Origin of the sequence: Streptomyces sp. QH1-20 (assembly GCF_041283565.1) — a bacterium.
GTDB classification, from domain to species: Bacteria; Actinomycetota; Actinomycetes; order Streptomycetales; family Streptomycetaceae; genus Streptomyces; species Streptomyces syringius.
This window is the reverse complement of the sequence record NZ_CP166299.1, coordinates 5,945,344-6,001,699: the sequence shown is the minus strand read 5'-3', so window position 1 is coordinate 6,001,699 and position 56,356 is coordinate 5,945,344. Positions and strand designations below refer to the sequence as shown.

Below are 56,356 nucleotides of genomic sequence, written 5' to 3'. Positions count from 1 at the left end.
GCGGAGCTTCAGCGGGCGTTCGACCGTGATGCGCTGATAGCCGAAGGCCTCGTTGTCGAAGACCTTGACCTTGGCATGGAGCTCGTGGTCAGGGTCCGCCGCGGCCTGGATGGCCTCCGCGTACAGGCGCGTCACAGCCGCAATGTGCTGCCTGCCCAGTTCCTTGCGCTTGTCACCGAGCGACTTGCGCATCTTCTGAAACTGGTCGCGCGCGTCCAGCAGGACGACCTTGCCCTTGTGGTCCAGGGACTTGCGGTTCGTGAGGATCCAAAAGTACGTCGAGATGCCGGTGTTGTAGAAGAGCTGGTCCGGGAGGGCGACGACTGCCTCAAGCCAGTCGTTCTCCAGGATCCAGCGGCGGATCTCGGACTCGCCCGAGCCGGCGGCGCCGGTGAAGAGCGGGGAGCCGTTGAAGACGATGGCGAGGCGGGAGCCACCGCCGCCCTTCGCGTCCACCGGCTTCATCATCGAGATCATGTGCTGGAGGAAAAGGAGGGAGCCATCGCTAATTCGCGGCAGGCCCGCGGCGAAGCGTCCGGCCTCGCCCAAGTGCTTGTGCTCGTACTCGACCTCGTCCTTGACCTTTTTCCACTCCACGCCGAACGGTGGGTTGGCCAGAAGATAGTCGAACTTCTCGCGGCCCTGGCCGGGGTCGCTCAGGGAGTTGCCGGACGCGATGTGTTCCGGGTCCTGGCCCTTGATCATCAGGTCGGAACGGCAGATCGCCCAGGACTCAGGGTTCAGCTCCTGGCCGTAAACCTCAACCGTCGCGTCCGGGTTCAGGGACAGGATGTGGTCCTCGGCGGCCGACAGCATGCCGCCCGTACCGCACGCCGGGTCCATGACCGTGCGGACCGCGCCCGGTACCGTCAGGGCGTCCCCGTCGGGCGCGATCAGGAGGTTGACCATCAGCTTGATGACCTCGCGGGGGGTGAAGTGCTCACCCGCCGTCTCGTTGGACTGCTCCGCGAAGCGGCGGATCAGCTCCTCGAAGATGTAGCCCATGTTGTGGTTGGGCACGACCTCGGGGTGCAGGTCCAGGTCGGTGAACTTGCCGATAACCTGGTAGAGCAGGTCGGCACTCGCGAGCCGCTTGATCTGCTGAGAGAACTCGTACTTGTCGAGGACCTCACGGGCGTTGTCCGAGAAGGCTGCGACGTAGATCTGAAGGTTCTTCGCCGCACTCTGCGGGTCTCCGGCGATCTTCTTCAGAGTCAGGTCGCTCTTGTTGTAAAAGGAGTGTCCCGAAGCCTTGCGCAACCAGTAGTCCGGGTCGATGTCCTCCTGGTCCTTGTACTGGGCGGCGGTCTCCGCGACCTTCTCCCGCGTCGGCTCCAGGACGCATTCCAGTCGGCGCAGCACCGTGAACGGCAGGATGACCTTGCCGTAGTCGGACTGCTTGTAGTCGCCACGCAGGAGATCGGCGACGGACCAGGCGTGGTTCGCCAGTTCCGTGTGCTTACTGCTGTTCAAGGGGTTCCCCGGTTTCCTTCCGGACCGCCCCGCCCAAGGGAAGCGGGTGCGGACAAGTGTGGTGGATGGTCGAGAAGTACACGTGTGGTTCAGGCCGGTTCGGTATCGGCCACGGTCCCGGCCAGGGCCGTGGCCGGCAGGAGCGCGCCGCCCGTGAGGCCGTCCGTCAGCAGGGCCGCCGTCTGCTCCGCGAGCCGCGCGGCCTGCCGTGCCCGCGCGCGCAGTCCGTGGACATTCCGGAAGGCCTCGCCGTAGCGGCGCTGCTCGTCCAGTGGCAGCAGCGGGACCCGTAGCCGGCCCGGAGCCACGTGCAGGACGGTGCTGCCGGTGGAGGCCCCCGCGACGTTCTCCGCCGAGCCGACGAATCCGGCCAGGAACCAGGAGTCCAGGCGGGCCGGGTCCGGGCGAAGGAGATGGACCTGGGGGCCGAGGAGAGCCCCCGCGTCCCCCTCATCCGCCACTCGGGCCATGGGCCCGGCGCCGCCCGCGATCGCCCGTACCAGGACGTCGCCGACGGCGATCACGGGCGCGGGAGCCGCCGAACGGAGTTCCGCCGGGTCGCCGGTCGGGCCCGTCCCGCGCGCGATGTCCGCTCCGGTGAGGACCGGCGCCGCCGTTGCGGAGGCGGCCCCTTCCGGCTCCGGTTCCGGTCCCTTGGGGTCCGGCACGGTACGGAGCAGGGTCAGTGCCCCGCCCCGGGCGAGGTCGGAGGCGGTGGCCGTACGCCATTCCCGGGCCGAGCCGCCAGGTTCGGGTGGGGTCCAGGCGGTGAAGTCCGCCGCGTCGAGGAGGGAGCGGGCGGCTTCGGTCAGCTCACGGCGGCCCGTCTCCGTGCGCGTGGACAACTCGACGGGGTCGAAGTCCGTGTGGGAGATACGGACCTGGCGGGCCGGGGTGAGGTCGACGAGCTCGTCGAGGAGGTCCACGACCGGTACTGCACGTGCGGTGCCGGTCTCGGCCGCGAACCCGTCCGGGTCGGCGGTGAAGGCACCCCAGTGGGCGAGCGCCCGCGCCGTCAGGCTGGCCCAGTCGATCGGGGCACGGAAGGACCCCGTACGCGGCGAGACCGCCGCCTGTTCCCCGGCACCCGACCCGGGCGACCCTGCCATGTCGACGAACAGCACCGACTTCCGCTCGGAGCCTCCCGGCTCGGGCCGTTGCAGTACCCACAGCTGCAGGCCCACGTGCAGCGGCGGTGCGGCCCCGGCCGGGAGAGCCAGTACGGCCCGCACGGCGCCGCCGCGCACCAGCTCCGCCCGCACCCGGCGCCCGGAGGGGCGGGAGGCGGTGGCGGGCGGCAGGATCAGCACGGCCCAGCCGCCCGGCGCGAGGTGTGCGAGGCAGTGCTGCACCCAGGCGAGCTCGGATTCGGACCGGCCCGGTACGCCGTACGCCCAGCGCGGGTCGTAGGCGAGCTCGTCGTGGCCCCAGTCGCGATCTCCGTACGGCGGGTTGCAGACCACCGCGTCCACCGTCAGGCCGTCGAAGGCGTCCGCGCGCAGGCTGTCCCCGATGCGTACAGTGACCTCGGCCCGTGCCGCGGCGAGGCTCAGCCCGACCGCGGCGCGCTGGGCCTGTACGGGTACGGAGTCCTGGCCGAGGAGAGTGGTGGCGCCGCGCCCGGCGGCGGCCGCGAGCAGCGCGCCGCTGCCGCAGGCCGGGTCCAGTACCCGCGCGACCGCGGCCGGGAGCAGCTCCGCGACCAGCCGCGTCAAGGGTTCGGGAGTTCCGTAGACGCCGGTCGCGGCACTGTCCTCCAGTTCCCTTTCCGCGAGCACCGCGAGCGCGGCCGGGCCGCCCTCCTCGCGTACGCAGCGAAGGATCGCGCGCAGTGTGGGGCCGTCGGATGCGGAGAACGGGGGACTCGCGGGCGTCGGCCCGGGGAGCGAGGCCAGGAGCTCGGCCACCTCTTCGACGGCGCGGGCGACGAGCTCGGCGTCCGTGAGGTCGGCGAGCGCCGCCGTCTCGTCCGGGGAGCGGCGGGCGAGCGTGAGCACGAAGCCGATGCGGCCGGTCGTCCTGTCCGGGTCGGAGGCCTGGAAGCGGACCGCGGTGCGCAGCTCCTCCCGGGGGTCGGCGACCCGCGTGTGACCGCGCGAGCCGAGCCACTCCTGGACCGCTCCGAGGTCGTAGAGCGGACTGGTATCGGTGCCGCCGGACGGATGAGGGAAGTCGGCGTGCCGTCGGCGCCAGTTGCTGACGGTGGCCCGGGTAACGCCGGCGATGCGGGAGATCTCCGCGGCTGTCACGTGGGCTGTTGTCTCGGGCATGACCGGGCGGCACCTCTCCTCTGGGCGGGCAGTTCACACTCTACACCACAACCCGAGCGTGAATCCATGTTTGACAGTGCTTTCACGAGTGCATCTACTGGGTGTCGTCAGCACCACGGTCTCGCCTCACCACTCCGGGAGTCCCCATGCCGCTCGGCCCCACCATCACCCACAGCCCTGCCACCGCCCCCAAGACCCGGCGCAGCACTCTCTACCTGCTCCGGGACATGGGCCCGTCTCCTGCGGACCTGCGGGCAGCACTCAACGCCAGGTATGAGCGCGATCACTCCTTCACCGTCGAGGACGTAACGATCGGGGACGCCCCCGCGCTCCTCTGCCACGGTGTGATCAGCCACCACCGGCCGCCCGACTGGACCTCCGCCGTGCACACCCTCACCGGGCGGAAGCCGCCCGTGGAGAACCGCACCTCGGCGTGCGCCCTGCTCCTCCCCATCGCCGACGACGTCTTCGCCCTCACTTTCGGCATGGGGCACCTCCTGCTCGACCAGAGCTGGATCTCCCCCGGCTTCGGCTTCGACTTCGTCCTGCGCGCGGCGCAGCCCGACTCCATCCGCCAGGTCACGCACAGCCTGATGGACGCCAGAGGCCGCACGGACCGGAGCTCGGCCGCCCAGGGCCAGCACATTCGCGCGTTTCCCATCGAGGAGTACGGAGAGGTGGTGAGCCGGCTGGTCGGCTCCCTGAGCTCAACGGAGCTCACGATCGGGAGGCGCAGCCGGCGAACGGCTCAGGTGGCCGGTACGGACGCCCTGAAGATCCATCTGGGCGCGCAGCCCGAGGACCTGATCCACGACCTCACGCAGGTCCAGGCGATCCTCACCCGCCGGTCCCCCGCACCGGAGTTCGAGGCCATCGCCCGCGTTCGGCCACTCAAGAGCGGAGACCCTCGACGCAGCGTCCTGGAGACCCGTCTCGATGATCTGCTGGGTGCCTCGGCGGACAGCGGCTCACTCGCTCTGGCCGTCCCCGCGGCCTGCCTCGACCAGGAGGACGCCGCACTCTCCTACCAGGTGAAGATCGGGCCCGTACGCCACCTCATGCCTTCTCCGACGCTCGACGACATCCTGGAGCTGCTCGACGACATCCCGCCCGGCAGGCGTCTGGAAGCACTGTCCGCGGGCTACGTACAGATGCACCGAGACGAGGAGGGCACCGATCCGGTGAGCGCCCAGGTAAAAGCACACAAGTGGATCACGGCCGAGATCCCGCTCGGCGCCAGCCGCTACTTCCACCACGAGGGGCGCTGGTTCGAGATCGGGGACCAGTACCTGGAGGGCATCCGGAGCGAGGTCGACGCCCTGCTCACCGCACCAGCCGACTGTCCGCTGCCGGGCTGGACGACCAACCTCGCGACTGAGGAGGAATACAACCTGGAGGCAGCGAAGCGTGGATACGTCTGCCTGGATCGCCGGCTGATCAAGACCGCCCAGCATCCGCACGGTTTCGAGGCCGCGGACCTACTCGCCGAGGACGGAACCCTGATCCACGTCAAGAGGGCCGCCTCCTCGGCACCGCTCAGCCACCTCTTCGCCCAGGGCAGGATCTCCGCCGATGCCCTGCGCAACGACGCGGAGGCGCGCTCCGAGTTCGTCCGACGCGTGCAGGAACGACGCCCGGGGCACCCCGTCGGCGAGGAGTTCACCCCGAGGAAGGTCGTCTACGCCATCTCACTCAAGAGCGGGAAGGCCCTGACGACGGCGAACCTGTTCACCTTCGCCCAGGTCTCCCTACTGCAGGCAGCCCGTGCGCTGCGCGCCCAGGGCATCGACGTATCCGTGGTCGGCATTCCGTCCGTGGACACCAGCGCCTGATCCGTGTCCGCGAAGGCCAGACCTCCACGCCGTGCATGGACCTCGTCGCGCCCTTACATCAGGAAGAGCGCTCGCAAGGGGGCACTGGCTACTCCTCCGGAACCCGGCCGCCTTCCTTCAAGTTCCCTCGAAGACAGGAGAGCGTCACGAGCGTCATTTCAGCGTCAGAATTTCGCCCCTAACGCCCCTAACGCCCACCAGGTAAATCCGAAGGTCACGCCTCCTTTGCCACCGGCTTCAAAATCGCCACGCACTCCACGTGATGCGTCATCGGGAAGAAGTCGAACGCCCGGAGCTTGACCGGCTTGTAGCCCTCTTCCGCGAAGTACGCCAGGTCGCGGGCCAGGGCGGCCGGGTCGCAGGCTACGTAGGCGATGCGGCGGGCGCCGAGGGAGGCGAGGTGGCGGACCGTCTGCTTGCCGGCGCCCGCGCGGGGCGGGTCGAGGACGATGAGGTCGGCTTCCTCGATGCGGGTGCGGGGCAGGACCTGCTCGACCTTGCCCTGCTCGATGCGGACCCGCTCCAGGTCCTTCAGGTTGTGGCGGGCGTCCTCCACCGCGCGCTTGCCGGACTCGATGCCGAGCACCGCGCCCTTGTCGCCGATGCGCTCGGCGAGCGCGCCCGCGAAGAGGCCGACGCCGCAGTAGAGGTCGAGGGCCATGTCGCCCTTGCGGGGCATCAGGCCCTGCATGACGGCCTTCACCAGCATGTCCGCCGCCTGCGGGTGGACCTGCCAGAAGCCGCCCTCGCCGACGCGGTAGGTGCGGCCGTCGGCGCGCTCGCGGACGAAGGCGCGGCCGTGGACGGGGTGGACCTGCTTGTCCTTCTCACCGATGCGCAGGACCGAGACCGGCTTGTCGAGCTCGACGATCGGGAGGCGGCCGCCCGGCTTCGGGGTGAGGATCACCTGGCGGTCGCCGGAGCCGGAGGCGGCGATGGCCTCGACGGAGGCCATCTGCGGCCACTCGCGCTTCTCGATGCCCAGCTCCGAGACGCCCGGGGCGGCGATCAGGCAGCGGTCGATGACCTCGACGTCGTGCGAGCGGTGCTTGCGCAGTCCCGCGTGGCCCTCGGCGTCGACCGCGTACTGCACGCGGGTGCGCCAGGCGGGGACCTCGCCCGCCGGGAGCTTGTCGCCGTCGGCCGGCACGACCGTGCCGTCCCAGCCGGCCTCCTCGGGGGTCAGCCCCGCGAGGCGCATCAGCTGCTCGGCGATGACCTCGCCCTTGAGGCGGCGCTGGGCGCCGGGCTTGGCGTGCTGCCAGTCGCAGCCGCCGCACTTGCCGGGGCCCGAGAAGGGGCAGGGGGCCTCGACGCGGTCCTTCGAGGCCTCCAGGATCTGTACCGCGTCCGCGCGCAGGAAGCGGGAGGTCGACTCGCCCTCGGTCACCCGGGCGACGACCCGCTCGCCGGGGAGCGCGTGCCGGACGAACAGGACCCGGCCCGCGTCCGTGCGGGCGACGCAGTGGCCGCCGTGGGCGACGGGGCCGACCTCGACCTCGTACTCGTGGCCGACCAGCGATGCTTCGGTCTCGTGCTGCATGCGGGTCGACTCCAGAGAACTCAAAAGGGGTGAGGGGGACAGCCTTCGAGTCTACGTCCCACCTCACCCCCTCGACGACCGCGCTACTTCTTCGTGGCGGCCTTTTCCCGCTTCGGCTGCGTGACCGGGCCGCGGCGCACCGAACCCGGGGCGTTCCACTCGGCGCGCTTGCGGGCCCGGCGCTTGGCGGCCTCGGAGGAGTCGAGCTGCCAGGGCACCGAGGTGACCATCACGCCCGGCGTGAAGAGCAGCCGGCCCTTCAGGCGCAGCGCGCTCTGGTTGTGCAGCAGGTGCTCGTACCAGTGGCCGACCACGTATTCGGGGATGTAGACGCTGACGACGTCGCGCGGGCTTTCCTTCCGCAGCCGCTTGACGTAGTCGATGATCGGCCGGGTGATCTCGCGGTAGGGCGAGTCGAGGACCTTCAGGGGGACGTCGAGGCCGCGGCGCGACCATTCCTCGTGCAGCGTCCTGGTCTCGGTGGCGTCGACGCTGATGGTCAGGGCCTCGAGGGTGTCGGAGCGCATGAGCTTGGCGTAGGCCAGGGCCCGCAGGGTCGGCTTGTGGATCTTGGAGACGAGGACGATGGAGTGCACCCGGGAGGGGCGCACGGCCTCTTCGCCGGGCTCGTCCTCGACGGCGATCTCCTCGGCGACCCGGTCGTAGTGCTTACGGATCGCGGTCATGGTGGCGTAGAAGATCACCATGCCGAGCAGGGCGACCCACGCGCCGTGGGTGAACTTCGTCAGCAGCACCACGACGAGGACCAGGCCGGTGAAGAAGGCGCCGAAGGTGTTGATCGCGCGGGAGCGGACCATGCGACGGCGCTCGGCCGGGTCGGTCTCGGTGGCCAGGTGGCGGTTCCAGTGCCGGACCATGCCGATCTGGCTGAGGGTGAAGGAGACGAAGACGCCGACGATGTAGAGCTGGATGAGGCGGGTGGAGTCGGCCCCGTAGATGACGACGAGTATCGCGGCGGCCCCGGAGAGCAGCACGATGCCGTTGGAGAACGCGAGGCGGTCGCCGCGGGTGTGCAGCTGGCGCGGCAGGTAGCGGTCCTGGGCGAGGATCGAGCCGAGCAGCGGGAAGCCGTTGTAGGCGGTGTTCGCGGCCAGGAAGAGCACGAGGGCGGTGGCGGCGGCGAGCAGGATGAAGAGGAACGAGCCGTTGCCGAAGACCGCCTCGGCGACCTGCGAGATCACCGGGTGCTGGGTGTAGTCGTCGCCGACGGGCTTGCCGTCCTTGAGCAGGTCGGTGGCCGGGTTCTCGGCCATCCGCACCTTGGTGGCCATGGCCAGCGCGATGATGCCGCAGAACATGGTGACGGCGAGGGCGCCCATGAGCGCGAGCGTCGTCGCGGCGTTCTTGCTCTTGGGCTTGCGGAAGGCGGGCACGCCGTTGCTGATGGCCTCGACGCCGGTGAGGGCGGCGCAGCCGGAGGAGAAGGCGCGCAGCAGCAGGAAGACGAGGGCGAAGCCCGCGAGTCCCTGGTGTTCGGCGTGGATGGTGTAGTCGGCGGTGGGGGCCTTCATGGTGTCGCCCATGAACACGCCGCGGATGACGCCCCAGGCGATCATCAGGAAGACACCGCCGACGAAGACGTACGTCGGGATGGCGAAGAGCTTGCCGGACTCCTTGACGCCGCGCAGGTTCATCAGTGTGAGCAGCACGATGACGCCGACGGCGCAGGCCGTCTTGTGCTCGATGACGAAGGGGACGGCGGAGCCGAGGTTCTCGATTCCGGAGGAGATCGAGACCGCGACGGTCAGGACGTAGTCGACGAGCAGGGCGCTGGCGACGGTCAGTCCGGCCTTGGGGCCCAGGTTGGTGTTGGCGACCTCGTAGTCACCGCCGCCGCTGGGGTAGGCGTGGACGTTCTGGCGGTACGAGGCGACCACCGTGAACATCAGCACCACGACCGCGACCGCGATCCATGGACTGAAGTGGTAGGCCGACACGCCTGCCACGGAGAGGACGAGCAGCACTTCGCCCGGCGCGTACGCCACCGAGGACAGCGGGTCGGAGGCGAAGACGGGGAGGGCGATGCGCTTGGGGAGGAGTGTCTCCCCCAGCTTGTTGCTGTGCAGCGCCCGGCCGATAAGGATCCGTTTGGGCAGGTCGGTCAGTTTGGACACGCAGAGGATCGTATGCGTTCGCTCTGGGGTGCGCCCACCCGCCACCCGCCGGGAAAGCCGAATGTGGCGTGTGTCGCGTGCGATCCGGCGGGTGGCGGTGTGCTGTGTGTTTCGCTGCGCGGTGCGCTGGGTGCCTAGTGGCGGCCCAGCCGGGCGGGCAGGGCGCGGTGGCCGTTGGAGATGAAGGACTCCACCGGGCTCAGCTCGCCGGGGGCCGCGGCGAGGGTCAGCTCGGGGAAGCGCGCGAAGAGGGCGGGCAGCGCGACCGCGGCCTCCAGCCGGGCCAGCGGGGCGCCCAGGCAGTGGTGGACGCCGTGGCCGAAGGCCAGGTGGTCCTTGTCGGCGCGGGTGAGGTCGAAGTCGTCGGCCGTGTCCCCGTACAGCTGCGGGTCGCGGCCGGCCGCGGCGTAGGCGGCGATGATCGCGTCGCCCTTGCGCAGCGTGACTCCGCCGTCCAGCTCGATGTCCTCGGCGGCGTAGCGCAGCGGCAGGTTGGCGACCGGGGCCTGGAGCCGCAGTGTCTCTTCGATCACATCGTCCCAGCCGGCCTTGCCGGTGCGGATCAGCGCCAGCTGCTCGGGGTGGGTGAGCAGCTCGTGGATGGCGTTGTCGAGGAGGTTCACGGTGGTCTCGTGCCCGGCGCCGATCATCAGCAGCAGGGTGTCGACCAGTTCCTGCTCGCTCAGCCGGCTGCCGCCGGGGCCGTCCTCCTCGCGGGCGGAGATGAGGATGCTGGTCATGTCGTCGCCGGGGTTCTCGCGCTTGGCGGCGACGATCCCGCCGAGCAGCGCGTAGAGCTCGGTGTAGTTGGCCGTGACCTCCTCCGGGTCGGCGGAGGTGTGGAAGAGCGAGTCGACGCAGCGGCGCAGCCCCTCGCGGGTCGCGTCGTCGTCGACGCCGAACAGCTCGCAGATCACCTGGATCGGGATCGGGTAGGCGTAGCCCTCACGCAGGTCGACGATGTCGTCCGGCCCGTGGGCGGCGAGCGTGTCGAGGAGGTCGGCGGTCATCTCCTCGATGCGGGGGCGCAGGGCGGCGGTGCGGCGGGCGGTGAACGCCTTGGAGACGAGGACGCGCAGGCGTTTGTGGTCGCTGCCGTAGGCGGTGAACATGTTCTGCACCGCGACCCAGGTGTACAGCGGCCAGTCCGGGGAGATCTCGCCGTTGATCCAGGTCGGCCAGTGCTGGCGCGGGTCCTTCGAGACGCGCGGGTCGGTGAGGAGTTCCTTGAGCAGCGGCCGGGTGGTCACTGCCCACGCCACCACGCCACCAGGGAGCTCCACGGGGGTCGCCGGGCCGAGGGCGCGGAGGCGGGCGGCCTCGCCGTGGATGTCGCGGCCGGCGGGGTCGATGCGGACGGGGCAGGTCTGCTGGTCCATCGTCGGTCTCCTGAGGGTTCGGCGGACGGGTGGACGTGCGCCCGGTCGGGGTCGGGCACCAGCAGCGGCGCGGGTGCCGCTGTGGGTACGGGGACCGGGGGGAAGCGCACGGGCAGGGCGGTGAGAGCCCGGTGGAACGGGCCGGGGCGCCAGACGAGCCGGTCGACGGGTACGGCCAGCTCCAGGTCGGGCAGCCGGTCGAGGAGCTTCTCGACGGCGACGGCCGCGATGAGCCGGGCGGAGTCCTTGGCGGGGCAGGTGTGCGGGCCGGCGCTCCAGGCGAGGTGGGCGCGGTTGCCGGTGCGCTGGTCGGACAGCAGCGCGGGGTCGGTGTTGGCGGCGGCGAAGCTCACCACGACCGGCTCGCCCCTATTCAGCGGGACGCCGCCGAAGTCCACGTCGTGGACCGGGTAGTGGACGGCGTAGTTGGCCATCGGCGGGTCCAGCCAGAGCACCTCGTCGAGGGCGTCCTCGACGGGCATGCTGCCGCCGGCGAGGTCGCCCGCGAAGCGGTCGTCGGAGAGCAGCAGCCGCAGCGCGTTGGCGATCAGGTTCTGCTGGGGTTCGGTGCCGGCGCCGATGAGGACGACGAGCTGGTGGATCATCTCCTCGTCGGTGAGGGCGACCGGGTGGGCGAGCAGCCAGGAGATGACGTCCGCGCCCGGCCGGGCCCGCTTGAGGGAGACGAGCCGCACCAGGGTCTCGGTGATGAGGTCGTTGGCGCGCTCGGCGTCCACGCCGTCGAAGATCCCGGAGAAGCCTTCGACGAGGCGGTCGCCGAGCTCGGGCGGGCAGCCGAAGAGCTGCTGGAAGACCAGCAGGGGCAGCACCTTGGCGTAGCCGCCGAGCAGATCGGTCTCACCGAGCGGCGCGAAGCGGTCGATGAGGGTGTCGGCGCTGCGCTCGACGTAGCCGCGCAGGGCGTTGGGGTCGATCCGGCCGAGGCTGTCGGTGACGGCCTGGCGCAGTCGGCGGTGGGCGTCGCCGTCGGAGAACAGGCAGTTGGGCCGGTAGGCCATCATCGGCACGACGGGGTTGTCCGGGGCCACCCGGCCCTCGGCGAGAGCCCGCCAGCGGCGGGCGTCCTTGGCGAAGGTCTCGGGGGTGCGGAGCACTTCGAGGGCGGCCCGGTAGTCCGTGACGAGGGTGGCGGTGGCCCCGGGTGCGAGCTCCACGGGGGCGGCCGGGCCGAGGGTGCGCAGCCGGGCGTAGACGGCGTGCGGGTCGGCGGCGAAGTCGGGCCCGTACAGCGGCTGGGGGCGCGGTGGCGGCGCCGGGGCGCGGTGCGCGGGGCAGCCCGGCGGCGGGGGGCCGGCGTCGGGACGGTGGGTCACACAGGCTCCTGGGCGGTGCTGGACAGGCGCGTCTGCCGGGTCTGGAGGTATTCCACGAGGGTGATCAGGGCCCGGGTGGAGGAGATCCGGTCGCGTGCGTCACAGGTGATGAGCGGGGTCTCGGGGAGCAGATCGAGGGCTTCGCGGATCTCCTCCTCGGGGTGGGTGGGGGCGCCGTCGAAGTGGTTGACGGCGACGGCGTACGGCAGGCCGTGCTCCTCCAGCAGTCCCATGACGTCGAAGGACTGCTCCAGGCGCCGGGTGTCGGCGAGGACCAGGGCGCCGAGCGCGCCGCGGGTCATGTCCTGCCAGAGCCGGGTGAAGCGTTGCTGGCCGGGGGCGCCGAAGAGATAGAGGACGAGGCTGTCGCTGAGGGTGAGCCGGCCGAAGTCCATGGCCACCGTGGTGGTGGTCTTGCCCCGGATGCCGGCCAGGTCGTCGACGAGGGCGCCGGCCTGCGTCATGGTCTCCTCGGTGCGCAGCGGCCGGATCTCCGACAGCGAGCCGACGAAGGTGGTCTTGCCCACCGCGAAGTGCCCCACGACGAGCAGCTTCGCGGCGGTCCGCACCGACTGACGGAGATAGACGGCCCCCTCGTGAGCGGTGTCAGAGGCGAGCGCGGAGTCCATCGAGTACCTCCTGCAAGATCTGGGCCTCGGGCAGTTGGGCCGAGGGGATGGGGGCCCGGGTACTGAGGTGGCCGCTGTCCACGAGATCGCCGAGCAGCACCTTGGTGACGCTGACGGGCAGCATCAGGTGGCCGGCGATCTCGGCGACCGACAGGGCGCCGCCGAGGCAGAGTTCCATGAGCGCGCGCTTTTCGGGGCTGAGGCCGCCGATCGGCAGGTCGCCGTGCGCCATGACCAGCGTGACCAGGTCGAAGGTGTTGCGGGTCGGGTGGGCACGCCCGTCGGTGACGACGTACGGGCGTACTAACCCTTTGTCGCGCCTCGGCGCCGGCGGGGTCATGCCGGGTTGCCCGGGCCCTGCCAGACACCCTGCCGGGGCGGGCTGGTCAGTTCCTTGCCGAGCCGGTCCACGAGCTTCTGCATGCGGTAGGTGACGGCTTCCATGTCGACGTGCTCGGAGGCCGAGACGGCGAGGTAGGCGCCGGGGCCGGCGGCTATGAGGAAGACGTAGCCGTGCGCGAACTCGACGAGCGTCTGCCGCCAGGGGGTCTCCTGGTGGGCCTGGTGGGTGCAGAACTCGCCGGTGGAGCGACTGATCGACTGCAGCCCGGAGAGGGCGGCGGCCTGGCGCTCCGCCTCGTCGCGGCCGATGCCCTGGGAGTGGGCGCGCAGCATGCCGTCGGCGGAGAGCAGGATCGCGTGCCGGGTCTCCGGCATCTTGACGACCTCGTCGAGCATCCAGCCGAGCTCGTTGTTCATGTGGTCGTTCACGCGGGGGGTTTCCCTTCGTCGTCGGGGGTGGGGGCGCCGTGACCGGCGGGTCCGGTGTGGCCGTGGTAACCGGCGTCGCCGGTGTGGCCGTCGGTCACGGGGGAATCGCAGGCGTCCCGGCCGGAGCGGGTGCCGCGGGCGAACGCGCCCATGATCCGGGCGGTCTGTTCCGCGGTGCGCTCGCTGGGGCTCTCGGCGGGCGGCGGCGCGGCGGGCCGGGGGGCCGGGGGTTGCCGGCGGCGGCGCTTGGGCAGTCCGCCGGCCGTCGAGCCGGTCACCGCGGGGGCGTCGTCGGCGGGCCGGTCGGGGTGTCCGGCGGGGAACTCCTCGGGCACGGGGGGCCGTTCCGGGGAGCGCGCGGGCGGCTGCTGCGACCTGGGCGCCCCGGCTGCGCCGCGACCGCTTCCGCCGCGACCGGTGTCGGTGGCGGCCGGGTGCCGGAGCGGGGTGGTGCCGGGCCCGTCGATCTCGAGGTGGGTCAGCAGGGCGCTGGGCAGGAACAGCACGGCCCGGACACCGCCGTACGGCGAGCGGGTGTCGACGGAGACGCTGAAGCCGTAGCGCGCGGCGAGCACGCCGATGACCGGGAAGCCGAACTGCGGGGGGTCGCCGAGCCGGGAGACGTCCACGACCCGCTGCCCGGAGAGCAGCGCGACCGCGTGCTGCACCTCCTGGCCGTCCATGCCGACGCCCGCGTCGTCGATGACGACGACGGCGCCGTTGTGCACGGGCTGGAGGCTGACCTCAACGGTGGTGTTGGGCTGCGAGTGGCGGGCGGCGTTGTCGAGGAGTTCGGCGACGGCGAGCACCACGGGCTCCACGACCCGGCTGACGACGGCGATGTCGGCCTGGCTGTGCACCCGCACGCGGCGGTAGTCGCGGATGCGGGAGGTGGCGCCCCGTACGACGTCGGTCAGCTGGGAGGCGACGCGCTGCCGGCCGGGCCACGAGCCGCACAGGACGGCGATGGCCTGGGCGCGGCGCCCGAACTGGGAGTTGGCGTGGTCGATCTCCAGCAGATCGCGCAGCACGTCGGGATTGTCGTGCCGGTCCTGCATGTCCGAGATGGCCAGCTGCTGTTCGTGCGCGAGCCCCTGGAGGGCGCGCATGGAGGCCTTGAGGGCGGCCTTCGCGGACTGGTCCGCGCGGGCCTGCGCCTTGTCGACGGCCTGGGTGAACAACTCCAGGGCGGACTGCAGGCTCTGCGCGAACACCGTGCCGGCGAGCCGTTCGTCGAGCGGGCCGGGCAGCGGTACGGGCTGGTTCATGGTCTCCGCCACGGCGGGCAGCCGGACCCCGACCAGGTGCCGTACCTCCTCGTCACGCGCCTGCAGGCTCTCTTCCAGTTGGGCGACGCGCCTGCGCACTCCGGCGGTGATCCCGCGCTGGCGGACCAGCAGGATCAGGACGGCGGTCAACGCGACGGCCAGGCACCAGATCACCGCCTCCGGTATGTGATGTGACATCAATTCCTCGTGGGCGATGGACGTAAGGGGCATGTGGTCGGCCGGACAGGTCGGCGTCCTGACGTCCCGTCCGGAAACGGAATACGCCGATCATCCTAACCACGCCGGTGACCGTGTGTCCGAACTTCATCACGAAATACGAACAGGCGTCCGCCCCTTGTCCGCTCTTCTACGCGCGTCCACGAGGCGGACGTGCGGTGATGGGCGCTGTGCCGGCGGGGACGAGAGACGCACGGAGCAGGAATTGAGCCACGCCGTGGCAGGGAAAAGGGGGCCTGCCCGGCGGGCGGTCGGTCGCCTGGACGCCCGCCCCGCGCGTCGCGTCGCCCCGCCTCGCCCTCAGACCGTCGCGCCCGTCAGATCCGTACCGGCGGCGGCGTGTCGCGGTGCGGAGGCCGCGCGGGTGCCGGGCGCGTGGGCCGCGTACCCATGGGCGACGGGCGGCAGGGCGAGGACCGCGCGGGCGATGGCGTCGGAGTCGCCGAGGGTCACGGAGTCCACTCCCGGCCGGATGCCGGCGGCGGTGACCCAGTGCACGGACTCGGTCGGGACGCCGTAGGCGAAGCGGCGCGGGTGGGCGTGCCCCCGGCCGTCGATGACGCGGTACGGGCGCTCGGTGACGGCCATTCCGCCGGTCTCGTAGCCGGCGCCGGTGGCCGCGTCGACGCGGAAGGTGGTGATCTGGCCGGTGTCGGCCAGGTGCCGCAGCAGCGGGTCGGCGGTGCGGCGCAGATCGGGCTCGGGCAGCCGGGCCTCGATGAGCACACCGGAGCGGATCGGCGCACCGGGGACGACGTCGGACTCGGCGACGAAGGCGGGGCCGCCCGGCCCCGCGGGGTCGATCCTTACGCGGGTGCCCGGCCCGGTGACCTCCAGGATGCCCGCCTCGATGAGGGCGATCATCTCCTCGATGCGGGAGGCGGGCGGGCCGATGGAGAGGAAGGCGTTGAGCGGGGTGTACCAGCCGTCCAGGTCGTCGCGGTGCGAGTCGCCGTCCAGGCCGCCGTGGTCGACGGCGAGCCTGATCTCGTTGCGCAGGTCGCGCAGGACGTCCAGGGCCGCCTTGAGCGGGCCGCCGACATTGCCGGCGCGGGCGGCGGCCACGTCCTCGGCGAGATGGCCGAGCAGCCAGTGGCGGAACTCGGCGCGGCAGGCGAACGTGCGGTCGCCGTACGGCCTGGACAGCCGTTCCCAGTCCCAGCGGTCGCCGTCGGCGATGCCGAAGGACTTCAGCAGCGCGGCGGGGTCCGCTGCGGGCGGCAGGGCCAGATAGCGGTCGACGAACGTCTCCCGTTCGTCCGCGCGGCCCGAGGTGGCCAGCAGCGTGCCGTAGTAGACGCTCTCGACCTCGCGGGCGATCAGCGGCCACAGGTCCCTGCCGAAGCGCACCGGGCTGCCGCGCCGGGCACGCTCCCGCAGACCGGCGATGTGCTCGGCGGTGAGCAGTCCGGGTACGTGGCGGCCGGTGGCTCCCTTCTCGTTCCGCCCGCGTGCGTGGTAGGGCACGCCGCGGCGGGAGAAGGCGTACAGGCGCGGCTCGTCGCCCGAGGGCCGGTAGACCAGCCGACGGCCCTGGCGGGTGAAGGTGCCGCCGCGCCCGGCGGTGAACAGCGCCATGTGGTCGAAGAAGTTCAGCCCGAGTCCGCGCAGCAGGACGGGCTCACCGGCGCCGGCCCCGACCGGGTCGACATCGGCGGGGTTGGCGGGGGCGACGTACCGCAGCCGGTGGCTCCGGGCCAGGGCCGCCGTTCGCGCCTCGCGGGGCGCGAGGCGCGCGGGGACGTGACCGAGCGCCATGACGACCGCGTCCAGCCCGCTCAGCCGGGTGCCGTCCTCCAGCCGGACGCCCTGCGGGCCGCCCGGGGCGCCCTCGGTGTCGGCCAGGGCGACCGCGCGCGAGCGGTGGACCACGACGGTGACGTGGCCGGGGGCGCGGGCCACGACGCGCCGGAAGCTGTCGCGGAGGTAGCGGCCGTAGAAGGCACGGGTGGGGTAGGAGTCCGGGCCGAGGTCGCGGGCTTCCGCGAGGGTCTCGTCGTCGTGATCGTCCGTCCGGCCCACGAGGGCGGAGGTCTCGTCGTCGTGGCCGTCCGTCCGGCCCACGGCAAGCAGGCCGCGGGCCCACGCGTACAGGCTCGGGCCGGGCTCGACGGGGCCCGATATTCGTGTGCTGTCGTCCGTGTAGACGGTGATCTGCGAGGCGACGGTGTTCATCAGCAGATGGCGGGACTGGTCGGTGCGCCAGACGGCGCCGGCGCCGGGCGCCGCGGGGTCGACGACATGCACGGTGACGGCGGAGTGCGACGGCGCGGCGCGCTCGTTCGCGCACAGCCGCTCCAGCACACAGAGCCCTCGCGGCCCGGCACCGACCACGCAGATCTCGACACGACTGCTCCTCATGCTCCTCATACGGGGCACTCCTGCTCTGGAAATGTTCCGGGAAGGGTTCGGGGAGACGCTGGGAAGTTCTGGAAACGGGCGCGTTCCGGCGGCACGGCACGGCGCGGGGCCGTGACTGGGCGAGAGCCTGGCGCGGCTGCCGGGCGGAAGGGGGCCGGCTTCCGTTCGCGGCACAATCTGATTGGTTCTGATTGGCGTGGCGACGACGGATGACCGGATCTGTCAATTTCCAGCCGACTATGCCCGCGGCGTGACACAGTCCGCGCTCTGCCCGCCAGCGCCGCGGCAGGACCGAGGGGGAACCCCGGCCGCCGTTCGTGTCGGCCGCTCCTGGACGAGCGCACCGCGCGGGGGCGGCTTCCGGGAGCGAGTCGGCACAGCGGCGCTCGACCCGCGGGGTCTTGCGGATACGGTGGTGTCATGCGTCGGCATGGCCGAAAGTGCCGGTCGGCGCGGCACGTGGAGACCGCGAGCTGTGGTCTCGTGGGCCCGTGAGCTGAACGTGAACAAAAAGGGAAGATGTGAGCAGGGTGTTGGTGCAGGTCAACGCGGTAGTCCGGAGCACGGGGGCGTCGTCGTGCACATCGTGATCATGGGTTGCGGGCGAGTGGGTTCGGCCCTCGCCCAGACCCTTGAGCAGCAGGGGCACACGGTCGCCGTGGTCGACCAGGACCCGACGGCGTTCCGGCGTCTGGGCTCCGGGTTCAGCGGTCGGCGGGTGACCGGCGTCGGCTTCGACCAGGACACCCTGCGGGAGGCGGGCATCGAGGAGGCCGGCGCCTTCGCCGCGGTGAGCAGCGGTGACAACTCCAACATCATCGCGGCCCGGGTGGCCCGCGAGATGTTCGGCGTCGAGAACGTGGCGGCCCGGATCTACGACCCGCGCCGCGCGGAGGTCTACCAGCGTCTCGGCATCCCGACCGTGGCCACCGTGCGCTGGACGGCGGACCAGATGCTCCGCCGGCTGCTGCCGTCCGGGGCGGAGCCGCTGTGGCGCGATCCCACGGGCGGCGTCCAGCTCGCCGAGGTCCCGGCCTCGGAGGCCTGGGTCGGTCACCGGATCAGCAAGCTCCAGGAGGAGACGGGCGTACGGGTGGCGTTCCTCACCCGGCTGGGCGAGGCCGTGCTGCCGACGTCCTCGACGGTCCTGCAGGAAGGCGACCTGGTGCACGTGATGATGCGCACCGACGAGGTCGAGAAGGTCGAAGCGGCGTTCTCCGCCGGTCCCGAGGAGGCGGCGCACTGATGAGGGTTGCTATTGCCGGAGCCGGTGCGGTCGGCCGCTCCATCGCGGGTGAGCTGCTGGAGAACGGGCACGAGGTGCTGCTCATCGACAAGGCCCCCTCGGCCATCTCGGTGGAGCGGGTGCCGCTGGCGGAGTGGCTGCTGGCCGACGCCTGCGAGATCACCTCGCTGGACGAGGCGGCGCTCCAGCGCTGCAACGTGGTGATCGCGGCGACCGGTGACGACAAGGTCAACCTCGTCGTCTCGCTGCTCGCCAAGACCGAGTACGGGGTCCCCCGGGTCGTGGCCCGGGTGAACAACCCGAAGAACGAGTGGCTCTTCAACGAGTCCTGGGGCGTGGACGTCGCCGTCTCCACCCCGCGTCTGATGTCGGCGCTGGTCGAGGAGGCCGTGAGCGTCGGCGACCTGGTGCGACTGCTGCGTTTCAGCCAGGGCGACGCCAACCTGGTGGAGCTGACGCTGCCGCCCGAGGCAGCGCTGGCGGGCACCCGGGTCGGGGACGTGGACTGGCCGGAGGACACCGCGCTGGTCACCATCATCCGCGGCACCCGCGTGCTCACCCCGAACAAGGAGGACGTGCTGGAGGCGGGCGACGAGCTGCTCTTCGTCGCGGCCCCCGCGCGTGAGGAGCAGCTGGAGGACCTGCTGTCGGTGCGCCGCGAGGACGTCGCCGGCTGAGCAGGCCGCGCCACGATACGTGGATGACGAAGGGCCCCGGGAGTGATTCCCGGGGCCCTTCGTCAATCGGTGGCAGGCGATGTGGCTCAGCGCGGCGGTGAGGAGTCGTGGGACCGCTCGCCGGTCACGATCCCCCCGAGGGGACCGTCGGTGTGCGCCCCGACGACGGCTCCCCCACTGCCCTGGGCCTTGGCGGCCTTGGCCGCCCGCTCGGCGGCCTCCTCCGCCTCCATCTCCGCGAACACGTCGATCGGCGGCGGAGCCTTGGAGAGGAAGATCCAGGTCAGATACACCGAGAGCAGCATCGGGGGGATGCCGAGGGCCATCCTGACCCAGCCCAGCTGGGTGGCGTCGCCCCACCAGTACAGCGGGAAGAGCACCGCCGACTTGAGGAGCAGGATCAGGCCCCAGGCCCAGCTGGCCTTGATGTAGGCGACCTTGCGACCGGGGTTGCGGGTGCGCCAGGAGAGGTTCTCCTTGAACACCGGGCCGAGGATCAGGCCGATCAGCGGATACCCGGCGATCGCCGAGACGATGTAGGCCAGGGACAGCCCGAAGGTGTAGATCATGCCGGGCAGATGGAAGTTCTTGGCGTCGCCGGACATCATCGCGAAGACCGCGCCGACGGCGACCCCGAACACCCCGCTGAAGGCGTGCTTGAGGGTGTCCTTGCGCAGCAGCCGTACGGCCACGAGCAGCACGGACAGGCTCAGTGCGGCGATCGCCGCGAGATGGATGTCCCGCTTGACCGTGTAGAGCGCGACGAAGACCAGGCCGGGCAGGGTGGTCTCCACCATGCCCCGCACACCACCGAACGCCTCGAAAAGGGCGGCTTCGGTCGCCGACCGTGCGTCGGCGCCCTCTCTCTGCTGGTCGTTCGGCTTGTCGAGAGACGTCACCCGCTACTCCTGTCCGAGCGGTCGGAGTTCATATTTGGGATTGAACAGCACGCGCCGGCCGCGGCTCATGGATATCCGGCCGGAGGCGATCAGCTTACGGCCGGGCTCTATGCCGACGATGGAGCGGCGTCCCAGCCACACCACGTCGAGCGCGGCCGAACCGTCGAACAGCTCGGCCTCCAGCGCGGGCACCCCGGCGCGCGGCCGGAGCGTGACCGTACGCAGTGTGCCGGTGACCTTCACTATCTGTCGGTCGCCGCAGTCGCATATCTTCGTGCAGCCCACGGCTTCCGCGTCCTGTTGCAGCTCTGCGGAGTGCAGCTCCTCCTGGGAGGTGGACAGCCGGTCCAGCATCCGGCGGAAACGGCCGGTCGGCTTCTCGGAACGGGGTACGGCGCTCATGAAACCAGCGTACCGGGGGCCATCCTGGCGGGAGCACACTCGACGGGCGGTCCTCAAGCGCCGGACGGGCTGGAAAATCCAGCCCGTCCGGCGCTTGAGGACCGGGGCCCGGGGCGGAGCCCGCGCTCACCCCCGGCCGTCCCCGCCCCGCGCTCACACCTCGAAGCGGTACCCCATCCCCGGCTCGGTGATGAAGTGCTTGGGATGCGACGGGTCCAGCTCCAGCTTGCGCCGCAGTTGGGCCATGTAGACCCGCAGGTAATTGGTCTCGGTGCCGTAGGACGGCCCCCATACCTCCTGGAGCAGTTGCTTCTGACTGACGAGACGGCCCGTGTTGCGTACGAGCACCTCCAGGAGGTGCCACTCGGTCGGGGTGAGGCGTACGTCCCGCCCGCCGCGGTTGACCTTCTTCGCGGCGAGGTCGACGGTGAAGACCTCCGTCTCGACGATCGCGTCGTCCCCCGCGGCCGTCGCGCCGGTGGGCTCCGCGCGCCGCACGGCGGCCCGTAGCCGGGCGAGCAGCTCGTCCATGCCGAAGGGCTTGGTGACGTAGTCGTCGGCGCCCGCGTCGAGCGCCTCCACCTTCTCGTCCGAGGTCTGGCGGGCGGACAGCACCAGGATCGGCACCCGGGTCCAGCCGCGCAGCCCCTTGATCACCTCGACCCCGTCCATGTCGGGCAGGCCGAGGTCGAGGATGACCACGTCGGGGTGGCGGGCGGCGGCGAGCTGGAGGGCGGTGGCACCGTCGGGCGCGGCGTCGACCTCGTACTTCCGCGCCTTGAGGTTGATCACGAGCGCGCGGACGATCTGCGGCTCGTCATCGACCACGAGCACCCGGTTCATGCGGAACCACCTCTGCTGTTCGTGCGGGCCCCGCCACGGGGCCCGGGGTATCGGCTGGGCGTTCGGGGGTGGTCCCCCGGTGCGGGGCGGCGGCCTGCGGCCGGCTCCGCGCAGTGGTCACGGCGGTGCCGGCGTGGGCCGGCCGCCGGGTTCATGAGGTGACCTGGGCCGGGAGGTCCGGGCGTACGGGCGGGCGGCCGTCGGCGGCCCGCAGGGTGAGGACCATGGTCATGCCGCCGCCGGGGGTGTCCTCCGCGGCGAGCGTGCCGCCCATGGCCTCGGCGAAGCCCCGGGCGACCGCGAGGCCGAGACCGACGCCCGCGCCGCGCGGCGCGTCCCCGTACCGCTGGAAGGGCTCGAAGATCCGGTCCTTGGCGCTGTCGGGCACGCCGGGGCCGCGGTCGGCGACGCGTACCTCCACACGGTCGCCGAGGGCGCTGGCGGCGACGAGGACGTGCGTGCCGTCGGGGCTGTACTTCACGGCGTTCTCGACGATGTTGGCGACGCTGCGCTCCAGCAGCCCGGGGTCGACGGCGACCATCGGGAGCGTCTCGGGGATGTCCAGGGTGACGCTGCCCTCGGGAACGCCGCCGAGTGCCATGGGGACCACCTCGTCGAGGTCGATCTCCCTGATCAGCGGGGTGACGGTGCCGGTCTGGAGGCGGGACATGTCGAGGAGGTTGCCGACCAGGTGGTCGAGGCGGTCGGCGCCGTCCTCGATACCGGCCAGCAGCTCGGCCTCGTCCTCCTCCGACCAGGCGACGTCGTCGGAGCGCAGCGAGGTGACGGCCGCCTTGATGCCGGCGAGCGGGGTGCGCAGATCATGGCTGACGGCGGCGAGCAGGGCGGTGCGGATGCGGTTGCCCTCGGCCAGCTGCTGGGCCCGCTCGGCCTCGCCGACGAGCCGCTGGCGGTCGAGGAAGACCGCGGCCTGGGCGGCGAAGGCGGCCAGCACGCGGCGGTCCTCGGCGGGCAGCACCCGGCCGGAGAGCGCGAGCGCCATGTTGTCGCCGACGGGCATGTCCACGTCCGCGTCCTCGGGGCGCAGCAGCGGCTTGCCCGTGCTGGTGACGACGCTGCTCGCACAGGTCCAGGGGTCCACTTCGCTGGCCCGCTCCAGCAGGGCGACGGACTCCATGGCGAAGGTCTCCCGGACCCGCTCCAGGAGCGCCTCCAGGCTGGTGTCGCCGCGCAGGACGCTGCCCGCGAGGAAGGAGAGGATCTCGGACTCGGCGCGCAGCCGGGAGGCCTGGTGGGTGCGGCGGGCGGCGACGTCCACGACGGAGGCCACGGAGACCGCGACGAACACGAAGATCGCCATGGCGACGATGTTCTTCGGGTCGGTGATCGTGAACCGGTGCACCGGCTGGACGAAGAAGTAGTTCAGCAGCAGGGAGCCGAAGGCCGCGGAGGCGAGGGCGGGCAGGAGGCCGCCGAGCAGCGCGGCCGCCACCGTCATGCACAGGTACAGCAGCATGTTGTTGGCGAGGCCGAGGTCCGGGCCGAAGTTCGTCAGGACCAGGCTGAGCAGGACGGGCCCGGCCAGGCCGACGAGCCAGCCGGCCAGGATGCGGCCCCGGCCGAGGCGGGCGCCACGGGCGACGGGCAGGCCCCGGCCCTTGGCGACCTCCTCGTGGGTGACGATGTGCACGTCGAGGTCGGGGCCGGAGTCGCGGGCGACGGTCTGGCCGACGCCGGGGCCGAAGATGTACTGCCAGTTCTTACGGCGGCTGGAGCCGAGGACGATCTGGGTGGCGTTGACGCCGCGCGCGAACTCCAGCAGTGAGGCGGGCACGTCGTCCCCGATCACGTGGTGGAAGGTGCCGCCGAGGTCCTCGACCAGCGTCCGCTGGACGGCCAGCTCCTTGGGCGAGGCCGAGGTCAGGCCGTCGCTGCGGGCGATGTAGACGGCGAGGATCTCGCTGCCGGAGCCCTTGGCGGCCATCCGTGAGGCACGGCGGATGAGGGTGCGGCCCTCGGGGCCGCCGGTGAGGCCGACGACGATCCGCTCGCGGGCCGACCAGATGGTCGAGACGCTGTGGTCGGTGCGGTACTGCCGCAGGTACTCGTCGACGCGGTCGGCGGTCCACAGCAGGGCGAGCTCGCGCAGCGCGGTCAGATTGCCCGGCCGGAAGTAGTTGGAGAGGGCGGCGTCGACCTTGTCCGACTTGTAGATGTTGCCGTGCGCCATACGGCGCCGCAGCGCCTGCGGCGACATGTCGACCAGCTCTATCTGGTCGGCGCGGCGCACCACCTCGTCGGGCACGGTCTCGCGCTGCCGGACGCCCGTTATCGACTCCACGACGTCACCCAGCGATTCCAGGTGCTGGATGTTGACGGTGGAGACGACGTCGATGCCGGCTTGCAGCAGCTCCTCGACGTCCTGCCAGCGCTTGGTGTTGCGGGAACCGGGGACGTTGGTGTGGGCCAGTTCGTCCACGAGGGCGACGGCCGGCCGGCGGGCGAGGAGCGCGTCCACGTCCATTTCGGTGAAGACGGAGTCTCGGTAGGTGAGCTCACGGCGGGGCACCTCCTCCAGGCCGTGCAGCATGACCTCGGTCCGGGGGCGTCCGTGATGCTCCACGAAGCCCACGACGGCGTCGGTACCGCGCTCGACCCGGCGGTGGGCCTCGGAGAGCATCGCGTACGTCTTGCCGACGCCCGGTGCCGCGCCGAGGTAGATACGAAGCTTGCCGCGTCCCATGGGCCCCATTGTCTTTCAGGATGCGCGGCGGTGTTCGGCCGGTTTCTCCGAGTCGTGTGCTGCACGGCCGCGCAGGGTCGACCTTACGGCCAGAGATTTGGACAAATGGGGCGCGGGGTGCTCTCACATCAGGTATTGACGCAGTTCTGACGCCTTCCTCCCGTGACTTCCGCCGCTCGGCGGGGCGGGGCGTGATCGGGCACGGTCCGTCCGGGGGTGAGGGGATCGTGCCTAAATGACATGCAATCCGCTTCCCGGGGTGCGCACAATGACGCGGATCGGTTCCTAGCAACCCTCTGACGCCCTTGAGGACAATCCGAATGACCGATGTACGCACCGCGCACACCGCGGATCTGACCGACGCCGAATTGGCCGCGATCCGGACCCTGTTGGACGACGCCTTCGAGGGCGACTTCTCCGACGACGACTGGGACCACACCGTGGGCGGCGTGCACGCCCTCGTCCTGGACGCCGGCGAGCTGATCGGCCACGGCTCGCTGGTGCAGCGCCGCATGCTGCACGGGGGCCGCGCGCTGCGCACCGGCTACGTGGAGGGCGTCGCGGTCCGCGCGGACCGCCGCCGCCAGGGCCACGGCGCGGCGGTGATGGACGAGCTGGAGCGGGTCCTGCGCGGCGCGTACGAGCTGGGCGCCCTCAGCGCCTCGGACGACGCCGTGCCCTTCTACACCGCCCGCGGCTGGCAGATATGGCGCGGCCCGTCCGCCGTCATGTCCCCCACCGGCCTCGCACGCACCGAGGAGGACGACGGCGGCATCTACGTCCTGCCGGTCAGCGCGAAGATCGACCCGGACGCCGAGCTGGCCTGCGACTGGCGCCCCGGCGACGTGTGGTGAGCCGGCCCGTCGGGTGCCGGGCGTCCTACGCGGGCACGGCCTTCCACTGCTTGTCCAGGGAGTCGTCCCACTCGCCGTCACGACCGAACGACGCGGCACGGCAGCCGCGCGAGTAGTCGTCGTCGAGGTGCACCCAGGTGGCGTCCTCATCCGGGTCCTTGACGCTCGCGACGGGGAAGCGGCAGCGCTTGCACGTCGCGTGGCTGGTGCGCTCGCCCTGGTGCTCGATGAGCCCCTCGACGGCCTTCCGGACCTGGGCTATGGCCTCTTCGGCCGTGATCGCGGGGTCCTGAAAGACCGCTGCTTCCATCAGATGGAGCGCGAGCTGCATTCCGTGGTTCTTCTCTTCACGGTTACGGAGAATCCTGGCGGTATCGAGCATGAACGGAGTCTAGGCCGCGGTGCACGGATGTCAGCGCCCTTGCGAGAAAAGGCCGTTGTGACGCCTCGGGCGCCCTTGCGGCGCCCCGTTCCGACCCTCGGCCTCCGCACATCACCCGCCGCGCACAGGGCTTCCTCACCGTCCGGCGGGGTCAGTAGCCAGTGCGTGCCGGGCGGGTCGGCCCGGTGGGCCGCGGGGACCCCGAGGTAGCAGTCGGGGCCGAGGCATGCGCCCTCCGGGTCGGCCCAGTGCTCGGCGGTGCCGGGCGGCACCAGCGCGTAGTACCAACGGCGGGGAGGATCGACGATGACGGCACCGTCGATGCCCGCCCGGGCGAAAGCGCGCTCGACCGCGTCGCGGTCCGTTGACCGGGCGATGTGGTGGACGAGGTCGGCGGACAGCCGGACGGCTTCGAAGTGGAGTCCCGTACGGAGCACGGCCGGCTGATCCCGCGCCCATGCTTCCTTGGCCACCGACGGGTGCGTCTCCCTGGACACGAGCCAGCGGGCAGCGGGTACGTGGGCAAAGGTGTTCATGATCCCCCGGATCGTCGACGGGTTGCGATGCGATGACGACCGTAGATCCGGGTAAGCGAGCGAGGGGGCACAGTTTGTGCCCCCTTACCGCTAGGCCGCCAACATGCCGATCCGAACGCCGAGCTCCGCAGCCCGTCGGCGGCGCGCGGGGCTCTTGGCCTCGGCCTCCTCCAGGACGATGCGGCGGGCGTAGCCGTTGTAGCGCACGGTCTCGGGAGCGGCCGCGAACGCCTTGCTCAGACTGGCCAGGGCGGCATCGGGTTGGCCGTCGAGCTGGTAGCCGCGAGCCTCCTCGATCCGGTGACGGGCCCGGCGCGGCCGCGACGGGATGGTCGTGGCGTCCGCGGCCGCGACCTGCCGTACGGACTCCCGGCCCGCGTGCAGCTCCACTGCCACGGTCACCGCGTGCGCTCCCATGACGGCCCGAGAGAACGAGGTCACCGGGTGGTAGTAGTCCGCGGGCAGACGCTCGGCCATCTCCCGGGCCGTGTCCCAGTGACGCCAGGCGTCTCCCGCCTCGCCGCGTCGCGCGGCTGTGTACCCGGCTTCGAACTGCAGGGCCCCGGCAATGGCGAGCAGGTCGTCCGAGGCTTCGGACAACAGCGGCCGCAGAAATCGCAGGGTGCGCAGGTTCACCGCGTCGGCGGCGTCGTAATGGGAGGGGCCCGAGTCCCGGTGCGCCTGGGCCGTGAGCCAGGCGGCGATGCCGATGACGTGCGGATCACCGCTCTCGGCGGCGGCGACCATGCCGCGCTCGGCGACCCGCCACAGCAGGGCACTGTCCGGCTGGTAGGCGATGAAGAACTGCGCCAGGGAGTAGACCTCGGCGAGGACTGCCTGGGCCGCACGCCGCTGGACGCCACTGTCCGCCTGCCGGGCGGCGAGCTGGGCGTCGCTGATGAGATCGGGCAGCAGCCGGCCGACGACCTCGCGGTGGTTCGGCGCCGAGTGCCGCGCCTGCCACGCCCGGGCCAGACGGGCCCGCAGATGCGCGGGCGGCGGTGCCTCACCCGTAGTGGCCGGAGGGAAGCAGTCGACGGCGGCCCGCACCGCGGGCAACCGCTCGTGCCCAGGGCCGACGAACAGAGCGGAAGGCGTGGTCGCGTCGCCGGTGAGCTCGGCGAGATTACCGACGCGCAGCGCCTCGGCAATGCGAAGGATCATGCTCAGTTTCGGGGCCTGGAGCCGCCCGTTCTCGATCTGTTTCACCCGGGACGGGGACATGCCCAGAAGCCCGGCGAGCACGTGCCGGGGCATGCCACGGCGGGTGCGCAGCAGTTGCACGCGTTGGCCGAACGCCAACGGCTCGATGTACGGATCGGGGGTAGCGTCAGTCGGCACGGTCTCGCCTCTCCCTGAGCAGCCGGTCACTGCCAGCGTAGAGGTCGAGCCGAGGACTGCCTTGCCCTGTCGCGGAGTTGGGGCGAGAAGTCGGCCGCCGCGCGGCAGCTCAGCGCGCCCCCGCGCGGGGGCGCGGGCCGCGGCCCAGGAGGTCGGCCAGGCCCTGGCGGGTGGCGGCCAGGACGACGCGGTCCTCGGGGCGCAGGACGTGGCCGGGCGGGGGGTCCCAGAGCGGAGCGGGGTGGGGGTCCGTGGGGTTCGGGGCCAGGGCGAGCAGCTGCCAGGCTCCCGGTTCGACCGCCTCGGCCACCGTGCGGCCGCGCAGGGCGCTGTGGGCTCCGGCCTCCAGGACGGCGACGAGGATCACCTTGCGCTCCACGGGGACCGCACCCTGGATCTGACGGCCCATCATCGCCATGGCGAAGGCGGGCGCGACCAGGTAGGAGACGCTGCGGCTGCGGGTCCACGCCTGGGGGTGGGAGTCGCGCAGGGTGCGGTAGACGGCTTTGGCGAACCGGTCCTCGTACAGCCGCATGACGGCGCGGACGTCGGGCCTGACCGAGCGGGCGTACAGGACCGCTTCCAGATTGGTGACGTCGCTGCTGGTCAGCGCCATCAGCGTGCGGCTCTGGCCGATTTCGGCGGCCTCCAGCACGCCTTCCTCCGTGACGTCGCCGATGACGGTGGGCACGCGCAGCGAGCGGGCGAGCGCGACGCCGCGGGCCTGTGGGTCGCGTTCCACGCAGACCACCGGGATGTCCAGCTCGCGCAGCCGGGCCAGCACCCGGGTGCCGATCTTGCCGAGGCCGAGCAGCACCACATGGCCGGAGAGGCCGCGTGGCGGGCGGCGCAGCGCGGAAGCGGAGCGGAAGGTGCCGAGGCCCTCCAGGGCGGCGGCCACCAGCAGGGGAAGGAGCAGCAGGCCGGTGAGCCCGGAGAGGAGTTGGAGGATCTGGCGGCCGAGGGGCTCGCCGACGGCCGGGTCGTTGATGGCGAAGAGGTCGAGGAGCGAGAGGTACGCGGCGTGCGGCGGGTCCTCGTCGGAGACCAGCCAGGAGGCGACGGCCAGTCCGCAGACGGCGGCCGCCAGGCAGATCAGCGCCCAGCGCAGCCGACGCGAGAAGAAGGAGCCGAGCGGCAGGCCGCGGGAGGTGAGACGGGTGGGCGGCTGCGGCGGGGGTGCGTAGCGGACGGTCTCCAGGACGATCCGGCCCCGCCCGGTGGCGGATCGTTCCTCCTGTGCGCCGGGCAGCATGACGGGCCCCGCGTCGGAGCCCGGGGCGGGGAGCAGGGCGAGGGTGCGGGTGCCCGATGGTGTGCTCGCGCCGGGGCGCAGGGGCGGTCTCTCGACGGCCCGCAGGAACAGCCCGCCCGCTTCGATGACCTTGCTGTGTCCGGAGACGGCCACGGCGACCAGGGCGGGGGCCGCGGTGTCGGCGTCCGACAGGACCGTGGTGGTGGCTTCGGCGGGAGTGCCCCCGGCCTCGCCCGTGACCACCTGGGCGGCCTGGTCGAGGAGTTCCTCCAGGTACTGGCCGAGGCGGCGGTTGTAGAGCCGGATGACCAGACGCAGCCGGGGGTTGACGCGACGGGCCCGCAGGGCCGCGTGGATGTTGGTCTCGTCGTCGTCATAGACCAGGGCGAGGGCGGCGGCCCGGTCGACCCCGGCCTCGGCGAGCGCCTCGTCGTCGGGCTCGGCGGCCTCCACGATCCGTACGAGAGCGCCGGGCGCGCCGAGCGGACCCGTGGCTCCGGCGGTGCCGTTGACGCCGGAGGCGCGGCCGACGGCACCGGTCACCCGCCCGAGGAGCGTGGCGGCCCGGCCCGCCGCGGCGGCCGGCCGGGGCCGCCCGTCGCGGGCGGGCGGCAGGACGACGGTGACGCGCTCGCCGTAGACGCCGGAGAGTTCGGCCGCGAGCCGGTGGACGAGTCCGTCGTCGCCGCAGACCACCATGTGCGGTGCGGCGGGGTCGGCTTGGGGCTGGGGAGGGAAGGAAGCCACGTCCCCAGAGTGCCCTGGCGTGATCGAACGCACAGCTGAATTCGCGAGATGTGACGATCATTCGGGCCGGTCGACGGCCAGGCCCTTCCCCCTCGGGAGCATCGCCACACCCGGATGAACTCCAGGTGAACCCCAGGTAGCCGTGCGCCAGCGGAACGTCAGCCAAACGTTAGCGGCGAGCCCCAGAGTCATACATGCCTGCAGGTCAGGCGCAGATCGCCACCGAACCAGGCGTCTGCCGCACCATCACGCTCAAGGGAATTCCCATCCTTACGTTCCACCACCGCACCACCTTGCTCGCCGCCGAGACCACCGCCGTGCCCGCTCCGGCCCTCGTCCCTTCGGCACGGCCGCACATCGCGCACCCCTCTCGCCCTGACCACCGCGGGCGCCGTCGATGACCTCCCCTGAACGAAACGAAAGTTGGGCAATGGACGCGAAAGCCCTCCTGTTGCTGGTCCGCGTGGGCTGCTTGCGTGAACAGGCACTGACCTCCTGGACCACCCGGACGGATATCGGGCTGGCCGTGGCGGAGAGTGCCACCGCGGCCTATCTGAGACTGGCGGAACAACAGATTCCGCTCTCCCCGGAGCGCCCTGCCGAGGAGATGTACGAAGCCTGCCGGGCCGCCCTCGCGGCGGCGCCGGGTGAGAAGGGGGTCATCGGATTCCTCGACTCCACCCTCCCGCTCGTGGCCCGGCTCGCCGAGGAGTTCGGCCTGCCGGGGTGCTCGCCGAGCACGCTCCGGAACCTCACGGACAAGACCTGGGCCCGTGAGCGCTTCGCGGAGTGCGGGGTGCCGGGCCCGCGCTTCCGGGTGCTCGACGCGACCGTCACCGACCCGGCGGACCGACGGGCCGCCGTCGACGGTCTGACGTTCCCCCTCATCGTCAAGCCCGCCGACTCCTCGGCCGGGCGCGGCGTGGTCCGGGCCGGCGACGCGGGTGAACTCGACGCGGCCTGGGAGACGGCGGCGCCGTTCACCAAGACCGGCAGCCTCCTCGCCGAGGAGGAACTGATCGGTGCGGAGATCAGCGTCGAGACGGTCACCGTCGGCGGCCGCACCGTCGTCGTGGCCTGCACCGAGAAGCTGAGCACCCGGGGCGAGTCGTTCGTCGAGCTCGGCCAGGCCGTGCCGGCCCGGCTCTGCGGGGCGTCGCACGCCGAGGTCTCCCAGACCGCGGCGGCCGCGCTGAAGGCCGTCGGCTACGACCACGGCATCGCGCACACCGAGATGATCCTGACCGCCGACGGCCCCCGGATCATCGAGGTCAACCCCCGGCCTGCCGGTGACTGCATTCCGGACCTCGTCCGGCTCGCCGGCGGGGTGGACGTCTACGGCATCGCCGCGGACCTCGCCCTGGGCCGGGAGGTCGATACCGACGCCCTCGCCCGGAGCGCCTTCACCTCGGGCGCGGCGATCCGCTTCCTGACCGGCGAGCCCGGCGTGGTCCGGCGCGTCGACGGGGTCGCCGAGGCGTCCGCCCGGCTCGACCCCGCGCGCGAGCGGCTGGTGCTGCTGACCCGGCCCGGCGACGTCGTCGAACCGGTCACCACCAATCTGCACCGTCTGGGCTATGTCATCGCCGTGGGGGCCGACACGGCGACCGCCGTCGAGCGGGCCGAGCGCCTCGCCGCGATGGTCTCGGTCGTCACCTCCCCGGCCGCCCCCGGCGAGCCCCCCGCCCGCCGGCTGCCCAGCTCGGAGTGCTGGACCTGATGGCTGCCGACGACATCCCGACAAGGACTTCCATGCGATCTGCTGATTCCTACTGGCTGGACACCGGACCGGGCTGGACCGGAAGCAACGCGGCACTGCCGCGGCGCACCGGCGTCTGTGTGCTCGGTGCCGGTGTGATGGGCTCGACGCTCGCCTACTGGCTGGCCAGGGCCGGGCTGCGGCCGCTGGTGCTGGAGCGCAACCCCGGCCCGGCCATGGGCTCCTCCGGCCGTAACGCCGGACGGCTGATCCAGGGCGGCAACGCCCAGCACGCCCTCGCCATCGAGAAGTTCGGGCATGCCGAGGCGCTGGCCATCTACCGGGCCACCCTCGTCAACCGCGACCTGGTGCGCGAAGTGGCCGCGCGGGAGGGGCTGGAGGCGACCCGCTTCCCCACCGCCAAGCTCGACCTCGCCGTCCGCGAGGACGAGGCCGCCGAACTGCGGCGGACCGCCGAGGCCCTGCGGGCGGACGGCATCACCGCCGACTGGCTGGACCTCCCGGCGGCGCGCCGGGTGTTCGGCACCGACCTCCCGGACACCGTCCTGGGCGGCCTGTACCGGCCGGACCAGGACGCGGTCCACTCCGTGGCCTACGTCCGGGGCGTGGCGGACGCGGCGGCGCGCCACGGCGCGGAGTTCGCGTGCGGCATCACCGTGACGTCCGTGGAGGCGGTGTACGGCGGCGGGTGGGTCGTCACCACCGACGCCGGTCAGGTGCTCGCGGACCAGGTGGTCGTCGCGCTCAACGCCTGGACGCCCCGGCTGCTGCCGGAGCTCGCTCCGGTCATCACCCCGGTGCGCGGCCAGCTGGTCCAGACCGCCCCCGTGTCCTTCCGCATTCCGCAGTGGGGGCTGGACCGTGGTCTCGTGTACGGCGGGCAGGCCCCGGACGGCTCGCTGCTCATCGGCGGTCTGCGCAACACCGTCCCGGGCCGTGACGAGGGCATCGATCTGCCGGAGGACGACAACACCCCGGCGTTCTCGCCCGAGCTGGCCGGCCGGCTGGCCGAGGCCCTTCCCGCGCTGCTGCCGGAGGCCACCGGCGTGCCGGTGGTCCGGGCGTGGAGCGGCGTCATGGCGTTCACCCCGGACCGCTGCCCGCTGGTCGGCGCCTGGCCGGGTACCGAGGGTCTGTGGGTGATGGCCGCGTTCAACGGCCACGGCATGCCGTACTCGCAGGTCATGCCGGAACAACTGGCGGAGCGGATCCGCGGCGGGCAGGGGAACGGGATACCCTCCGCGTTCGATCCTGCCCGTTTTCTCTGAGCAGGAGCGACCATGTCACAGTCATCAACGCTTTCCCCGGCCCCCGCGGCCGGGAACCGGAGCACCATCGGCAGCGGTGGCGCTCCCCTCCTGGTGATCGGCGCGGGTCCCAAGGCCGTCGCCCTCGCCGTGAAGTCGAGTGTGCTGCGCGCCGTCGGCTTCGACGTCCCCGAGGTCGTGGCGGTCGAGCGGGACCGCACGGCCGCCAACTGGCTGGCGGGGCGGGGCTGGACCAACGGCAGACAGCGGCTCGGCACCCTCCCCGAGAAGGACCTCGGCTTTCCCTACGACTGCACCGCCTGGGGAGAGCCCCGGGATCCGGTCACGGGTGAGATCGCCCGCCGGATGGCCGGCTTCAGCTGGGCCAGTCATCTGCTCGACCAGGGGTTGTACGCGCGCTGGATCGACCGCAGCCGGCCCCAGCCGAGCCACCGGGAGTGGGCCGGCTATCTGCAGTGGGCGGCCGAACGGGCGGGCCTGCGCACGGTCGCCGGGGAGGTCCGGGCCGCCGAACTGCTGGACGGCGGCTGGAGCCTGACCGTCGACGACGGGACCGCGGACCTCACGGTGCGCGGCTGCGGCCTCCTGGTCTCCGGGCCGGGCCCGGCCGCGGGCGTGCTGCCGGCCGACGGGGCCCGTGTGCTGGACACCGCGGGCTTCTGGCGACTCGCCGTGGAGGGCTTCCCGGCGTGGGCCCGGACCGTGGTCGTGGTGGGGGCGGGTGAGACCGCGGGCACGATCGTGCGGGAACTCGCCCTCGGGCAGGACCGCAAGGTCACCGTCGTCGCTCCCCGGGCCACGCTCTACAGCCGGGGCGAGAGCCCCTTCGAGAACCGCTACTACAGCGACCCCACCGGCTGGGCCGGCCTGTCCGAGGCGGACCGGCAGGAGTTCATCCGCCGCACCGACCGCGCGGTCTTCTCGCAGGAGATACAGAGCGATCTCGCGCTGACCACCAACGTCTCCTGGGAGCCGGGCCGCGTCATCGGTACGCGGCCCGCCGACGACGCAGACGACCAGGTGGCCGTGGAGATCGCGTACGGCGGGCAGCACCGGACACACCGGGCCGACCTGGTCGTCGACGCGACCGGCGGCGACCCGCTGTGGTTCACCCGGCTGCTCGGCCCCCGGGCCGAGGACGCGCTGTGGGCCGCCCTCGGCGGGGCCGTGACCCGCGAACGCGTCGAGCGGTCCATCGACACCTCCCTCGCGGTGGCGGGCCTGCCCGCACCGCTGCACCTGCCGAACCTGGCCGCCCTGGCACAAGGCCCGGGCTTCCCCAACCTGAGCTCTCTCGGCCTGCTCTCCGACCGGGTGCTGGCCCTGTACGCCCCGGGCGTGCGCACCGACGACACCGCGGTGGCCGCGGACCGGCCCGGCCACCGCACGGCCGAGCGGGTCACCGCCTCCGGCCTGAACCGCATGGACACCTGGGGAGCCGTACAGCGATGACCGCATCTTCACCGAACACCCGCCTCGTCCAGGACGTCGACTTCGTCCAGTTGCTCTTCACCGACATCGCCGGACGCCTGAAGACCCTGGAGATCCCCGCCGCCCGCTGGGCCGAGGTGCGCGACGGCGGCTGGACCCTCGACGGGTCCGTGCTGCTGGGCTACGGCGACCCGGAACACAGCGATCTGCGCCTGGTTCCCGACCCGTCGACGTATGTGCGGCGGCCGTGGACCACGGTGTCCGGGCGCACCGTCGGCATGGTCTTCTGCGATGTCCTGGACACCGCCGGCCGGCCGTTCGCCGCGGACCCCCGCGCGGTGCTGCGGCAGGCGGTCCGGGCGTCGGAGGCCCGCGGGCAGCGTCCCGTCTTCGGGGTCGAGGCCGAGTTCTACCTCCTGCGGCCCGGCACCCCCGGCAGTGCGGGAGAGCCGGCCGACGGTGCCGGCTACTGGGACGTGAGCGTCGACGAGCAGGCCGACGAGGTCTGCCGGGACATCGCCGAGGCCCTGGCGGCGATGGACTTCACCGTCGACGGGCACCACCACGAGGTGTGCGCGGGCCAGCGCGAGCTCGTCTTCCGCCACGGTGACGCACTGGCCACCGCGGACCGGCTCTTGCTGCTCAAGCACACGGCGCGGGTCATGGCCCGCCGACGCGGTATGTCCGCCGTTTTCATGCCCAAGCCGCTCGCCCATCTCTACGGCAACGCCCTGCACGTCCACGTGTCCCTGGAGGGCACCGGGGCAGCGGCCGGGGCCCTGTTCCACGACGGCACGGACGCGGACGGCATGTCCGCGCTTTTCCGCAGCTCGCTCGCCGGCGTGCTGGACCACGCGCCCGCGCTGACGGCCCTGGGCAACCCGACCGTCAACTCCTACAAGCGGCTCGTGCCCGCCTCCGGCACTCCGGTGCACCGCAGTTGGGCCCGGCACAACAGGTCCACGGCCTTCAAGGTCGTCGGGGACAACGCGGTGCCCCGCTCGGTGCGGCTGGAGATGCGCAGCCCCGACCCGGCGGCCAACCCCCATCTGCTCTTCGCGGGCGTACTCGCCGCGTTCGCCGACGGCCAGGACCGCGATCTGCAGCTGTCCGAGGCGTGCGAGGAGCCGGCCGACCTGCTGACCCCGGACGCCCTCGCCACCCGCGGCATCCTGCCGCTGCCCACGGATCTCCCGTCCGCGCTGCGGGCCCTGGAGGAGGACGGCACCATCCGCGGCGCTCTGGGTGAGCTCGCCGCCGATGCCCTCGTCCGCAACTCGGCCGCCGACTGGGCGGCATGGCACCGTCTCGTGACCCCGTGGGAGATCGAGCGGTACGCCGAGTCCGTCTGACCGCGCCCTTCCCCGCATCTTTGACCTCGAGGAATCCTCCATGCACATCACCGCCCTGACGACCGAAGGCCCGACGCCCGTTCCCTCCCCCGGCCACCGGTGGACCGCGTTGTTCTTCATCACCGAGCCGGGCATCGGCGAGGTCCTTCCCGAGCTGGCCGGTTGCACGACCGGGCTGTGCTCGGTGCGCGACGACGCGGCCCGCCTCGCGCGGGCCGATGTCCGGGTGCTGGGCGTCAGCGCACACGCCCCGGGCCATCTGGCCGCGTTCGCGGCAGAGCGCGAGCTGGGGTATCCGCTCGTGGGCGACGGCGAGCTGACGCTCGGCCGGGCGCTCGGCGTTCCCCTGGTGACAGCCGGCGACCGCACGCTGTTCGCCCGCGCCGCGGTGATCCTCGACCGTGCGGGCACCGTGCGAGCCGTGCTGCACCAGGTGCCCGACCCCGCGCGCCACGCGGAACTCGTCCTGGAGAAGGTCGCCGAGCTCGAAGCCGACGAGAGTGACCGTGCCTGACGCGAAAGCGGTACGGGGCGGCCGGATCCGCGCGCTGCTGCCGGCCCCCGGGGCGCCCCGCGCACTGGCCCTCTCCACCCTCGTCGGGCAGACCGGCAGCGGTCTCTTCCTGCCGGTCAGCGCGCTGTTCTTCACCCGCTCGGTGGGGCTCGCCCCCACCGAGGTGGGGATGGGGCTCGCGGTCGCCGGTCTGATCGGGCTGGCCGCCGCCGTCCCCATCGGGCGGATCGCGGACCGTTTCGGGCCGAGAGGCACGTACGCCGTCACGCTGCTCGGCCAGGCGGCGGCCACCGCCTCGTTCGCCCTGGTGCACTCCCTCTGGGCGTTCGTGCTGGTCAGCACGGTCGCCGCGCTCGCGCAGCGGGGAGGCAACGCCGCCCGGGGCGCCGTCATCGGCAATGTGGGCACGGGCGAGGAACGGGTCAGGCTGCGCGCGGTGCTCAAGTCGGTGACCAACATCGGCTTGAGCCTCGGCACCGCCCTCGCCGCCCTCGCCCTGGCCGCCGATTCCCGCTCCGCCTATCTCGCGGTGGTCTTCGTCAACGCCGCGAGCTATGTGTGCGCCGCACTGCCCCTGCTGCGTGTGCCACCGGCCGAGGCGGTTTCGCACAAGGGGGGCGCCGGTGGCGGACCGTCCGCCCCGCCGCGCCGCGCGGTGCTGCGCGACCGGCCCTACACCCTGGTCACCGTGTTGTGCGGGATCACCAGCATCCACTACGACGTGCTGTCCCTGGCTCTGCCGCTGTGGATCGCCGGGCACAGCGCCGCCCCGCAGTGGAGCATCTCCGCCGTCATCATGGCCAACACCGTCCTGGTCGTCCTCCTCCAGGTCCCCTTCTCGCGGGGCACGGGGGTGGTGCCCACCGCGGCCGCCGCGGTGCGCCGCTCCGGTTGGGTGCTGTGGGCCGGCTGGGCGGTGATCGCCTGCACCGCCTTCACCGACTCCGCGCCGGTGTCCGTGCTGCTGCTCGTCGCGGGCATGGTGCTGCACACCGCCGGCGAACTGTGGCAGTCGGCGGGCAGTTACGGGCTCAGTTACGAACTCGCCCCGGCGGGCTCGCACGGCGAGTACCAGGGCTTCTTCTCGCTCGGCCGGGGAGCCACCGCGGCGCTGGCCCCCATGGTCGTCACCACCGTGTGCCTGGCCGACGGCCCCGACTGGCGGCCCGTCTCCGGGTGGCTGCTGCTCGGCCTCGTCGTCGCGGCGGCTTCCGCCGCCGTGCCCCCGGCCGCCCGCCGGGCCGAACGCGCCGCCGCCGCGCACCTCATCCCCACACCCCTACCCGTACGGGAGACAGCATGACCGCCTTCTCGTCCGCACCCGCGGTACCTGTGCCGGCCGGAGCGCACCAGCGGGGCCCGTCGGTCCTGGTCCTCGGTGGTGGCACCCGGCTGCCCAAGGCCCTACGGGGTCACGGCATGCACGTCGTCTACGGCGGTACGCCCGACGAGTTCACCCCCGCGCACCGCGACGCCTGTGACGAGGCGTGGCTCCTCGACGGCTCGGAGGACGACTGGGTCAGCAGGGCGGTGGCGCTGCACCAGGTGGTCCCGCTGCACCGCGTGGTCACCGTGCGGGAGCGCTTCCTGACGACTGCCGCCCGGATCGGTGACGCTCTCGGCCTCGGCGGCAATCCGCTGGACACCGTTCGGGCGCTGAAGGACAAGTCGCTGATGCGGCTGCGCGCCGAGTCCCTCATGGAACAGGGCGCCGTACGGGCGCGGTTGATGCACACGCCCGGCGACGTCGACGCGTTCGTGGCCCGGGTCGGCCTGCCCGTGGTCCTCAAGCCGCGTGACGGCTCCGGGAGCGAGGACATCGCGATCGTCCGTGACGAGGACGCCGTCCGCTCCGCGCGACAGCGGGTCCACGCCCTGCCGGGGGTCCTGCTCGCCGAGGAGTTCCTGGACGGGCCGGAGTTCAGCGTCGAGACGTTCACGGACGAGGGGCGGCACCGGATCCTCGCCCTCACCGAGAAGTTCACCGCGGCGGGCGCCGTCGAGGTCGGCCATGTCGTACCCGCCCGGATCGGCGCGGACGACCGCGCGGCGTTGGAGGAGGCGACCCGCCGGTTCCTCGACGGAATGGGTTTCGTCGAAGGGCCCGCCCACACCGAGCTCATCCTCACGGCGAACGGGCCCCGCGTCGTGGAGTCGCACAACCGTCCCGGTGGCGACGGCATCGTGGACCTCGTCCGCCACGTCAGCGGCGTCGACATCCGGGATCTCCTGGCGGCCCGGATCGCCGGCGCCGAGCCTCCCGCCCCTGCCGCGGACCCGGCGGGCGCCGCCGCGACCTGGTTCCTGACCGCCGCCCCCGGTGTCGCCACCGAGGTCTCCGGCTGGGAGGCGGCCGCGGCTCAGCCGGGCGTCGTGTCCGTGGCTCCCGGAACCCGGGTCGGGGACACCGTGTCCCCCTTGCGCGGATCCGGTGACCGGTGCGGCTCGGTGACCGCGGTGGCCGCGACGCCCGACGAGGCGCTGAGGCGGGCCCGCGGCGCGCTCGCGCTCGTCACCCTGCGCACCACCCCCTCCGCCCAGCCCAGCACCGAGAGCCGAGAAGGCCGATGAGCACTGCCGCCCTCCCCTCCCCCGCCGTCCGGAACTCCCTGACCGGGCGGTATCTCGCCTCTCCCGCCGGTACGGGCGCAGTGTGGCCCAAGTCCCCGGACCAGGCCCGGCTCAAGGCTGTGCACGGCGCGCTGGAGGACCGTTTCCTGACCCGCCCGGCCTTCCTGGAGGCCGCGGAGACGGACCTCCTGGAGAGCGACCTGAACGGCGTGCTGGACCTGCTGTTCTCCTTGCCCGACCGGCTCTTCGGCGGCGACGCGCACGCCTTCGCCGCCGCGGTGGGGCTGCGCCCCGAACAGGCGCGGATCGCCCTGCGGCCCCCCGTCCCGGAGCCCGCCAGGATCGGCCGCGCGGACCTCTACCACGACGGAACGGGCTTCCGGCTGCTGGAGTTCAACATCAGCAGCGCGCTCGGTGGCTTCGACACCCCCGAACTCAACCGGCTGCTGCTGGAGGACGAGAGGCTGGCCGACTTCGCGGCGGCGGAGGACCTGACCTTCCCCGACGCCGTCGGCGCGCTCGCCGATTTCCTGCGCGCGACGGCGGAGAACGCCGGAGCCGGTGCCAGCACCCCCACGGTCGCGCTCATGGACTGGTGGCCCGGGTACCGCAAGACGGAACCGAAGATCCGCGCGCTGGCCGCGCTGCTGGAGCGGTACGGCATCGAGGCCGTCCCCTGTCACACGGGCCAAGTGCGGGAGAGCGGCGGCCGGATCACGGTCGACAGCCGCCCTGTCGACGTCGTCCACCGCTACTTCACCCTCGGCGAGCTGACCGCCGACGCCGCCTCCCTCGCCCGGGCCGAGGAACTCCTCGACGCCTTCGCGCGGTGCGGTACGCCGGTGCTGTCCCCGCTGCGCACCTCCATGCACGGCAACAAGCGGGCGCTGGCCATGCTGTGGGAGGAGCGCTGCCACCACACCTACGACCGGTCCGAACGGGCCCTGGTCGAGCGGTTCCTGCCCTGGACGCAGGAGCTGCGGCAGGGCCCCGCCTCGGTCCGCGGAGAGAAGGTGGACCTGCTCGCGTACTGCGCGCGACGCCGCGAGGACCTCGTCCTGAAGCCCTCGCACGGTCTCGGCGGTGTCGGCACCGTGCTCGGCCGGAGCGTCGGCGACCAGGAGTGGGCGCAGGCCCTGTCCCGGGCGGCGGAGGGCCGGTACGTCGTCCAGGAACTGGTCACCCCCAGCCCGGAGGAGTTCCCTGACACGAGCGCGAACGGGCGCTCCCCCTGGGCGCTCAACTGGGGTGCGTTCCTCATCGGCCGGCAGTACGCGGGCGCGTTCCTGCGGGGCCTGCCCACCGACCGGGCCGACGTGATCTCCTACGACAACAAGGCCCACGCCGGCTGCGTCTTCCAGGCCCCCCGCCCGGCCCCGCGGCCCGCGCCCTGACCGAAGCCGTACCGACGCGTAGGGGCCGACAGCTTCCGCTGTCGGCCCCTACGCGTCGTTTCCCGCCGTCCTACGAGGTGGCGAGCTTCCGCAGCGCGATGTTGAGCTTGAGCACGTTGACGCGCTCGTTGCCCATGAACCCCAGGACGCGGCCGTCCGTGTGGTCCTCCACGAGCTTGCGGACCGCGGCCGCCGGCAGGCCGTTGGCCTTGGCGACGCGCTCGGCCTGGAGGCGGGCGTACTCCGGGGAGATGTCCGGGTCGAGGCCGGAGGCGGAGGCGGTGAGGGCGTCCACGGGGACCGACGACGGGGAGACGCCGTTGAAGGCGGCGACGTCCGCGCGGCGCTGCTCGACGCTGGTCAGCAGGACCTTGCTGTCGGCGGCGAGGTTGGAGGCGCCGGACACCAGGATCTTGTACCGGGTGTTCTCGGTGTTGGCGCCGGCCGCCGAGGCGCGCGGCTGGAAGAACTTCGGGTCGGGCAGCGGGTTTCCGTCCTTGTCCTTCGTGTCGAGGTCGTAGCGCTGGCCGAGCCGCTCGGAGCCGACGGACCTGCCGCCGGCCTTCACCTCCGAGCCGTTGGCCTTGTCGTGGAAGACGGCCTGGGCCACCCCGGTGACGACCAGCGGGTAGATCACGCCGCAGACCAGCGTGAGGACGAGCAGGGCCCGTAGCCCCGCCCCCACCACGCGGAACGTACTGCTTACGGAGTTGTTCATGACGTCACCCGATGCCAGGGATGAGGGAGATGAGCAGGTCGATGATCTTGATGCCGATGAAGGGCGCGATCAGCCCGCCCAGCCCGTAGACGGTGAGGTTGCGCCGGAGCATGCTGTCCGCGCTCATCGGCCGGTAGCGCACACCCTTGAGGGCGAGCGGCACCAGCGCCACGATGACCAGCGCGTTGAAGATGACCGCCGAGAGGATCGCGGACTCGGGCGAGGCCAGCCCCATGATGTTGAGCTTGTCCAGGCCCGGGTAGACCACCGCGAACATCGCCGGGATGATCGCGAAGTACTTCGCGACGTCGTTGGCGATCGAGAAGGTGGTGAGCGCCCCACGGGTGATCAGGAGCTGCTTGCCGATCTCGACGATCTCGATGAGCTTGGTGGGGTCGGAGTCCAGGTCCACCATGTTCCCGGCCTCCTTGGCGGCCGAGGTACCGGTGTTCATGGCCACGCCCACATCCGCCTGCGCCAGCGCCGGGGCGTCGTTGGTGCCGTCGCCCGTCATCGCGACGAGCTTGCCGCCGGCCTGCTCGCGCTTGATGAGGGCCATCTTGTCCTCGGGGGTGGCCTCGGCGAGGAAGTCGTCCACGCCCGCCTCTTCGGCGATGGCCTTGGCCGTCAGCGGGTTGTCGCCCGTGATCATGACGGTCTTGATGCCCATGCGGCGCAGCTCGTCGAACCGCTCCCGCATGCCCTCCTTGACGACGTCCTTGAGGTGGATGACACCGAGGACGCGGGCTCCCCTGTCGTCCTCGAGTGCGACGAGCAACGGCGTGCCACCCGCCTGGGAGATCTCCTCGGTGAGCTTTTGGGTGTCCTCGGCGACCCGGCCGCCGCGCTCCTCGACCCAGGCGACGACCGAACCGGTCGCGCCCTTGCGGACCTTCCTGGCCACTCCGTCCTGGACGACGTCCACACCCGACATCCGGGTCTGGGCCGTGAAGGGCACCCACTCGGCGCCGACGAGCTCGCCCTCGTGCCGCTCGCGCAGGCCGTACTTCTCCTTGGCGAGGACGACGATCGAGCGGCCTTCCGGGGTCTCGTCGGCGAGCGACGAGAGCTGGGCGGAATCGGCCACCTCGGCGGCCGTGGTGCCCTTGACCGGGACGAACTCGGCGGCCTGGCGGTTGCCGTAGGTGATGGTGCCGGTCTTGTCGAGCAGCAGTGTGGAGATGTCACCGGCCGCCTCGACCGCGCGCCCGGACATCGCCAGCACATTGCGCTGGACGAGCCGGTCCATGCCCGCGATGCCGATCGCGGAGAGCAGCGCGCCGATGGTCGTGGGGATCAGACAGACCACCAGGGCGGCGAGCACGATCATCGACTGCTCGGCGCCCGCGTAGATCGCGAACGGCTGGAGGGTGACGACGGCGAGCAGGAAGACGATGGTGAGCGAGGCGAGCAGGATGTTGAGCGCGATCTCGTTCGGCGTCTTCTGGCGGGCGGCGCCCTCGACCAGATTGATCATCCGGTCGATGAAGGTCTCGCCCGGCTTCGTCATGATCTTGACGACGATGCGGTCGGACAGCACCTTCGTACCGCCGGTGACCGCGGACCGGTCACCGCCGGACTCGCGGATGACCGGCGCCGACTCGCCCGTGATGGCGGACTCGTCGACGCTCGCGACGCCCTCGACGACGTCACCGTCGCCGGGGATGATGTCGCCGGCCTCACAGACGACGAGGTCGCCCACGCGCAGCTCGGTGCCGGGCACCGACTCCTCGACGCCGCCGCTGAGGCGGCGGGCGACCGTGTCGGACTTGGCCTTGCGCAGGGTGTCGGCCTGGGCCTTGCCGCGGCCCTCGGCGACGGCCTCGGCGAGGTTGGCGAACAGGACGGTCAGCCACAGCCAGACGGTGATCGCCCAGCCGAACCAGTCACCGGGGTCCTTGACCGCCAGCACGGTGGTGACCACCGAGCCGATGAGGACCACGAACATGACGGGCGACTTGACCATCACCCGCGGGTCGAGCTTGCGGAACGCGTCGGGCAGCGACTTGACCAGCTGCGCCGGGTCGAAGAGGCCACCGGAGACACGTCCGTGCTCCTCGGAGCCCGACGTGCTCGCCTCGGTCTCCTCGGGGGCGGTACGTACAGGGGTGGTCGTGCTCATGAGAGTCCCTCCGCCATCGGGCCAAGGGCCAGTGCCGGGAAGTAGGTCAAGCCGGTGATGATGAGGATCGCGCCGACGAGCAGCCCGGCGAAGAGCGGCTTCTCGGTGCGCAGGGTGCCCGCGGTCTCGGGCACCGGCTTCTGCTCGGCGAGCGAGCCCGCGAGCGCCAGGACGAACACCATCGGCAGGAAGCGGCCGAGCAGCATGGCGAGGCCGATCGTGGTGTTGTACCAGGGGGTGTTGGCGTTGAGGCCGCCGAAGGCGGAGCCGTTGTTGTTGGCGCCGGAGGTGAAGGCGTAGAGGACCTCGGAGAAGCCGTGCGCCCCGCTGCCGTCCACCGAGTTGGCCGCGGTGTTCAGCATGGAGCCGGGCGGCTCGGACAGCGCCATGGACAGGGCGGTGAAGCCGAGCACGAGCGTCGGGGTGATGAGGATGTAGCACGCGGCGAGCTTGATCTCACGGGTGCCGATCTTCTTGCCGAGGTACTCGGGCGTACGGCCGACCATCAGGCCGGCGATGAACACCGCGATGATCGCCATGACGAGCATGCCGTAGAGGCCGGAGCCGACGCCGCCGGGCGCGATCTCGCCGAGCATCATGCCGAGCAGGGTGATGCCGCCGCCGAAGCCGGTGAAGGACGAGTGGAAGGAGTCCACCGCGCCGGTCGAGGTCAGCGTAGTGGCCACGCCGAAGATCGCGGAGCCGCCGATGCCGAAGCGCTGCTCCTTGCCCTCCATCGCACCGCCGGCCGCTTCGAGCGCGGCGCCGTGGCCCGCGAACTCGGTCCACATCATCAGGGCGGTGAAGCCGAGCCAGATGACGCCCATCGTGGCGAGGATCGCGTAGCCCTGCTTCACGTTGCCGACGAGCTTGCCGAAGGTCCGGGTCAGGGCGAACGGGATGACCAGGATCAGGAAGACCTCGAAGAGGTTGGTGAAGGCGTTCGGGTTCTCGAAGGGGTGCGAGGAGTTGGCGTTGAAGTAACCGCCGCCGTTGGTGCCCAGCTCCTTGATGACCTCCTGCGAGGCCACGGCTCCGCCGTTGACCTGCTGGGTGCCGCCGGTGAGTTGGCCGATCTCGTGGATGCCCGCGAAGTTCTGGATCGCGCCGCAGGCGACCAGCACCAGCGCGCCGACCACGGAGATCGGGATCAGGATGCGGACGGTACCGCGCACCAGGTCGGCCCAGAAGTTGCCCAGCTCGCCGGTGCGGGAGCGGGCGAAGCCCCGGACGAGCGCGACGGCGACGGCTATGCCCACGGCCGCGGAGACGAAGTTCTGTACGGCCAGGCCGAGCGTCTGCACGGCGTGGCCCATGGCCTGCTCACCGGAGTACGACTGCCAGTTGGTGTTGGCGACGAACGAGGCGGCGGTGTTGAAGGCCTGGTCCGGGCTGATCGCGGTGAAGCCGAGCGAGACCGAATCCGGCAGGATCCCCTGAATCCGCTGGAGCAGATAAAGGAAGAGCACGCCGACGAAGGAGAAGGCCAGAACGCCGCGGAGATAGGCGGGCCAGCGCATTTCGGCGTTGGGGTCGGCGCCGATCGAGCGGTAGATCCACTTCTCGACGCGCAGATGCTTCTCGGAGCTGTAGACGCGGGCCATGTAATCGCCCAGCGGGCGATAGACCAGGGCCAGCGCCGCGACCAGGGCGGTGAGCTGGAGGACTCCGGAAAGAACGGGGCTCATATCTGCGCTCAGAACCTCTCCGGGAAAACGAGGGCGAGGATCAGGTAGCCCAGCAGGGCGACGGCCACGACCAGACCGACGACGTTCTCGATGGTCACAGCTTCGTCACCCCCTTGGCGACGAGAGCCACCAGCGCGAAGACCGCGATCGTGGTGACGACGAAGGCCACGTCGGCCATCGTGTGCTCCTAGAGGGTTCGGATATGAACGGACCTCTAGAGGAAACCTCTCCGATCGCCCCACGAAGGGTCCGTTGACGCCTCCCTTACGGCCATTAGCGCGCCCTTGACGAGATTCATACGCCCGTCGCGTGGACCTGCGAAAACGACGCTGGGCCGCAACCCCGGAAAGGGGTTGCGGCCCAGCGGAACGACCTGATCCAGCCGCTTGACGAGCGTTTTCTCAGCGGATCTCGGAGATTTCCGGGCCACGCTGGAGGCGGTCCACGCCGCCCGCGAAGCGCGAACTCTCGGGCTCCTCCTGCTGCAGGCCCTCGGCCACCATCTGCGCGTCGTCCGGCAGGTTCAGCACGATGGGGTCGCGGGGCGCCATCGGGGAGTCGCCGCGGACGACGACGGTGTCCAGGAAGATCTGCTCCAGCAGCCCGGCGGTCTGCGGCTGCACCGCGCCCTGGCCGGAGATCACACCGCGCAGGAACCAGCGCGGTCCGTCACAGCCGACGAAGCGCACCAGCTGTACGCCGTTGGTCCCGTCCGGCAGCGTCACCGGCACCTGGGCCCGCAGCTCCCAGCCGAGCGGCCCCTGGACCTCGTCCACGACACCGCCCTGCTGGGTGATGCCGCTCGCGATCTCGTCCCGTACCTCGTGCCAGATGCCCTCGCGCTTGGGGGCGGCGAAGGCCTGCAGCTGCACGGCGCTGTCGCGCAGCACCACGGTCGCGGCGACGATCGCGTCACCGGCGACCTCGACCCGCAGCTCCATGCCCTCGACCCCGGGCACGAACAGTCCGCCCAGGTCCACCCGGCCCTCGCCGGGCTCCCGGACCTCCGCGATGTCCCACGGCCCGTCGGGGCGCGGCTCCGGCTCCAGCCGGACCCGGGTCTCGGCCGCGGTGTCCTGTGCGGACTCGTCGGCGAGGGAGTCCTCAGCCGACTCCTCGGAGGTCACACCGTCGACCTGGTCGACGGCGTCCTCGCTCTGCTTGCGGCGACGACCGAACACGTCACTGTCCTTCCCGGTCGCGGGCGACCGAAGCGAATCCATTCCCCACGGCAGCGTGGCCACCGGTGGACCCGAAGCCCCCTTCGGCCCGCGCCGAGCCGGGAAGCTCCGCCACCTCGTGGAAGCGGACCTTCTCGACCTGCTGGACAACCAATTGGGCGATGCGGTCGAACCGCTCGAACCGCACGCTCTCGCGCGGGTCCAGATTGACCACAATCACCTTGATCTCTCCACGGTACCCGGCATCGATGGTCCCCGGGGCATTGACCATGGAGACCCCGCACCGGGCAGCGAGTCCCGAACGCGGGTGCACGAAGGCGGCGTACCCGTCCGGCAGTGCGATGGAAACCCCGGTGGGGAGCGTCATCCGCTCGCCAGGGGCCAGCACCGCGGCCTCGGTGGTGACGAGATCACAGCCGGCGTCGCCGGGGTGGCCGTACGCGGGAATCGGCACCTCCGGGTCCACTCGGCGGATCAACACGTCAAGGGGACTGCGCATCACGGGTTCACCTCGAAAGCTCGCGCGACCTTCACCTGGTCGGGGTCGGCCAGAGCGGCCTTGATCTCGGCCGGGCGGCCGTTCTCGATGAAGTGGTCGATCTTGACCTCGACGAACATCGCGTCCGCGCGGACCGCGACGGGCCCCTCGGGGCCGCCGATCCGGCCGGTGGCCGTGCAGTAGATCTTGCGGCCGTGCACCGCGAGCACCTCGGCGTCCAGATACAGCACGGTGCCCACGGGGACGGGACGGACGAAGTCCGTCTCCAGGCGGCCGGTCACCGCGATCACCCGCAGCAGCCAGCCCAGCGCGCCCAGCGTCTCGTCCAGCGCCGTGGCCAGCACTCCGCCGTGCGCGAGACCGGGTGCGCCCTGGTGGGCCTCCTTGACCCGGAACTCGGCCGTGACCCGCACGCCCTCGCCGGCCCGCGTCTCGAGGTGCAGGCCGTGCGGCACCGCGGGGCCGCAGCCGAAGCAGTACTCGTAGTGCGACCCGATGGTCTCTCCGGGCGCGGGGGCATCGGGGTGCCGCACCGGCGGCCCGGCGTCGTCCGGGGGCGTCAGCGCTGTCGTTCTTCCACTCACAGGGGCTGACCTTACCCGCGCCGGGGGCACCCGGTCCCGGCCGTGCCAAGCTTGGGCTTATGCAGCCTTACGAAGAACGCCTGACCGCGCCCCGTTCCTGGTGGTTCATCGCGGTTCTCGTCGGGATCGCCATGGGGCTGATCCTGCTGCCGCTGGGCAAGCTGCCGCTGCTGTGCGGCCTGGTCGGCGGCGGCGCCCTGGCGACCGTCGCGGTCAGCTCCTACGGGTCGGCGCGGATCCGGGTGGTCGGCGGCTCGCTGATCGCGGGCGACGCGCGGATCCCCGTCGAGGCGCTGGGGGAGCCGGAGGTGCTGGACGCGGAGGAGGCCCGCGCCTGGCGGACGCACAAGGCCGACCCCCGCGCCTTCATGCTGCTGCGCGGTTACGTCCGCACCGCGGTGCGGATCGAGGTCGTCGACCCGGCCGACCCCACCCCGTACGTCTATCTCTCCACCCGCTCCCCCGAGCGTCTGGCCGCCGCCCTCACCGCCGTTCGGGCCTGAGGGCCCCGCCGGGCCGGCCGGGACGGTCCCACGACCGCCCCGGAAGGGCCCCAGGGGCCCGGCTGGCGGGCGGAGGGCGGCTCGACGGCCCGGGAGGGTCACCCCGCCCCGGGATGCTCCTGGGCAGGCGGCAGACCGGTCCGCCCGGCGTCGGGCAGCGCGTCCCAGGGCACCTGCTTGGTCCGCAGGTCCTTGCGTACCTTCTGGGCGAGCTTCTTGGTGTCACGGCGGTTCATCGCCGCGCCGACGGCCGCGCCGATCATGAAGGGCGTGAGGTTCGGCAGATTGCGGAACGTGCGCTTGAGGACCTGCTGGCGCAGCTCGCGCCGCAGCTGGCCGCCGAGGGCGGCGTTGAGGGTCGTAGGTGAGGTCACGTCGATGCCGCGCTCCTCGGCCCAGGCGGCCAGATAGGCCGTCGCCCGCTGGCGCGTGGTGCCCGGCGCCCGGACGCCGTAGACCTCGTGGAGCTCGGCGATGAGCTTGAACTCCACGGCGGCGACGCCGACGATCTCGGTCGCCAGCTCGGCGGGCATGGCGGGCGGCACCGGCAGCATCGCCGCCGCGCCGACGCCGGCGCCCACGGTGGACGTGCCGTTCGCGGCACCGGCCACCAGTTTGTCGGCGAGCTGCTCCGGGCCGAGGCCCGGGAACTGCTCGCGGAGGGTCGCGAGGTCGCGCACCGGGATGCGCGGGGCGTTCGCGATGATCCGTTCGGCGACGGCGGTCAGACCCGCCCTCGCCCCCCGGCCGCCCTTCTTGGCCCCACGGCCGACCGCGGCCGCGAGCGAGGCCGTGCGGCCCCGCTCCACGCTCGCGTCGACCGCTGCACCGACTGCACCGGCTTCACCCGGTGCGGCCGCGTCCTGCCGCGCGACGCCCTCGGCCGGCCCGTTGGTCAATTCGGGCTGCCGGGAGCGTCGCTTCCAAAACGGGGTCGAGCCTGCCATGGCAGACCCGATCCTCAGTCGCAGTCGCGGCAGATCGGCTGGCCGTCCTTCTCGCGGGCCAGCTGACTGCGGTGGTGCACGAGGAAGCAGCTCATGCACGTGAACTCATCGGCCTGCCGGGGCAGGACCCGGACGGACAGTTCCTCATTGGAAAGGTCCGCGCCGGGCAGCTCCATGCCCTCGGCGGACTCGAACTCGTCGACGTCGACCGTCGACGCGGACTTGTCGTTCCGCCGGGACTTGAGTTCCTCGATGCTGTCCTCGTTGACGTCATCGTCGGTCTTGCGTGGGGTGTCGTAGTCCGTTGCCATGTCGCTCTCCCCCTCTGGGTGTCTGCGGTGTCTCCAGCGCACGTAACGCGTGAGAGGCCGGACTTGTGCCCGACCTGAGGCGGAGATTTTGCCTCACATCAAGGTCTGTTACTCAATCGACACCCAACCGCACACCTGAAGAGGTGATGGGGATGGATGGCGAACGGGACCGTACACGGTCCGGACGACGCATGCGGATGCGCCATCACCTGTACTTCCCGTGATCAGGACCCCCGGAAACCCCCATTTTTCCGGCGTTCCGGCAGCCTGATCGATCACGGAGAGTAGATGGCCGGAAGTTTGCGCATGTGATCGATCACACATACCCACAGCGTTGGCCGGAACGTGAAAATTCCGCCCAAAGCGAACCTTCGGCCGCCCTATTCTCGCAGAGTTCTCAGGTCGGCAGGACAACCCTCATGATCAACCCGCCTCCCTCTCTGGGTTCGGCCGTGATCCGCCCGCCGTGCGCCCGGGCCACCGAGCGCACGATCGACAGACCGAGGCCCACACCCTTGTCGCTGCCCGTGCGCTCGGTGCGGAGGCGCCGGAACGGCTCGAAGATGTTGTCCAGCTCGTACGCCGGCACGATCGGCCCGGTGTTCTCCACGACCAGCAGCGCCTGGCCCGGCAGGGACTTCGTGGTGACCTCGACCCAGCCGTCCGGGGTGTTGTAGCGCACGGCGTTCTGCACGAGGTTCAGCGCGATCCGCTCCAGGAGCACGCCGTTGCCCTGCACGACCGCGGGCTCCCGGCTCCCCCGCAGCTCCACGCCCTTGCCCTGCGCCTCGGCACGGGCCTGGTCGAGGGCCTGGGAGGCCACCTCGGCGAGATCCACGGGCTTGCGGTCCACGATCTCGTTGTCGCTGCGGGCGAGCAGCAGCAGGCCCTCCACGAGCTGCTCGCTGCGCTCGTTGGTGGCGAGCAGCGTCTTGCCGAGCTGCTGCAGCTCGGGCGAGGCGCCGGGGTCGGAGAGATGGACCTCCAGCAGCGTCCGGTTGATCGCCAGCGGGGTGCGCAGCTCGTGCGAGGCGTTGGCCACGAACCGCTGCTGCGCGGTGAAGGCCCGCTCCAGCCGGTCCAGCATCTCGTCGAAGGTGTCCGAGAGCTCCTTCAACTCGTCGTCCGGCCCACCCAGTTCGATGCGCCGGGAGAGGTCCGTCCCCGCGACGCGACGGGCGGTGCGGGTCATCTTGCCGAGCGGCGAGAGGACCCGGCCGGCCATGGCGTAGCCGAAGGCGAAGGCGATGACGGCGAGGCCGAGGAGGGCGAGCAGGGAACGGCGCAGCAGGCCTTCCAGGGCCCCCTGGCGCTGGTGGCTCATGCAGGTGCTGAGGATGTCGTTGGCCTGGCTGGGGGTGAGGCCGGGGGCCTTCAGACCGGGGCAGGCGTCGCCTGTGACCTTCACCTGGCTGCCGTTGACCAGCTCGATCAGCGGCTCACTGCCGGTGCTCAGCGCGTTGGCAGCCAGCAGATAGATGATCGTCAGCAGCAGGACACCGGCCATCAGGAACATCCCGCCGTAGAGCAGAGTGAGCCTTATCCGGATGGTGGGGCGCAGCCAGGGGAACGGCCGGACGACCGGCTGGCGGGGGTCCCAGGTGGGCTTCGGCGGCGTGGGAGGGGTCGCCGGTGGTGCGGGGGTGGCAGGAGAGGGCATAGGGCGTCAGATCCGGTATCCGGAGCCGGGCACGGTGACGATCACGGCGGGCTCGCCGAGCTTGCGGCGGAGCGTCATGACCGTGACGCGGACGACATTGGTGAACGGGTCGGTGTTCTCGTCCCAGGCCTTCTCGAGGAGCTGCTCGGCCGAGACGACCGCGCCCTCGCTGCGCATGAGCACCTCCAGCACCGCGAACTCCTTCGGCGCCAGCTGCACCTCCCGGCCCTCGCGGAAGACCTCACGGCGGTTGGGGTCCAGCTTGATGCCGGCGCGCTCCAGCACGGGCGGCAGGGCCACGGTGGTGCGGCGGCCCAGCGCCCGTACGCGCGCGGTCAGCTCGCTGAAGGCGAAGGGCTTGGGCAGATAGTCGTCCGCGCCGATCTCCAGGCCCTCCACGCGGTCGCTGACGTCGCCGGAGGCGGTGAGCATCAGGACGCGGGTGGGCATGCCGAGCTCGACGACCTTGCGGCAGACGTCGTCGCCGTGGACGAGCGGGAGGTCCCGGTCGAGCACGATGACGTCGTAGTCGTTGACGGCGATGCGCTCCAGAGCGGCGGCTCCGTCGTACACGACGTCGACGGCCATGGCCTCCCGGCGCAGTCCGGTGGCGACGGCATCGGCGAGCAGCTGCTCGTCCTCGACGACGAGTACGCGCACGGCGCTGTTCCTTTCCTTGGGCCCTGTGGGCAGGTGTGAGTCCCCTGACGGGTGCGTCCATCCTGCCTCGAACGTCGATAAACCGGCCGTAAGGGGGGCCCGGACGGCCGGAACGAGGGGGATTCCGGATTCCTTGAAGGTCACAGGTTTCCGCTCGGATCGCGTTGGGGAAGACGTCTGCACACCCGCGATCACGCTTTGTGGCGCCACGTCACGACCGGCCGCCACCCGCAGGGCACACCGCACGTGATCGTTTCGCCGTCGGCACACCCCCGTGCCATCGACCCACGACGAGAGGGCGCCGCACCATGGACGCGTTCACCGCTGGCATCCTGCAGCGCATAGAGAACACCCGGACCGACCTCGACCAGGCCCGCCGGACCGGCGACGAGTTCCTCGCCGAGGTCGAGCAGGCCGAGCTGGACGACCTGCACCGCCTGGCCGCCGAGCACGGCGTCCAGGTCACCGCCGCGTGAGCCCTTCGGGCTGATCCCCACGGCCGAGCGCCCCGCTGCCCTGTATGGCGGCGGGGCGTTCGTCGTATCCGTCGCGCGTTCCGCTCCGTGTCTCCGGCCGCGCCCGGAGTGGACCGGCGGACAGCCGACGGTCCGGGCCGTGTCCGGCTTCCCGCCCGGAGGGCTAGTCGTGCCAGGCGCCCAGCGCCTCCAGGCGGGCCTGGAGCGGCTCGAAGAGGCCCTGGGGGGCCGCCACGGTCAGTTCCGTGGAGACCGGGTCGCCGGGGCGGCCGCCCGTCAGCGCGCCCGCCTCGCGGGCGATGAGGGCCCCCGCCGCGTAGTCCCAGGGGTTGAGCCCGCGCTCGTAGTACCCGTCCAGCCGGCCGCAGGCCACGTCGCACAGGTCGATCGCCGCCGATCCCCCGCGCCGGATGTCGCGGACCTCCGGCAGAAGGGACCGCAGCACCTCCGCCTGGGCGGCCCGGCGGGCCGTGAGATAGCCGAAGCCGGTGCCGATCAGTGCCTGGTCGGGGGCCGGCGCGGGACGCACCCGCAGGCGGCGGTCGCCGGCGAAGGCTCCCTCGCCGAGCACCGCCCGGTACGTCTCGCCGCGCATCGGGGCGGCGACGACGCCGACGGCCGCCTCGCCGTCGATCTCGGCGGCGATGGAGACGGCCCACGACGGCAGGCCGTACAGATAGTTGACCGTGCCGTCGAGCGGGTCGATGACCCAGCGCACCCCACTGGTGCCCTCGCTGCTGGCCCCCTCCTCGCCCAGCACCCCGTCGTACGGGCGCCGGTCCGCGAGGAAGCCGGTGATCAGCTTCTCGGAGGCGATGTCCATCTCGGTGACGACGTCGATGGAGCTGGTCTTGGTCGCGGCCACCCCGAGATCGGCCGGGCGGCCGTCGCGCAGCAGCGCGGCGGCGCACTCCGCGGCCTCCAGGGCCACGGCCAGGAGTTCGGCCTTCAGGGGGGCGTCGGACACGTCGTTCACGGTGCTCCTCGGTGCGTCTTTCCGCTGTGTGCGGGACCTGCGCGGAACGGGACTGCTGATTGCGGTCAGGGACTGTCGGCACCCGCCGCGGCGGGGCGCGGGGCGCGGGCCGGGCAGCAGCCGATGGGGCACAGGTCGTGGCTCGGGCCGAGGGCGCCCAGCGCGCAGCGCTCGGGCGAGCGGCCGCGCTCGGTGGCCGCGCGCTCCAGCACCAGGTCACGGACGGCGGCGGCGAAGCGCGGGTCGGCGCCCACGGTGGCGGCGCGGGCGACCGGCAGCCCGAGGTCGGCGGCCTTGGCGGTGGCCTCGGTGTCGAGGTCGTACTTGACCTCCATGTGGTCCGAGACGAAGCCGATCGGGATCATGACGACGCCGGGGACACCGGCGCCGTGCGCGCTCTCCAGGTGGTCGCAGATGTCGGGCTCGAGCCAGGGGATGTGCGGGGCGCCGCTGCGCGACTGGTAGACGAGCTGCCAGGGGTGGTCGACGCCGGTCTCCTCGCGGACCGCCTCGGCGATCAGGTGGGCGACGTCGAGGTGCTGGGCGACGTACGCGCCGCCGTCACCGTGCCCGGCCACCGGACCGGAGGTGTCGGCGGCGGCGGTCGGGATGGAGTGCGTGGTGAAGGCGAGATGCGCCCGCTCCCGGACGCCCTCGGGCAGCTCGGCGAGCGCCGCCAGCGTCGCGTCGACCATGGGGCGGACGAAGCCGGGGTGGTTGAAGTAGTGACGCAGTTTGTCGACGCGCGGCGGCGTCAGGCCCTCGGCCTCCAGGGCGGCGAGGGCGTCCGCGAGGTTCTCGCGGTACTGCCGGCAGCCGGAGTAGGAGGCGTACGCGCTGGTGGCCAGCGTCAGGACGCGGCGGTGGCCGTCCTCGGTCAGCCGGCGCAGGGTGTCGGTCAGATACGGCGCCCAGTTGCGGTTGCCCCAGTAGACCGGCAGGTCCAGGCCATGGTCGGCGAAGTCCTTGCGCAGTGCGTCGAGCAGCTCACGGTTCTGGGCGTTGATCGGGCTGACGCCGTCGAAGAGGAAATAGTGCTGCCCGACCTCCTTGAGCCGCTCGCGGGGGATGCCCCGGCCACGGGTCACGTTCTCCAGGAACGGCACGACGTCCTCCGGGCCCTCGGGTCCGCCGAAGGACAGCAGCAGCAGGGCGTCGTAAGGGGAACACGGGGCAGCAGCGCTCTGATCCGACATGCGTCCGATCCTGCCACCCGGCACTGACAGGCAGGAAATGCCGTGCGTCGTACTGTTGTACGGCGTAAGCTGTATCGGCCACTTACATCCCTTACGCCCAGCGCGCCCCTCCCCCGTCGCCCCCTGGCCGTCATCTCTCGCGGAGTCACCCTTGCCCAGTCCCTACCGCGCGATATTCGCCGCCCCCGGCGCCAAGGGCTTCTCCACCGCCGGCTTCTTCGGCCGGATGCCGCTGTCGATGATGGGCATCGGCATCGTCACGATGGTCTCCCAGCTCACCGGCCGGTACGGGCTGGCGGGCGCGCTCTCGGCGACGCTCGCGCTGTCGGCCGCCGTGCTCGGCCCGCAGATATCCCGCCTCGTCGACCGGCACGGGCAGCGCCGGGTGCTGCGCCCGGCGACGCTGGTGGCGCTCGCCGCGGTCGCGGGGCTGCTGATCAGCGCGCAGCAGGAGTGGCCGGACTGGACGCTGTTCCTCTTCTCGGCCTGTGGCGGCTGCGTGCCGAGCGTGGGCTCGATGGTGCGGGCCCGATGGGCCGCGATCTACCGGGGCTCGCCGCGGGAGCTGCACACCGCCTACTCCTTCGAGTCCGTCGTCGACGAGGCGTGCTTCGTCTTCGGGCCGATCCTGTCGATCGGTCTGTCCACGGCGTGGTTCCCGGAGGCGGGCCCGCTGCTGGCCGGCTGCTTCCTGGCCGTCGGGGTCTTCTGGCTGACCTCGCTGCGCGCCACCGAACCCGAGCCGCACCCCCGCGACCACCACGGCGACGGCTCCGCGCTGCGCTCGCGGGGGCTGCAGGTGCTGGTGGCGACCTTCGTCGCCACGGGCGCCATCTTCGGCGCGGTGGACGTGGTGACGGTGGCGTTCGCCGAGGAGGAGGGCCACAAGGCCGCGGCGAGCCTGGTGCTCGCGGTGTACGCGCTGGGCTCCTGCCTGGCGGGCGCGGTCTTCGGCCTGCTGCATCTGAAGGGCGACCCGGCCCGCCGCTGGCTGCTGGGCGTGTGTGCGATGGCCGTGAGTATGATCCCCCTCCAACTGGTCGGGAACCTGCCGTTCTTGGCCGTGGCGCTCTTTGTCGCGGGCCTGTCCATCGCACCGACGATGGTCACCACGATGGCCCTCGTCGAACAGCATGTACCGCGCGCGAAGCTGACCGAGGGCATGACCTGGACGAGCACCGGGCTCGCGGTCGGAGTGGCGCTCGGGTCGTCGGCCGCCGGCTGGGTGGTCGACGCCGCGGGCGCCGGGGCGGGGTACACGGTGGCCGGCGTGTCGGGGGTGCTCGCGGCGGCGGTCGCGTTCCTCGGGTACCGCCGGCTCCGGCCGGCGCCGCAGCGGGTGGGGGCACCCATGCCGCAGGCAAGGGGAGGGGCTGTCGCGGATGACGGAGCGGACGACGGGAACGAGCAGCAGCGCGTGGCGTAACTGGGCGGGGAACGTCACCGTCCGGCCGGAACGGACCGCGGCCCCGGCCTCGGCCGAGGAGCTGGCCGCCCTGGTCGCCAGGGCGGCCGCCGAAGGCCTGCGGGTGAAGGCGGTCGGCACCGGTCACTCCTTCACCGCCGCCGCGGCCACGGACGGGTTGCTGATCCGCCCCGAGCGGCTCACCGGCGTCCACGCCGTCGACCGCGCGGCGGGGACCGTGACGGTCGCCGCGGGCACGCCCCTCAGGCGGCTGAACGAGACACTGTCCGCTCACGGCCTGTCGCTGGCCAACATGGGCGACATCATGGAACAGACGGTCTCCGGGGCGGTCAGCACCGGCACCCACGGCACCGGCCGCGACTCGGCCTCGCTGGCCGCCCAGATCACCGGCCTGGAGCTGGTGACGGCCGACGGCTCGCGGCTCACCTGCTCCGCGAGCGAGAACCCGGACGTCTTCGCCGCGGCCCGGCTGGGGCTCGGCGCCCTGGGTGTGATCACCGCGATCACCTTCGCGGTGGAGCCGGAATTCCTGCTCAGGGCGCGTGAGGAACCCATGCCCTTCGACCGGGTGACGGCCGAGTTCGATCAGCTGGTCGCCGAGAACGAGCACTTCGAGTTCTATTGGTTCCCGCACACCGACAGCTGCACCACCAAGCGCAACAACCGCAGTGCGGGACCCGCGGCGCCGCCCGGTCGCGTCGCCGGCTGGGTCGAGGACGAGCTGCTGGCCAACGGGCTCTTCCAGGCCGTGTGCACGGTGGGCCGGGCCGTCCCCGCCGCCGTCCCCGGCATCGCCAAGGTCGCCGGCCGGGCCCTCTCCGCCCGTACGTACACCGATGTCGCCTACAAGGTCTTCACCAGCCCGCGCCGGGTCCGCTTCCTGGAGATGGAGTACGCGCTGCCGCGCGAGGCCGCCGTGGCGGCGCTGCGCGAATTACGGGCGATGATCGAGCGCACGGGGCTGCGGATCGGCTTCCCGGTGGAGGTGCGGACCGCCCCGGCCGACGACGTACCGCTGTCCACCGCCTACGGGCGGGACACCGCCTATCTGGCCGTCCACATGTACCGGGGCACCCCGTACCGGGCCTACTTCACCGCCGCCGAGCAGATCATGACGGCCCACGGCGGACGGCCGCACTGGGGGAAGCTGCACAGCCGTGACGCCGCGTATCTGGCCGGTGCCTATCCGCGGTTCGCGGAGTTCGGCGCGCTGCGGGACCGGCTGGACCCGCAGCGCGTCTTCGGCAACGACTACCTGCGCCGGGTCCTAGGACCCTGAGCCAGCGCCGGCCGCGGCGTTCTGCTGCCCCTGGGGCGGCTGCGGCGACTGCGACGGCTGACCGCCGCCGGTGCCCGCGCCACCGTTGGTGGTGTCGCCCTTGCCGTCGTCGCCCTTGCCGCTGTCCGGCGTCCCGCTGGGCTCGTTCGGCGGCGTCGGCTTCGGTGTCGGCGTGGAGCCGCCGGAGGACGGCGAGGTCCGCGGGTCCGGCGACGAGTGGTCCGTACCGCCGCCCTGCCGGGAGGGGTCGGGGGAGGGGGACGATCCGTCGGTTCCGCTCTCCTGGCCGCCGCCCTGCGAGTGGCCGGGGCCGGGCGTGTGCGAGGGCCCCTGGTCGTGCTTCTTCTCCGACTTCTGCGGCTGGAAGATCTGGCCGACCGTGGTCCCGCCGCCTCCGTCCGCACTGGAGCCCTGGATCAGCTCGACGGCCGTCACCGTGCCCATGGCCAGGACGAAGACGGCGCCGGCGGCCAGCAGCGGACGCTTCCAGCCGCGCAGCCGGGTGCCGTGGGTCGTGCCGTCACTGAACGCGTCGTTGAAAGCGCCCTTGGACGAGCCGCCGTACGGGCCGTCGCGCGTGTCGCCATGCTGATCGTTGTGCGGTTCGGAGCCCGCGCCGGAGTGCGCCCCCGCGTACGCCCCGGCTTCCGCCGTGGGGCCCGCTTGGTACAGCGCCTGCGTCGCGTCGACCTCCGGCAGCATCTGGGTCGCCTCGACCTGCCGGAGCAGCCGCGTACGGTCCGGATCCGGCATCCCGGGCCG

Annotated in this window: 49 protein-coding genes (2 of these 49 running past the window's edge); 16 read left to right on the top strand and 33 right to left on the bottom strand. The window is 71.9% G+C overall.

Translation table 11 applies throughout. From position 1 onward, the window contains the following. Nucleotides 1-1,473, bottom strand: the 5' portion of a protein-coding gene (locus AB8O64_RS27205) for an N-6 DNA methylase (protein ID WP_370421868.1). 522 nt of this gene lie to the left of the window's left edge; 1,473 of the gene's 1,995 nt are visible here — the first part of the coding sequence; it begins with the start codon at nucleotides 1,471-1,473; its stop codon lies off the left edge, out of view. Nucleotides 1,474-1,562: 89 nt separating this feature from the next. Continuing rightward, a complete protein-coding gene (locus tag AB8O64_RS27200; RefSeq protein WP_370421867.1) occupies nucleotides 1,563-3,743 on the bottom strand; it encodes an N-6 DNA methylase in 2,181 nt (726 codons plus the stop codon). A gap of 146 nt (nucleotides 3,744-3,889) precedes the next feature. On the opposite strand from AB8O64_RS27200, the gene AB8O64_RS27195 reads away from it, so the two are divergent. Beyond that, on the top strand, nucleotides 3,890-5,575 hold the full coding sequence (locus AB8O64_RS27195; protein ID WP_370421865.1) for a DUF6119 family protein: 1,686 nt from the start codon (nucleotides 3,890-3,892) through the stop codon (nucleotides 5,573-5,575). A 214-nt stretch (nucleotides 5,576-5,789) separates the two neighbouring features. Here the strand turns inward: AB8O64_RS27195 and AB8O64_RS27190 are convergent, their stop codons facing one another. From AB8O64_RS27190 to AB8O64_RS27150, 9 genes are all read right to left on the bottom strand, one after another. Then, on the bottom strand, nucleotides 5,790-7,118 hold the full coding sequence (locus tag AB8O64_RS27190) for a class I SAM-dependent RNA methyltransferase (protein ID WP_370421864.1): 1,329 nt from the start codon (nucleotides 7,116-7,118) through the stop codon (nucleotides 5,790-5,792). An 83-nt stretch (nucleotides 7,119-7,201) separates the two neighbouring features. After that, nucleotides 7,202-9,253 (bottom strand): APC family permease, encoded by a 2,052-nt coding sequence (locus AB8O64_RS27185; RefSeq protein WP_370421863.1) that lies wholly within the window; start codon nucleotides 9,251-9,253, stop codon nucleotides 7,202-7,204. Between the two features lie 134 nt (nucleotides 9,254-9,387). Beyond that, a complete protein-coding gene (locus tag AB8O64_RS27180; RefSeq protein ID WP_370423979.1) occupies nucleotides 9,388-10,518 on the bottom strand; it encodes a cytochrome P450 in 1,131 nt (376 codons plus the stop codon). Continuing rightward, entirely contained in the window at nucleotides 10,500-11,966 is a 1,467-nt protein-coding gene (locus tag AB8O64_RS27175) for a cytochrome P450 (RefSeq protein ID WP_370421861.1), read from the bottom strand. Before AB8O64_RS27175 ends, AB8O64_RS27180 begins: the two co-directional genes overlap by 19 nt. After that, nucleotides 11,963-12,595 carry an ATP/GTP-binding protein gene (locus AB8O64_RS27170; RefSeq protein ID WP_365209410.1) on the bottom strand — a complete coding sequence of 211 codons (633 nt, stop codon included), beginning with the start codon at nucleotides 12,593-12,595 and terminating at the stop codon, nucleotides 11,963-11,965. The genes AB8O64_RS27175 and AB8O64_RS27170 overlap by 4 nt, the downstream gene beginning before the upstream one ends. Further along, complete coding sequence (locus AB8O64_RS27165; protein WP_130881749.1) at nucleotides 12,573-12,935, bottom strand: DUF742 domain-containing protein; 363 nt, start codon at nucleotides 12,933-12,935, stop codon at nucleotides 12,573-12,575. The genes AB8O64_RS27170 and AB8O64_RS27165 overlap by 23 nt, the downstream gene beginning before the upstream one ends. Next, nucleotides 12,932-13,354 carry a roadblock/LC7 domain-containing protein gene (locus AB8O64_RS27160; protein ID WP_184738712.1) on the bottom strand — a complete coding sequence of 141 codons (423 nt, stop codon included), beginning with the start codon at nucleotides 13,352-13,354 and terminating at the stop codon, nucleotides 12,932-12,934. Before AB8O64_RS27160 ends, AB8O64_RS27165 begins: the two co-directional genes overlap by 4 nt. 8 nt (nucleotides 13,355-13,362) lie before the next feature. After that, complete coding sequence (locus tag AB8O64_RS27155) at nucleotides 13,363-14,832, bottom strand: ATP-binding protein (RefSeq protein WP_370421860.1); 1,470 nt, start codon at nucleotides 14,830-14,832, stop codon at nucleotides 13,363-13,365. A gap of 339 nt (nucleotides 14,833-15,171) precedes the next feature. Beyond that, nucleotides 15,172-17,232, bottom strand: a complete 2,061-nt coding sequence (locus tag AB8O64_RS27150; RefSeq protein ID WP_370421858.1) for an FAD/NAD(P)-binding protein — start codon at nucleotides 17,230-17,232, stop codon at nucleotides 15,172-15,174. A 577-nt stretch (nucleotides 17,233-17,809) separates the two neighbouring features. Between AB8O64_RS27150 and AB8O64_RS27145 the strand changes: the two genes are divergently transcribed. Both AB8O64_RS27145 and AB8O64_RS27140 read left to right on the top strand, forming a co-directional pair. Next, a complete protein-coding gene (locus AB8O64_RS27145; protein ID WP_370421856.1) occupies nucleotides 17,810-18,478 on the top strand; it encodes a TrkA family potassium uptake protein in 669 nt (222 codons plus the stop codon). Beyond that, the gene (locus AB8O64_RS27140) at nucleotides 18,478-19,155 is read left to right on the top strand and encodes a TrkA family potassium uptake protein (RefSeq protein ID WP_365209421.1); all 678 of its coding nucleotides are present in this window, start codon (nucleotides 18,478-18,480) and stop codon (nucleotides 19,153-19,155) included. The genes AB8O64_RS27145 and AB8O64_RS27140 overlap by 1 nt, the downstream gene beginning before the upstream one ends. 86 nt (nucleotides 19,156-19,241) lie before the next feature. Here the strand turns inward: AB8O64_RS27140 and AB8O64_RS27135 are convergent, their stop codons facing one another. From AB8O64_RS27135 to AB8O64_RS27120, 4 genes are all read right to left on the bottom strand, one after another. After that, complete coding sequence (locus AB8O64_RS27135; protein ID WP_370421855.1) at nucleotides 19,242-20,054, bottom strand: DUF3159 domain-containing protein; 813 nt, start codon at nucleotides 20,052-20,054, stop codon at nucleotides 19,242-19,244. Between the two features lie 3 nt (nucleotides 20,055-20,057). After that, nucleotides 20,058-20,456, bottom strand: a complete 399-nt coding sequence (locus AB8O64_RS27130; RefSeq protein ID WP_165451691.1) for an OB-fold nucleic acid binding domain-containing protein — start codon at nucleotides 20,454-20,456, stop codon at nucleotides 20,058-20,060. A gap of 153 nt (nucleotides 20,457-20,609) precedes the next feature. After that, nucleotides 20,610-21,299, bottom strand: a complete 690-nt coding sequence (locus AB8O64_RS27125) for a response regulator (protein WP_370421853.1) — start codon at nucleotides 21,297-21,299, stop codon at nucleotides 20,610-20,612. Nucleotides 21,300-21,450: 151 nt separating this feature from the next. Continuing rightward, on the bottom strand, nucleotides 21,451-24,003 hold the full coding sequence (locus AB8O64_RS27120; RefSeq protein ID WP_370421852.1) for an ATP-binding protein: 2,553 nt from the start codon (nucleotides 24,001-24,003) through the stop codon (nucleotides 21,451-21,453). Nucleotides 24,004-24,323: 320 nt separating this feature from the next. On the opposite strand from AB8O64_RS27120, the gene AB8O64_RS27115 reads away from it, so the two are divergent. Further along, entirely contained in the window at nucleotides 24,324-24,857 is a 534-nt protein-coding gene (locus tag AB8O64_RS27115) for a GNAT family N-acetyltransferase (protein ID WP_370421850.1), read from the top strand. Between the two features lie 25 nt (nucleotides 24,858-24,882). On the opposite strand, the gene AB8O64_RS27110 is transcribed toward AB8O64_RS27115, so the two are convergent. The 4 genes from AB8O64_RS27110 to AB8O64_RS27095 all read right to left on the bottom strand — a co-directional run bounded on the left by AB8O64_RS27110 (nucleotide 24,883) and on the right by AB8O64_RS27095 (nucleotide 29,070). Further along, nucleotides 24,883-25,188, bottom strand: coding sequence for a hypothetical protein (locus AB8O64_RS27110; protein ID WP_370421848.1), 306 nt, complete (start codon nucleotides 25,186-25,188; stop codon nucleotides 24,883-24,885). Next, nucleotides 25,167-25,775, bottom strand: coding sequence for a hypothetical protein (locus AB8O64_RS27105; RefSeq protein ID WP_370421847.1), 609 nt, complete (start codon nucleotides 25,773-25,775; stop codon nucleotides 25,167-25,169). Before AB8O64_RS27105 ends, AB8O64_RS27110 begins: the two co-directional genes overlap by 22 nt. A 90-nt stretch (nucleotides 25,776-25,865) precedes the next feature. Beyond that, on the bottom strand, nucleotides 25,866-27,116 hold the full coding sequence (locus AB8O64_RS27100) for a helix-turn-helix domain-containing protein (RefSeq protein WP_370421846.1): 1,251 nt from the start codon (nucleotides 27,114-27,116) through the stop codon (nucleotides 25,866-25,868). A 109-nt stretch (nucleotides 27,117-27,225) separates the two neighbouring features. Further along, complete coding sequence (locus tag AB8O64_RS27095; protein WP_370423978.1) at nucleotides 27,226-29,070, bottom strand: NAD-binding protein; 1,845 nt, start codon at nucleotides 29,068-29,070, stop codon at nucleotides 27,226-27,228. Between the two features lie 478 nt (nucleotides 29,071-29,548). Here AB8O64_RS27095 and AB8O64_RS27090 point away from each other — a divergent pair, with 478 nt between their 5' ends. From AB8O64_RS27090 to AB8O64_RS27055, 8 genes are read left to right on the top strand one after another with little or no spacing between them, the layout of a single operon-like run. Beyond that, on the top strand, nucleotides 29,549-30,838 hold the full coding sequence (locus AB8O64_RS27090) for an ATP-grasp domain-containing protein (RefSeq protein WP_370421845.1): 1,290 nt from the start codon (nucleotides 29,549-29,551) through the stop codon (nucleotides 30,836-30,838). 32 nt (nucleotides 30,839-30,870) lie between these two features. Beyond that, complete coding sequence (locus AB8O64_RS27085) at nucleotides 30,871-32,106, top strand: NAD(P)/FAD-dependent oxidoreductase (RefSeq protein ID WP_370421843.1); 1,236 nt, start codon at nucleotides 30,871-30,873, stop codon at nucleotides 32,104-32,106. A 12-nt stretch (nucleotides 32,107-32,118) separates the two neighbouring features. Then, complete coding sequence (locus AB8O64_RS27080) at nucleotides 32,119-33,558, top strand: SidA/IucD/PvdA family monooxygenase (RefSeq protein WP_370421842.1); 1,440 nt, start codon at nucleotides 32,119-32,121, stop codon at nucleotides 33,556-33,558. Next, the gene (locus AB8O64_RS27075; RefSeq protein WP_370421840.1) at nucleotides 33,555-34,889 is read left to right on the top strand and encodes a glutamine synthetase family protein; all 1,335 of its coding nucleotides are present in this window, start codon (nucleotides 33,555-33,557) and stop codon (nucleotides 34,887-34,889) included. The genes AB8O64_RS27080 and AB8O64_RS27075 overlap by 4 nt, the downstream gene beginning before the upstream one ends. Nucleotides 34,890-34,929: 40 nt before the next feature. Continuing rightward, complete coding sequence (locus AB8O64_RS27070; RefSeq protein WP_370421838.1) at nucleotides 34,930-35,403, top strand: redoxin domain-containing protein; 474 nt, start codon at nucleotides 34,930-34,932, stop codon at nucleotides 35,401-35,403. After that, on the top strand, nucleotides 35,396-36,706 hold the full coding sequence (locus AB8O64_RS27065) for an MFS transporter (protein WP_370421837.1): 1,311 nt from the start codon (nucleotides 35,396-35,398) through the stop codon (nucleotides 36,704-36,706). Before AB8O64_RS27070 ends, AB8O64_RS27065 begins: the two co-directional genes overlap by 8 nt. Next, nucleotides 36,703-37,974: an ATP-grasp domain-containing protein gene (locus tag AB8O64_RS27060; protein WP_370421836.1), complete on the top strand. Its 1,272-nt coding sequence runs from the start codon at nucleotides 36,703-36,705 to the stop codon at nucleotides 37,972-37,974. Before AB8O64_RS27065 ends, AB8O64_RS27060 begins: the two co-directional genes overlap by 4 nt. Continuing rightward, on the top strand, nucleotides 37,971-39,368 hold the full coding sequence (locus AB8O64_RS27055; RefSeq protein ID WP_370421834.1) for a hypothetical protein: 1,398 nt from the start codon (nucleotides 37,971-37,973) through the stop codon (nucleotides 39,366-39,368). Before AB8O64_RS27060 ends, AB8O64_RS27055 begins: the two co-directional genes overlap by 4 nt. Before the next feature lie 70 nt (nucleotides 39,369-39,438). Here AB8O64_RS27055 and kdpC read toward each other — a convergent pair whose 3' ends face one another. The 7 genes from kdpC to AB8O64_RS27020 all read right to left on the bottom strand — a co-directional run bounded on the left by kdpC (nucleotide 39,439) and on the right by AB8O64_RS27020 (nucleotide 46,160). Next, complete coding sequence (gene kdpC / locus AB8O64_RS27050) at nucleotides 39,439-40,086, bottom strand: potassium-transporting ATPase subunit KdpC (RefSeq protein ID WP_370421832.1); 648 nt, start codon at nucleotides 40,084-40,086, stop codon at nucleotides 39,439-39,441. 4 nt (nucleotides 40,087-40,090) lie between these two features. After that, a complete protein-coding gene (kdpB, locus tag AB8O64_RS27045) occupies nucleotides 40,091-42,208 on the bottom strand; it encodes a potassium-transporting ATPase subunit KdpB (protein ID WP_370421830.1) in 2,118 nt (705 codons plus the stop codon). Continuing rightward, complete coding sequence (gene kdpA / locus AB8O64_RS27040) at nucleotides 42,205-43,896, bottom strand: potassium-transporting ATPase subunit KdpA (RefSeq protein ID WP_356453727.1); 1,692 nt, start codon at nucleotides 43,894-43,896, stop codon at nucleotides 42,205-42,207. Before kdpA ends, kdpB begins: the two co-directional genes overlap by 4 nt. Before the next feature lie 8 nt (nucleotides 43,897-43,904). Then, entirely contained in the window at nucleotides 43,905-43,994 is a 90-nt protein-coding gene (kdpF, locus tag AB8O64_RS27035) for a K(+)-transporting ATPase subunit F (protein ID WP_130881776.1), read from the bottom strand. A 303-nt stretch (nucleotides 43,995-44,297) separates the two neighbouring features. Next, nucleotides 44,298-45,077: a DUF3710 domain-containing protein gene (locus tag AB8O64_RS27030; RefSeq protein ID WP_130881777.1), complete on the bottom strand. Its 780-nt coding sequence runs from the start codon at nucleotides 45,075-45,077 to the stop codon at nucleotides 44,298-44,300. A 1-nt stretch (nucleotide 45,078) separates the two neighbouring features. Beyond that, a complete protein-coding gene (gene dut, locus AB8O64_RS27025) occupies nucleotides 45,079-45,576 on the bottom strand; it encodes a dUTP diphosphatase (protein ID WP_130881778.1) in 498 nt (165 codons plus the stop codon). After that, complete coding sequence (locus tag AB8O64_RS27020; protein WP_370421827.1) at nucleotides 45,576-46,160, bottom strand: PaaI family thioesterase; 585 nt, start codon at nucleotides 46,158-46,160, stop codon at nucleotides 45,576-45,578. Before AB8O64_RS27020 ends, dut begins: the two co-directional genes overlap by 1 nt. Nucleotides 46,161-46,219: 59 nt before the next feature. Here AB8O64_RS27020 and AB8O64_RS27015 point away from each other — a divergent pair, with 59 nt between their 5' ends. Then, entirely contained in the window at nucleotides 46,220-46,663 is a 444-nt protein-coding gene (locus tag AB8O64_RS27015; RefSeq protein WP_370421825.1) for a DUF3093 domain-containing protein, read from the top strand. Nucleotides 46,664-46,761: 98 nt separating this feature from the next. Here the strand turns inward: AB8O64_RS27015 and AB8O64_RS27010 are convergent, their stop codons facing one another. The 4 genes from AB8O64_RS27010 to AB8O64_RS26995 form a co-directional block, all read right to left on the bottom strand. Then, nucleotides 46,762-47,610, bottom strand: coding sequence for a hypothetical protein (locus AB8O64_RS27010; protein WP_370421824.1), 849 nt, complete (start codon nucleotides 47,608-47,610; stop codon nucleotides 46,762-46,764). A 14-nt stretch (nucleotides 47,611-47,624) separates the two neighbouring features. Beyond that, the gene (locus AB8O64_RS27005; RefSeq protein ID WP_130881781.1) at nucleotides 47,625-47,921 is read right to left on the bottom strand and encodes a DUF4193 domain-containing protein; all 297 of its coding nucleotides are present in this window, start codon (nucleotides 47,919-47,921) and stop codon (nucleotides 47,625-47,627) included. Nucleotides 47,922-48,318: 397 nt separating this feature from the next. Further along, nucleotides 48,319-49,581 (bottom strand): sensor histidine kinase, encoded by a 1,263-nt coding sequence (locus tag AB8O64_RS27000; protein WP_370421822.1) that lies wholly within the window; start codon nucleotides 49,579-49,581, stop codon nucleotides 48,319-48,321. Nucleotides 49,582-49,587: 6 nt separating this feature from the next. After that, on the bottom strand, nucleotides 49,588-50,241 hold the full coding sequence (locus AB8O64_RS26995; RefSeq protein WP_130881783.1) for a response regulator transcription factor: 654 nt from the start codon (nucleotides 50,239-50,241) through the stop codon (nucleotides 49,588-49,590). A gap of 308 nt (nucleotides 50,242-50,549) precedes the next feature. Between AB8O64_RS26995 and AB8O64_RS26990 the strand changes: the two genes are divergently transcribed. Next, entirely contained in the window at nucleotides 50,550-50,717 is a 168-nt protein-coding gene (locus AB8O64_RS26990) for a hypothetical protein (RefSeq protein WP_356453722.1), read from the top strand. 163 nt (nucleotides 50,718-50,880) lie between these two features. On the opposite strand, the gene AB8O64_RS26985 is transcribed toward AB8O64_RS26990, so the two are convergent. Further along, the gene (locus AB8O64_RS26985) at nucleotides 50,881-51,693 is read right to left on the bottom strand and encodes an inositol monophosphatase family protein (protein WP_370421820.1); all 813 of its coding nucleotides are present in this window, start codon (nucleotides 51,691-51,693) and stop codon (nucleotides 50,881-50,883) included. 65 nt (nucleotides 51,694-51,758) lie between these two features. After that, a complete protein-coding gene (locus tag AB8O64_RS26980) occupies nucleotides 51,759-52,889 on the bottom strand; it encodes a ferrochelatase (protein WP_370421818.1) in 1,131 nt (376 codons plus the stop codon). A gap of 151 nt (nucleotides 52,890-53,040) precedes the next feature. Here AB8O64_RS26980 and AB8O64_RS26975 point away from each other — a divergent pair, with 151 nt between their 5' ends. Continuing rightward, on the top strand, nucleotides 53,041-54,315 hold the full coding sequence (locus AB8O64_RS26975) for an MFS transporter (RefSeq protein WP_370421817.1): 1,275 nt from the start codon (nucleotides 53,041-53,043) through the stop codon (nucleotides 54,313-54,315). Continuing rightward, the gene (locus AB8O64_RS26970) at nucleotides 54,272-55,594 is read left to right on the top strand and encodes a D-arabinono-1,4-lactone oxidase (RefSeq protein ID WP_370421815.1); all 1,323 of its coding nucleotides are present in this window, start codon (nucleotides 54,272-54,274) and stop codon (nucleotides 55,592-55,594) included. The genes AB8O64_RS26975 and AB8O64_RS26970 overlap by 44 nt, the downstream gene beginning before the upstream one ends. Here AB8O64_RS26970 and AB8O64_RS26965 read toward each other — a convergent pair. Next, a protein-coding gene (locus AB8O64_RS26965) for a hypothetical protein (RefSeq protein WP_370421814.1) crosses the window boundary here: on the bottom strand, nucleotides 55,583-56,356 show its 3' portion. Its footprint extends 390 nt past the window's final position; the window shows 774 of its 1,164 coding nt (coding positions 391-1,164); the start codon falls outside the window, past its right edge; the stop codon is at nucleotides 55,583-55,585. The two genes, AB8O64_RS26970 and AB8O64_RS26965, sit on opposite strands and share 12 nt — an antisense overlap.

Excerpts from the sequence above, each read along its gene's own strand:
- AB8O64_RS27200 (WP_370421867.1), bottom strand. The coding sequence starts at position 3,743 with ATGCCCGAGACAACAGCCCACGTGACAGCCGCGGAGATCTCCCGCATC.
- AB8O64_RS27195 (WP_370421865.1), top strand. The coding sequence starts at position 3,890 with ATGCCGCTCGGCCCCACCATCACCCACAGCCCTGCCACCGCCCCCAAG.
- AB8O64_RS27190 (WP_370421864.1), bottom strand. The coding sequence starts at position 7,118 with ATGCAGCACGAGACCGAAGCATCGCTGGTCGGCCACGAGTACGAGGTC.
- AB8O64_RS27170 (WP_365209410.1), bottom strand. The coding sequence starts at position 12,595 with ATGGACTCCGCGCTCGCCTCTGACACCGCTCACGAGGGGGCCGTCTAT.
- AB8O64_RS27165 (WP_130881749.1), bottom strand. The coding sequence starts at position 12,935 with ATGACCCCGCCGGCGCCGAGGCGCGACAAAGGGTTAGTACGCCCGTAC.
- AB8O64_RS27160 (WP_184738712.1), bottom strand. The coding sequence starts at position 13,354 with ATGAACAACGAGCTCGGCTGGATGCTCGACGAGGTCGTCAAGATGCCG.
- AB8O64_RS27155 (WP_370421860.1), bottom strand. The coding sequence starts at position 14,832 with ATGTCACATCACATACCGGAGGCGGTGATCTGGTGCCTGGCCGTCGCG.
- AB8O64_RS27150 (WP_370421858.1), bottom strand. The coding sequence starts at position 17,232 with ATGAGGAGCAGTCGTGTCGAGATCTGCGTGGTCGGTGCCGGGCCGCGA.
- AB8O64_RS27140 (WP_365209421.1), top strand. The coding sequence starts at position 18,478 with ATGAGGGTTGCTATTGCCGGAGCCGGTGCGGTCGGCCGCTCCATCGCG.
- AB8O64_RS27130 (WP_165451691.1), bottom strand. The coding sequence starts at position 20,456 with ATGAGCGCCGTACCCCGTTCCGAGAAGCCGACCGGCCGTTTCCGCCGG.
- AB8O64_RS27125 (WP_370421853.1), bottom strand. The coding sequence starts at position 21,299 with ATGAACCGGGTGCTCGTGGTCGATGACGAGCCGCAGATCGTCCGCGCG.
- AB8O64_RS27120 (WP_370421852.1), bottom strand. The coding sequence starts at position 24,003 with ATGGGACGCGGCAAGCTTCGTATCTACCTCGGCGCGGCACCGGGCGTC.
- AB8O64_RS27115 (WP_370421850.1), top strand. The coding sequence starts at position 24,324 with ATGACCGATGTACGCACCGCGCACACCGCGGATCTGACCGACGCCGAA.
- AB8O64_RS27110 (WP_370421848.1), bottom strand. The coding sequence starts at position 25,188 with ATGCAGCTCGCGCTCCATCTGATGGAAGCAGCGGTCTTTCAGGACCCC.
- AB8O64_RS27105 (WP_370421847.1), bottom strand. The coding sequence starts at position 25,775 with ATGAACACCTTTGCCCACGTACCCGCTGCCCGCTGGCTCGTGTCCAGG.
- AB8O64_RS27095 (WP_370423978.1), bottom strand. The coding sequence starts at position 29,070 with ATGGTGGTCTGCGGCGACGACGGACTCGTCCACCGGCTCGCGGCCGAA.
- AB8O64_RS27090 (WP_370421845.1), top strand. The coding sequence starts at position 29,549 with ATGGACGCGAAAGCCCTCCTGTTGCTGGTCCGCGTGGGCTGCTTGCGT.
- AB8O64_RS27085 (WP_370421843.1), top strand. The coding sequence starts at position 30,871 with ATGCGATCTGCTGATTCCTACTGGCTGGACACCGGACCGGGCTGGACC.
- AB8O64_RS27080 (WP_370421842.1), top strand. The coding sequence starts at position 32,119 with ATGTCACAGTCATCAACGCTTTCCCCGGCCCCCGCGGCCGGGAACCGG.
- AB8O64_RS27075 (WP_370421840.1), top strand. The coding sequence starts at position 33,555 with ATGACCGCATCTTCACCGAACACCCGCCTCGTCCAGGACGTCGACTTC.
- AB8O64_RS27070 (WP_370421838.1), top strand. The coding sequence starts at position 34,930 with ATGCACATCACCGCCCTGACGACCGAAGGCCCGACGCCCGTTCCCTCC.
- AB8O64_RS27060 (WP_370421836.1), top strand. The coding sequence starts at position 36,703 with ATGACCGCCTTCTCGTCCGCACCCGCGGTACCTGTGCCGGCCGGAGCG.
- AB8O64_RS27055 (WP_370421834.1), top strand. The coding sequence starts at position 37,971 with ATGAGCACTGCCGCCCTCCCCTCCCCCGCCGTCCGGAACTCCCTGACC.
- kdpC (WP_370421832.1), bottom strand. The coding sequence starts at position 40,086 with ATGAACAACTCCGTAAGCAGTACGTTCCGCGTGGTGGGGGCGGGGCTA.
- kdpB (WP_370421830.1), bottom strand. The coding sequence starts at position 42,208 with ATGAGCACGACCACCCCTGTACGTACCGCCCCCGAGGAGACCGAGGCG.
- kdpA (WP_356453727.1), bottom strand. The coding sequence starts at position 43,896 with ATGAGCCCCGTTCTTTCCGGAGTCCTCCAGCTCACCGCCCTGGTCGCG.
- dut (WP_130881778.1), bottom strand. The coding sequence starts at position 45,576 with ATGCGCAGTCCCCTTGACGTGTTGATCCGCCGAGTGGACCCGGAGGTG.
- AB8O64_RS27015 (WP_370421825.1), top strand. The coding sequence starts at position 46,220 with ATGCAGCCTTACGAAGAACGCCTGACCGCGCCCCGTTCCTGGTGGTTC.
- AB8O64_RS27010 (WP_370421824.1), bottom strand. The coding sequence starts at position 47,610 with ATGGCAGGCTCGACCCCGTTTTGGAAGCGACGCTCCCGGCAGCCCGAA.
- AB8O64_RS27005 (WP_130881781.1), bottom strand. The coding sequence starts at position 47,921 with ATGGCAACGGACTACGACACCCCACGCAAGACCGACGATGACGTCAAC.
- AB8O64_RS27000 (WP_370421822.1), bottom strand. The coding sequence starts at position 49,581 with ATGCCCTCTCCTGCCACCCCCGCACCACCGGCGACCCCTCCCACGCCG.
- AB8O64_RS26990 (WP_356453722.1), top strand. The coding sequence starts at position 50,550 with ATGGACGCGTTCACCGCTGGCATCCTGCAGCGCATAGAGAACACCCGG.
- AB8O64_RS26980 (WP_370421818.1), bottom strand. The coding sequence starts at position 52,889 with ATGTCGGATCAGAGCGCTGCTGCCCCGTGTTCCCCTTACGACGCCCTG.
- AB8O64_RS26970 (WP_370421815.1), top strand. The coding sequence starts at position 54,272 with ATGACGGAGCGGACGACGGGAACGAGCAGCAGCGCGTGGCGTAACTGG.